Annotated in this window: 52 protein-coding genes (1 of these 52 running past the window's edge); 22 read left to right on the forward strand and 30 right to left on the reverse strand. The window is 48.4% G+C overall.

What is annotated here, in order from left to right; genetic code table 11:
* Positions 1–5 precede the first annotated feature (5 nt).
* The gene (locus tag BMW71_RS24160; protein ID WP_394333707.1) at positions 6–122 is read left to right on the forward strand and encodes an integrase core domain-containing protein; all 117 of its coding nucleotides are present in this window, start codon (positions 6–8) and stop codon (positions 120–122) included.
* A 441-nt stretch (positions 123–563) separates the two neighbouring features.
* On the opposite strand, the gene BMW71_RS22110 is transcribed toward BMW71_RS24160, so the two are convergent.
* On the reverse strand, positions 564–1,211 hold the full coding sequence (locus tag BMW71_RS22110) for a peroxiredoxin (RefSeq protein WP_177179738.1): 648 nt from the start codon (positions 1,209–1,211) through the stop codon (positions 564–566).
* Positions 1,212–1,475: 264 nt separating this feature from the next.
* Between BMW71_RS22110 and BMW71_RS22115 the strand changes: the two genes are divergently transcribed.
* Together BMW71_RS22115 and BMW71_RS22120 are read left to right on the forward strand one after the other, a co-directional pair.
* Entirely contained in the window at positions 1,476–2,228 is a 753-nt protein-coding gene (locus tag BMW71_RS22115; protein ID WP_092178720.1) for an LOG family protein, read from the forward strand.
* A 116-nt stretch (positions 2,229–2,344) separates the two neighbouring features.
* Complete coding sequence (locus BMW71_RS22120) at positions 2,345–3,673, forward strand: NAD(P)/FAD-dependent oxidoreductase (protein WP_092178721.1); 1,329 nt, start codon at positions 2,345–2,347, stop codon at positions 3,671–3,673.
* Positions 3,674–3,684: 11 nt separating this feature from the next.
* Here BMW71_RS22120 and BMW71_RS22125 read toward each other — a convergent pair whose 3' ends face one another.
* On the reverse strand, positions 3,685–4,035 hold the full coding sequence (locus BMW71_RS22125) for a hypothetical protein (protein WP_092178722.1): 351 nt from the start codon (positions 4,033–4,035) through the stop codon (positions 3,685–3,687).
* A 299-nt stretch (positions 4,036–4,334) separates the two neighbouring features.
* Between BMW71_RS22125 and BMW71_RS22130 the strand changes: the two genes are divergently transcribed.
* Positions 4,335–4,754, forward strand: a complete 420-nt coding sequence (locus BMW71_RS22130) for a LytR/AlgR family response regulator transcription factor (protein WP_317041171.1) — start codon at positions 4,335–4,337, stop codon at positions 4,752–4,754.
* A 3-nt stretch (positions 4,755–4,757) separates the two neighbouring features.
* On the opposite strand, the gene BMW71_RS22135 is transcribed toward BMW71_RS22130, so the two are convergent.
* Positions 4,758–5,978 carry an S-adenosylmethionine:tRNA ribosyltransferase-isomerase gene (locus BMW71_RS22135; protein ID WP_092178773.1) on the reverse strand — a complete coding sequence of 407 codons (1,221 nt, stop codon included), beginning with the start codon at positions 5,976–5,978 and terminating at the stop codon, positions 4,758–4,760.
* A gap of 186 nt (positions 5,979–6,164) precedes the next feature.
* Between BMW71_RS22135 and BMW71_RS22140 the strand changes: the two genes are divergently transcribed.
* The 4 genes from BMW71_RS22140 to BMW71_RS22155 all read left to right on the forward strand — a co-directional run bounded on the left by BMW71_RS22140 (position 6,165) and on the right by BMW71_RS22155 (position 11,968).
* Positions 6,165–7,271: an o-succinylbenzoate synthase gene (locus tag BMW71_RS22140; protein ID WP_092178723.1), complete on the forward strand. Its 1,107-nt coding sequence runs from the start codon at positions 6,165–6,167 to the stop codon at positions 7,269–7,271.
* Positions 7,272–7,374: 103 nt separating this feature from the next.
* Positions 7,375–8,799 (forward strand): sugar porter family MFS transporter, encoded by a 1,425-nt coding sequence (locus tag BMW71_RS22145; RefSeq protein ID WP_092178724.1) that lies wholly within the window; start codon positions 7,375–7,377, stop codon positions 8,797–8,799.
* 254 nt (positions 8,800–9,053) lie between these two features.
* Positions 9,054–10,211, forward strand: coding sequence for a n-acyl-d-glucosamine 2-epimerase (locus BMW71_RS22150; RefSeq protein WP_092178725.1), 1,158 nt, complete (start codon positions 9,054–9,056; stop codon positions 10,209–10,211).
* Positions 10,212–10,246: 35 nt separating this feature from the next.
* The gene (locus BMW71_RS22155; RefSeq protein ID WP_092178726.1) at positions 10,247–11,968 is read left to right on the forward strand and encodes an FAD-dependent oxidoreductase; all 1,722 of its coding nucleotides are present in this window, start codon (positions 10,247–10,249) and stop codon (positions 11,966–11,968) included.
* 16 nt (positions 11,969–11,984) lie between these two features.
* On the opposite strand, the gene BMW71_RS22160 is transcribed toward BMW71_RS22155, so the two are convergent.
* Positions 11,985–13,268 (reverse strand): acetylxylan esterase, encoded by a 1,284-nt coding sequence (locus BMW71_RS22160; protein ID WP_092178727.1) that lies wholly within the window; start codon positions 13,266–13,268, stop codon positions 11,985–11,987.
* A gap of 377 nt (positions 13,269–13,645) precedes the next feature.
* Between BMW71_RS22160 and BMW71_RS22165 the strand changes: the two genes are divergently transcribed.
* Positions 13,646–14,104 carry a cold-shock protein gene (locus BMW71_RS22165; RefSeq protein WP_092178728.1) on the forward strand — a complete coding sequence of 153 codons (459 nt, stop codon included), beginning with the start codon at positions 13,646–13,648 and terminating at the stop codon, positions 14,102–14,104.
* A 113-nt stretch (positions 14,105–14,217) separates the two neighbouring features.
* On the opposite strand, the gene BMW71_RS22170 is transcribed toward BMW71_RS22165, so the two are convergent.
* The 5 genes from BMW71_RS22170 to BMW71_RS22190 all read right to left on the reverse strand — a co-directional run bounded on the left by BMW71_RS22170 (position 14,218) and on the right by BMW71_RS22190 (position 18,329).
* Positions 14,218–15,297, reverse strand: coding sequence for an MBL fold metallo-hydrolase (locus BMW71_RS22170; RefSeq protein ID WP_244891280.1), 1,080 nt, complete (start codon positions 15,295–15,297; stop codon positions 14,218–14,220).
* 148 nt (positions 15,298–15,445) lie between these two features.
* The gene (locus tag BMW71_RS22175; protein ID WP_092178730.1) at positions 15,446–15,988 is read right to left on the reverse strand and encodes a 5' nucleotidase, NT5C type; all 543 of its coding nucleotides are present in this window, start codon (positions 15,986–15,988) and stop codon (positions 15,446–15,448) included.
* Complete coding sequence (locus BMW71_RS22180) at positions 15,985–16,578, reverse strand: CCDC158 family protein (protein ID WP_092178731.1); 594 nt, start codon at positions 16,576–16,578, stop codon at positions 15,985–15,987. The genes BMW71_RS22175 and BMW71_RS22180 overlap by 4 nt, the downstream gene beginning before the upstream one ends.
* Before the next feature lie 110 nt (positions 16,579–16,688).
* A complete protein-coding gene (gene msrB / locus BMW71_RS22185) occupies positions 16,689–17,096 on the reverse strand; it encodes a peptide-methionine (R)-S-oxide reductase MsrB (protein ID WP_092178732.1) in 408 nt (135 codons plus the stop codon).
* 54 nt (positions 17,097–17,150) lie between these two features.
* Positions 17,151–18,329, reverse strand: a complete 1,179-nt coding sequence (locus tag BMW71_RS22190) for an aspartate aminotransferase family protein (RefSeq protein ID WP_092178774.1) — start codon at positions 18,327–18,329, stop codon at positions 17,151–17,153.
* 265 nt (positions 18,330–18,594) lie between these two features.
* On the opposite strand from BMW71_RS22190, the gene BMW71_RS22195 reads away from it, so the two are divergent.
* Positions 18,595–19,356, forward strand: coding sequence for a 3-keto-disaccharide hydrolase (locus tag BMW71_RS22195; RefSeq protein ID WP_092178733.1), 762 nt, complete (start codon positions 18,595–18,597; stop codon positions 19,354–19,356).
* A gap of 152 nt (positions 19,357–19,508) precedes the next feature.
* On the forward strand, positions 19,509–20,852 hold the full coding sequence (locus tag BMW71_RS22200; protein WP_092178734.1) for a Gfo/Idh/MocA family protein: 1,344 nt from the start codon (positions 19,509–19,511) through the stop codon (positions 20,850–20,852).
* A gap of 41 nt (positions 20,853–20,893) precedes the next feature.
* Here the strand turns inward: BMW71_RS22200 and BMW71_RS22205 are convergent, their stop codons facing one another.
* Positions 20,894–21,337, reverse strand: coding sequence for a peroxiredoxin (locus BMW71_RS22205; protein ID WP_092178735.1), 444 nt, complete (start codon positions 21,335–21,337; stop codon positions 20,894–20,896).
* A gap of 150 nt (positions 21,338–21,487) precedes the next feature.
* On the opposite strand from BMW71_RS22205, the gene BMW71_RS22210 reads away from it, so the two are divergent.
* From BMW71_RS22210 to pncA, 3 genes are read left to right on the forward strand one after another with little or no spacing between them, the layout of a single operon-like run.
* A complete protein-coding gene (locus BMW71_RS22210) occupies positions 21,488–22,312 on the forward strand; it encodes a DMT family transporter (RefSeq protein WP_092178736.1) in 825 nt (274 codons plus the stop codon).
* 58 nt (positions 22,313–22,370) lie between these two features.
* Positions 22,371–23,852 (forward strand): nicotinate phosphoribosyltransferase, encoded by a 1,482-nt coding sequence (locus BMW71_RS22215; RefSeq protein WP_092178737.1) that lies wholly within the window; start codon positions 22,371–22,373, stop codon positions 23,850–23,852.
* Entirely contained in the window at positions 23,842–24,474 is a 633-nt protein-coding gene (gene pncA / locus BMW71_RS22220) for a bifunctional nicotinamidase/pyrazinamidase (protein ID WP_092178738.1), read from the forward strand. Before BMW71_RS22215 ends, pncA begins: the two co-directional genes overlap by 11 nt.
* A 119-nt stretch (positions 24,475–24,593) precedes the next feature.
* On the opposite strand, the gene BMW71_RS22225 is transcribed toward pncA, so the two are convergent.
* The 3 genes from BMW71_RS22225 to BMW71_RS22235 form a co-directional block, all read right to left on the reverse strand.
* On the reverse strand, positions 24,594–25,127 hold the full coding sequence (locus tag BMW71_RS22225; protein WP_092178739.1) for an META domain-containing protein: 534 nt from the start codon (positions 25,125–25,127) through the stop codon (positions 24,594–24,596).
* A 163-nt stretch (positions 25,128–25,290) separates the two neighbouring features.
* The gene (locus BMW71_RS22230) at positions 25,291–25,839 is read right to left on the reverse strand and encodes a ferritin (protein WP_092178740.1); all 549 of its coding nucleotides are present in this window, start codon (positions 25,837–25,839) and stop codon (positions 25,291–25,293) included.
* Between the two features lie 91 nt (positions 25,840–25,930).
* Positions 25,931–27,817, reverse strand: a complete 1,887-nt coding sequence (locus tag BMW71_RS22235; RefSeq protein ID WP_092178741.1) for a CocE/NonD family hydrolase — start codon at positions 27,815–27,817, stop codon at positions 25,931–25,933.
* Positions 27,818–28,004: 187 nt separating this feature from the next.
* On the opposite strand from BMW71_RS22235, the gene kdsB reads away from it, so the two are divergent.
* On the forward strand, positions 28,005–28,739 hold the full coding sequence (kdsB, locus tag BMW71_RS22240) for a 3-deoxy-manno-octulosonate cytidylyltransferase (RefSeq protein WP_092178742.1): 735 nt from the start codon (positions 28,005–28,007) through the stop codon (positions 28,737–28,739).
* A gap of 150 nt (positions 28,740–28,889) precedes the next feature.
* Here kdsB and BMW71_RS22245 read toward each other — a convergent pair whose 3' ends face one another.
* On the reverse strand, positions 28,890–29,603 hold the full coding sequence (locus BMW71_RS22245; protein WP_092178775.1) for a 16S rRNA (uracil(1498)-N(3))-methyltransferase: 714 nt from the start codon (positions 29,601–29,603) through the stop codon (positions 28,890–28,892).
* 109 nt (positions 29,604–29,712) lie between these two features.
* Between BMW71_RS22245 and BMW71_RS22250 the strand changes: the two genes are divergently transcribed.
* Positions 29,713–30,186, forward strand: coding sequence for a GAF domain-containing protein (locus BMW71_RS22250; protein ID WP_092178743.1), 474 nt, complete (start codon positions 29,713–29,715; stop codon positions 30,184–30,186).
* Here the strand turns inward: BMW71_RS22250 and BMW71_RS22255 are convergent.
* Positions 30,183–31,349: an acyltransferase family protein gene (locus BMW71_RS22255; RefSeq protein WP_177179739.1), complete on the reverse strand. Its 1,167-nt coding sequence runs from the start codon at positions 31,347–31,349 to the stop codon at positions 30,183–30,185. The genes BMW71_RS22250 and BMW71_RS22255 overlap by 4 nt on opposite strands.
* A gap of 171 nt (positions 31,350–31,520) precedes the next feature.
* Here BMW71_RS22255 and BMW71_RS22260 point away from each other — a divergent pair, with 171 nt between their 5' ends.
* The 3 genes from BMW71_RS22260 (at position 31,521) to BMW71_RS22270 (ending at position 35,120) form a co-directional block, all read left to right on the forward strand.
* On the forward strand, positions 31,521–32,924 hold the full coding sequence (locus tag BMW71_RS22260; protein ID WP_092178777.1) for a Gfo/Idh/MocA family protein: 1,404 nt from the start codon (positions 31,521–31,523) through the stop codon (positions 32,922–32,924).
* Positions 32,925–33,026: 102 nt separating this feature from the next.
* Entirely contained in the window at positions 33,027–33,785 is a 759-nt protein-coding gene (locus BMW71_RS22265; RefSeq protein WP_092178744.1) for a glucosamine-6-phosphate deaminase, read from the forward strand.
* Positions 33,786–33,797: 12 nt separating this feature from the next.
* Positions 33,798–35,120 carry a sugar MFS transporter gene (locus BMW71_RS22270; RefSeq protein WP_092178745.1) on the forward strand — a complete coding sequence of 441 codons (1,323 nt, stop codon included), beginning with the start codon at positions 33,798–33,800 and terminating at the stop codon, positions 35,118–35,120.
* On the opposite strand, the gene BMW71_RS22275 is transcribed toward BMW71_RS22270, so the two are convergent.
* The 12 genes from BMW71_RS22275 to pdeM form a co-directional block, all read right to left on the reverse strand.
* Positions 35,117–35,710, reverse strand: coding sequence for a nucleotidyltransferase family protein (locus BMW71_RS22275; RefSeq protein ID WP_092178746.1), 594 nt, complete (start codon positions 35,708–35,710; stop codon positions 35,117–35,119). The genes BMW71_RS22270 and BMW71_RS22275 overlap by 4 nt on opposite strands.
* Before the next feature lie 3 nt (positions 35,711–35,713).
* On the reverse strand, positions 35,714–37,174 hold the full coding sequence (locus BMW71_RS22280) for a hypothetical protein (protein WP_092178747.1): 1,461 nt from the start codon (positions 37,172–37,174) through the stop codon (positions 35,714–35,716).
* A gap of 11 nt (positions 37,175–37,185) precedes the next feature.
* Positions 37,186–40,074: a TonB-dependent receptor gene (locus tag BMW71_RS22285; RefSeq protein ID WP_092178778.1), complete on the reverse strand. Its 2,889-nt coding sequence runs from the start codon at positions 40,072–40,074 to the stop codon at positions 37,186–37,188.
* Positions 40,075–40,302: 228 nt separating this feature from the next.
* On the reverse strand, positions 40,303–40,647 hold the full coding sequence (gene gldC, locus BMW71_RS22290; protein WP_092178748.1) for a gliding motility protein GldC: 345 nt from the start codon (positions 40,645–40,647) through the stop codon (positions 40,303–40,305).
* 60 nt (positions 40,648–40,707) lie between these two features.
* A complete protein-coding gene (locus BMW71_RS22295; RefSeq protein ID WP_092178749.1) occupies positions 40,708–41,373 on the reverse strand; it encodes a 3-oxoacid CoA-transferase subunit B in 666 nt (221 codons plus the stop codon).
* Positions 41,374–41,379: 6 nt separating this feature from the next.
* Positions 41,380–42,078 carry a CoA transferase subunit A gene (locus BMW71_RS22300; protein WP_092178750.1) on the reverse strand — a complete coding sequence of 233 codons (699 nt, stop codon included), beginning with the start codon at positions 42,076–42,078 and terminating at the stop codon, positions 41,380–41,382.
* Complete coding sequence (locus tag BMW71_RS22305; protein ID WP_092178751.1) at positions 42,068–43,021, reverse strand: bifunctional riboflavin kinase/FAD synthetase; 954 nt, start codon at positions 43,019–43,021, stop codon at positions 42,068–42,070. Before BMW71_RS22305 ends, BMW71_RS22300 begins: the two co-directional genes overlap by 11 nt.
* The gene (gene truB / locus BMW71_RS22310) at positions 43,008–43,697 is read right to left on the reverse strand and encodes a tRNA pseudouridine(55) synthase TruB (RefSeq protein WP_092178752.1); all 690 of its coding nucleotides are present in this window, start codon (positions 43,695–43,697) and stop codon (positions 43,008–43,010) included. The genes BMW71_RS22305 and truB overlap by 14 nt, the downstream gene beginning before the upstream one ends.
* Positions 43,697–44,491 carry an undecaprenyl-diphosphate phosphatase gene (locus BMW71_RS22315; protein WP_092178753.1) on the reverse strand — a complete coding sequence of 265 codons (795 nt, stop codon included), beginning with the start codon at positions 44,489–44,491 and terminating at the stop codon, positions 43,697–43,699. The genes truB and BMW71_RS22315 overlap by 1 nt, the downstream gene beginning before the upstream one ends.
* On the reverse strand, positions 44,491–44,697 hold the full coding sequence (locus tag BMW71_RS22320; RefSeq protein ID WP_092178754.1) for a DUF3098 domain-containing protein: 207 nt from the start codon (positions 44,695–44,697) through the stop codon (positions 44,491–44,493). Before BMW71_RS22320 ends, BMW71_RS22315 begins: the two co-directional genes overlap by 1 nt.
* Before the next feature lie 4 nt (positions 44,698–44,701).
* Positions 44,702–45,592, reverse strand: a complete 891-nt coding sequence (locus tag BMW71_RS22325; RefSeq protein WP_092178755.1) for a cell division protein FtsX — start codon at positions 45,590–45,592, stop codon at positions 44,702–44,704.
* A gap of 42 nt (positions 45,593–45,634) precedes the next feature.
* Complete coding sequence (gene pdeM, locus BMW71_RS22330; protein WP_244891281.1) at positions 45,635–46,318, reverse strand: ligase-associated DNA damage response endonuclease PdeM; 684 nt, start codon at positions 46,316–46,318, stop codon at positions 45,635–45,637.
* 223 nt (positions 46,319–46,541) lie between these two features.
* On the opposite strand from pdeM, the gene BMW71_RS22335 reads away from it, so the two are divergent.
* A complete protein-coding gene (locus BMW71_RS22335) occupies positions 46,542–47,147 on the forward strand; it encodes a hypothetical protein (protein ID WP_092178757.1) in 606 nt (201 codons plus the stop codon).
* A gap of 8 nt (positions 47,148–47,155) precedes the next feature.
* On the opposite strand, the gene BMW71_RS22340 is transcribed toward BMW71_RS22335, so the two are convergent.
* Both BMW71_RS22340 and BMW71_RS22345 read right to left on the reverse strand, forming a co-directional pair.
* The gene (locus tag BMW71_RS22340; RefSeq protein WP_092178758.1) at positions 47,156–50,980 is read right to left on the reverse strand and encodes a PVC-type heme-binding CxxCH protein; all 3,825 of its coding nucleotides are present in this window, start codon (positions 50,978–50,980) and stop codon (positions 47,156–47,158) included.
* Between the two features lie 20 nt (positions 50,981–51,000).
* Complete coding sequence (locus BMW71_RS22345) at positions 51,001–52,581, reverse strand: sulfatase family protein (RefSeq protein WP_218145622.1); 1,581 nt, start codon at positions 52,579–52,581, stop codon at positions 51,001–51,003.
* 285 nt (positions 52,582–52,866) lie between these two features.
* On the opposite strand from BMW71_RS22345, the gene BMW71_RS22350 reads away from it, so the two are divergent.
* Positions 52,867–53,742 (forward strand): LamG-like jellyroll fold domain-containing protein, encoded by an 876-nt coding sequence (locus BMW71_RS22350; protein WP_092178760.1) that lies wholly within the window; start codon positions 52,867–52,869, stop codon positions 53,740–53,742.
* A 44-nt stretch (positions 53,743–53,786) separates the two neighbouring features.
* On the opposite strand, the gene BMW71_RS22355 is transcribed toward BMW71_RS22350, so the two are convergent.
* Positions 53,787–54,989 carry a DUF6807 domain-containing protein gene (locus BMW71_RS22355; RefSeq protein ID WP_092178761.1) on the reverse strand — a complete coding sequence of 401 codons (1,203 nt, stop codon included), beginning with the start codon at positions 54,987–54,989 and terminating at the stop codon, positions 53,787–53,789.
* A gap of 189 nt (positions 54,990–55,178) precedes the next feature.
* Between BMW71_RS22355 and BMW71_RS22360 the strand changes: the two genes are divergently transcribed.
* Positions 55,179–57,671, forward strand: the 5' portion of a protein-coding gene (locus BMW71_RS22360) for a M16 family metallopeptidase (RefSeq protein ID WP_092178779.1). It continues 324 nt past the right edge of the window; 2,493 of the gene's 2,817 nt are visible here — the first part of the coding sequence; its start codon is at positions 55,179–55,181; its stop codon lies off the right edge, out of view.

Below are 57,671 nucleotides of genomic sequence, written 5' to 3' on the forward strand. Positions count from 1 at the left end.
CCTGCTTGTTTACATCCCTTGAACAGGCGCAGCAAATGACAGACGAATGGGTAGCAGAATACAATGGGCACAGACCACATCAGGCACTGGGATACCAAACGCCAACCGACTATGCCGCATAGGGTTTTCTACAGGGATCAAGCTCCCAAAATGGTTACAAAAAAAGGCTGCCAACCAGGCAGCCTAAGAAACCATTTCGGTCGGCCGATCTTATCCCTGGTAGGTTGCTCCCCAGCAGAGCCTACGTCCGTTTCAGACCGACATGGTAAAATTCAAAACAAAAAACTACATTTACAACCTGTCAAAATTCCCAGCCATTTACCTCAAGAGAATCGATAAAGCCAAGTGCTTCTTCCAGAAGTATGACTTCAAATTTTTTATTCATTCAGTCATTTTCTTAGTTTAACAAACAAATATAGCAAAAAGTAGCATTATATGGAAACTAATTTGAATAACGTATAGTGGACTATTGGGACGAAAGTATGGTTCTAGTTAGAAGATGCCAATATTTAGAAAGGCAGACCCTTTTCAGGCCTGCCTGTTCATTAATTGATTGTTCGAATTCAAATGCTTTTTTTGGCCAAATAGAAATCTACCATTTCCAAATCACTGCTTTCACGTTCCTGCATTTCTGCTACGGTTTTTGGCGGCGGAACAATGACTTTATCTCCTTCCCGCCAATCCAGAGGCATGGCTACTTTGTATTTGTCAGCCGTTTGTAAAGCCACAAGCGACCTTTTTATTTCATCCATATTCCTTCCTACATTCAAAGGGTAGTACATGATTAATCTTATTTTCCCTTTAGGGTCGATGAAAAACACAGCCCGAACAGCAGCGGTCTCACTTTCGCCCGGCTGTAGCATGCCGTATTTTTTGGATACTTTCATGTCAATGTCTGCGATGATGGGAAACTCAAACAAGACACCTGTGTTCTTTTTGACATTATTGACCCAGGCGATGTGGGAGTGGATAGAATCGATACTCAATCCCACCAACTTGGTTTTCTTCTCATCAAAGAAACGTTGCTCCAGAGCAAATCCACTCATTTCTGTGGTGCAAACGGGCGTGAAATCAGCCGGGTGGGAGAACAGTATGGTCCAGCTGTCTTTGATGTATTCTGAAAATTTTATCGGTCCCGTAGTTGTCATGGCTTCGAAATCCGGCGCGATATCACCGATTCGAGGCATGGTTGTCATCATTTCTTCGTTCATGATTGTATTTATTTTTGTTGTTTTCGTTATGATTCAAAGGTCACCAAAATATTCCTTTCCCTGGGTGACACTTATCACTTCAGAGGTACTTTCCAGAAGCAGCCACGATCAGCCTGCCACCAAAATCCGGCTTGGTAATGATGTAAGATAGGAGAGAAAACTTTTCTTATATTTCGTAGGTCAAATGCTTTTCGTTGAAGTAACTTTTCGCGGTATTCTGGCGTTGGTACTATACCGAAAGCTGAAAAAAACTTTTAGAGAACCATGATTAAAGAAGAGAAGAAAAAAATCAATCCTTTGGTTAATCCGGAGGAGGAGGCGTTTTTTGCTGGACCACAGACCCGGTTTAAGGATTTTCGATTTGGATTCAAGGTGCTGCTTGAATTTATTCGGGGCTTTCGGATGTTGCATTTCGTTGGTCCCTGTGTGACCGTATTTGGTTCCGCACGTTTCGAGCCCGACGATTATTTTTACAAAGTGGGCGAGAAGGTAGGGGAGGCTATCAGTCACCTTGGGTTCACGGTGATGACCGGAGGCGGCCCTGGTATCATGGAGGCGGCTAATAAAGGGGCCAAATTGGCGGGTGGAAAATCCGTGGGCTGCAACATCATCCTACCTTTCGAACAATTTCCCAACACCTACCTGGATAAGTACATGAATTTCAAGTATTTTTTTGTAAGAAAGGTACTTCTGTCCAAGTATAGCTACGCGTTTGTGGTACTCCCGGGTGGTTTCGGTACGCTGGATGAGTTTTTTGAAGCATTGACGCTCATTCAGACACGGGTGATGAAGCGGTTTCCGGTCGTTTTGGTGGGTACGGCATTTCATCAGCATCTTTTCGAACACATTCAGTACATGGCAAAAGAGGGCACGATTAGCGAATCCGATCTGGATTTATTTCTCTTGACGGATAGTGTGGAGGAAATGGAAATGCACCTTAAAAAATACGCCATAGAAGAATTTGGTTTACGGAGAAAAGATCCGGTCACTCCATCCAAATTGCTCGGCGAGGGCTGATGTTGGATCGTTTCCAGAGTTTTAGTTTTCCTTGCCTAAAATTGGCCTGATTGTTGAAAACCGAGTATCCCTACGGGTGGACCCTTTGCAAAAGCGTCCACACAAAGGAGTAAACAATGGTCAATAGCTCGGAAAAGAAAGGAAAGAAGAATCTGGTTTTGATCGGTGTGGGGTTTTCCGGCCTGGAATTGATCCGCAACTGGCTATCAAAGCCCGGCATGGGATCGGTTACCATTATCGCCGAATGCGCGGCTGATTTTTTCTATTTTGACGCCTTGTGTTCCTTAAAAAATGTCAGGAACAGCTTTGATGGCGAACGTATACCCGATACGGGTAGGTGCCGATTGCTGGTGGCCGGGGTGCAGCGAATAGACGTGTCCCGAAAACGGATTTTTCTACCGGACGAAAAGCTGAATTATGATTTTCTGGTGCTGGTAAACGAGTGCCGGCCGAAAATATTAGCACATAAGAAAGGTAGGGGTCTACCTTGCCTGGCCGGTAGGAATTCGTTCGAAAGCCTGATTCGGAAACAATTCAAGCAGGTTGTTGTTCGTGGGAATGGATTCGTTGCCCTCGCACTGGCTGAACACCTGATTGAAAAAGGGATGGAGCTTACACTGGTGTGTGGCGAAAACTCTCTGGTAAATCCAGGTTTTCCGATGGAGGAAGCATGTTTGGTAGCAAAAAAACTACGGACGAAAGGGATACGGCTTTTCTTTTCGCGGGAGATAGAAATGTTTCGAATGGGGCCGGACGGAGAAATTACCGGTGTTGAGCTCAATGATGGTGTTCAATTACCCTGTCAGTTGGTGATACATGAGAACGGTAGTTTTGGAGCGTTTTCTCACCTCGCTAATCCGCCACTTCACTCCCTAAAACCGATGTTGGCGGGAGTAAGCGAATCGGAATCAGACGATCAGGTGTATACACTGGGTGTAAATTTGTATTCGGGGGAGGCAGTTTTTGGGGATTTTTCGTATCCGTCGCTCAGCGATCAGGGCCTGCAATTGGCCCGGAAAATTATCGGCCCGGATGTCGTATCCGGACCTTCATCTGAATTCGGTGCCTACCATCGCCTGGCGGGTCTTGATTGGTTTACGTATGGTGACCTTTCCACTTTTTGTGGAAATAATTCCCATAATTTTTACTGGGAGCATCCCAACGGCTCGATTTCATTTCGGTTGGTATTTGATAAACATCATTTTTTTGTGCAAGCGTTGGGTATGCTTGGAATTTCATTTGACCCCCAATTTGTCGCACATGCTTTTCGACAAAAACAGCACGCATCGGACTTCATAAACGGGCTGGTTGCAGGGATGCCCGCCGGTGAAAAGAACCGGGAACTGATACCGTTAATTGGCCGCGCATTTTCTGTGGAATTTGAAGGTCTGAAAAACGCAAACAGGCCTTCCTTGTTGAGCAGAATTCTTGAAAAATTCCGTTAAAATAGTTGCGGTCAGGTATCCTGACTACAGTCGATTTCTTGAATCTGTATCTCTGCATCTTCGACCGCGTTTTGCCATTCCAGCCTGTTTTGGCCAGTAAGGGCTAAGCAGTTTCCATAGGGACGCAACGCTTCCAAATAGTCTTCTGCGGCAGATCGGAAGTTTTCACAGGTAGTTGGACCTGGGTTTTGCGCCTGAGCAGTGGCCGCCTGAGACAGTGCATTTAGTTCATCCTGTAATTCTATCGACCATTGTGCGGAGCAGGCTGCCACATCGCCATCCTCTCCGGATGAACAACCAACGTTTAGAAATAAAAAAAGCATTAGTGAACTTGTAGTAAGATGTTTTTTTACTACTAGCATACTATTTTCTTTTACTAATTTGGTTTGTCAAATTTCAAGGTAAAGATTAGTTTTTGGAAATAAAAATAAACAGCCAAATAAAGGTAATGATAGGCTATATTTCATACGTGAAAATAATATATCATACGTAAAGGCTATAGTAGATGGGAAACTTTACCTTGGAGCAAAGAGGAAATAAATTTGGGGCGACATTACTCCCGACTCACGATACTTGGTCCTCCAAGAATATTTTGGGCAGATACAAACATTTATTTGGTTACCGTGTTACCTAATTGACAAATCTAAGCTTATTATTCAAGATGGGACTCAAAGAAAATGTACAAGAAATGATGGAAGACGTGGCCGGCGATGCGGTCGACATTTCATTTGACACGAAAGAAATTTTGATAAAAGATGCCATATTTATTCGTGATAAAGGCTGTCTCACGAAAGTCGCCTACACGGATATTGTCTACCTTAAAGGAGATGGGAATTATACGACTTTAATCACTCGAGAGAAAAGTTATTCCCTGCGAAATATCTTAAAAGAGTTTGAAGAGATGTTGCCTACCCGCCAGTTTCTGAGAATTCACAAATCTTACATTGTAAACCTGAACGATATCAAGACGATTTCTCCGAAAGAAGTCACGGTTTTGAGCGAGAAGGTCCCTGTAGGAAGAACCTATTACCAAACCCTTATCAACGGGATACAGAAGTTGGGTAGTAATGGTTTTGATTGAAATTCAACCGATAATTTTTTGATTCCAGAGAAGACTGCTATCACCGTAGCTGAGAAATCGGTACCGTTTAGCCAAAGCCTCCTCGTAGATTTTTCGCCATTGTTGATTGGTAAATGCGGCAATCAGTAAAATAAGGGTAGAGGCGGGTTGGTGAAAGTTGGTGATTAGCCCATTGCATACGCGAAAACGGTAGCCCGGAAAAATAAAGATTTCCGTTGCACCTACCAGGTATTGCGTGTTGGTACGTTCCATCAGGTTTTTAACAGCTTCAAAGCTTTGTTCCCACGTGAATGTGGTTTTGGAGGCTGCATAGGGCTCCAATTTTTCGACGAAGAATTCGGCATTGGGATTTGAAAGCAGCTTAACACCGTACCAATACAAACTTTCCAGTGATCGCATGGAGGTCGTTCCAACAGCGACGATATTGCCGGTTGCCTGGCACAATTTGGATACAGCCTCTTTTGAAAAAACCATCTGTTCCCGGTGCATGGGGTGTTCGGTAATGGTGTCGTGTTTGATGGGGAGAAAGGTGCCTGCGCCAACGTGCAAAGTCAGGTAGTGCAGGGGGATGCCTTTTTCACGGATTTCCTCCAACGTCTGCTCTGTGAAGTGCAATCCTGCTGTAGGAGCTGCTACTGCTCCATTTATTTTTGAATACACGGTTTGGTAGCGCAACTTATCGGCTTCTTCCGCTTTTCGGTTTAGATATGGCGGTAGAGGGACTTCGCCTGCCGCCTCGACCAGCGCTGCAAACGACACCTCTGCTGGATCCCAGCTAAACGCCACTTCTTTCGTCTCTCTGGAAAGCAAACGGGCACGCAATCGGTAGTGTACGCCCTCTAGGTGAATTTCGTTTTCTAGTTCTTCCCCGGCCTTCCATCGCTTCAGGTTGCCTATCATGCATTTCCAGGTGACGGGTCCCTGACTTTGCATGCTTTGCTGGATAAGGGTAGAAGGAGCGACCGGGTTCAATAAAAATAGTTCGATTGCCGCACCGGTAGCTTTTCGGAAGTGCATTCTGGCTGGAATAACCCGTGTATCGTTAAACACCAAATGACTGTTTTGCGGCAGTAGCTTCGGGAGATCCGAAAACTTGAAATGCTCAACAGCACCGTTTTCGAAATGGAGTAGTTTGGAAGCGTCTCGTTTTTCCAAAGGAAATTTGGCAATAGAATCTTCAGGTAACTCGTAATGGTACTCGTTCAGTTGAGGCGTGTTTTCCATGCGTTTTTTCAGGCAATTCAGGTCATGCAAAGTTGCAGCAAATATACTATTTTTTGGTTCAAAATGATTTGGCTCGGAGTTCTTCCCAAGCCTGCGGTCACTCCTTCCGGTGGATGTTTTTATAGGCAAAAGCGTGTTCGGATATAAAAGAAAATACGCATATTTGACGGGAACAAAAACGAGCGAATGGTAGAAGGTTTTAAAATACACGTGACAATTCAGCCGTACACCCTGGTTTTTACCTTTGATGCGGGAACCAGCAGGGGGGTATTGCGCCAAAAGCAAACCTTTATCCTTCGGGCGGAGTCTTCGGCTTTTCCAGGCCTTACAGGATTGGGAGAGGCGGGACCGTTGAAAGGCCTGAGTCCGGATGACCGCCCCGATTTTCTGCAAAAAGCCAGGGAAATTTTGGAGGGAATAAGTAATGTATCGTTCCCGTTTGACCCCGAAAAAATCCTTCAAAACCTATGCCTAATGCCCCTTGAGGAATTTCCAAGTTTGCGGTTTGGTCTTGAAACGGCCATACTGGACCTGTTTTACGGAGGCAAACGAAAACTGCTTTTCAATCCTTTTTATGACCGGGGTGCGCCCATTCCCATCAATGGGTTGATCTGGATGGGGGATCGGGCGTTTATGAAAAACCAAATCGAACAAAAGCTCCATGAGGGATACAATTGTATCAAGATGAAAATCGGAGCCATTGATTTTGAACTGGAATTGGCCTTGTTGGAGGAAATTCGAACAAAGTATTCCGAAGAAGAAATTTCCTTGCGAGTCGATGCAAACGGTGCTTTTGGTAAGGAGGAAGCCATGCATAAGCTGGAACGGCTTGGGAAATTAGGCATTCACAGCATCGAACAACCCATTGCGCCCGGCAATCCGGAAGCGATGGAGAAAATCTGCAGCGAATCTCCGGTACCCGTTGCGTTGGATGAGGAGTTGATTGGCATAGTTGAACCGAATCGGAGGAAAGCGTTGTTGGACCGGATAAGACCAGCCTACCTGATACTGAAGCCCACACTACTGGGTGGCATGCTGGCTACAAAGGAGTGGATTCAACTAGCCGAACAGGCCGGCATCGGATGGTGGATGACTTCTGCGTTGGAAAGTAATATTGGCCTCAATGCCGTTGCTCAGTTTACGTCTTCGTTGCAGCCAAAACTTCCGCAGGGACTGGGAACCGGCACCTTGTACCGAAACAATTTCCCCTCGCCGCTGCGCATCGCGTCTGGCAAGCTGCATTACGAGTCCCGACAGGCCTGGGAGTTGCCCGAATGGCTGGGAGCGGATTAAGTTGCGTTGAGTACCGGGCTTTTTACCTGATAGCTGGACATAAGAAAACGATGAAACCCATGCCAAATAACAACCGATTTCAGAACCCTTTATTGACTACTGCATGAAAGTGGATGCATCTTTACCCTACATTGTATCCCTGTCGCTAATCGCTGCAGTCGGCGGGTTTTTATTTGGGTACGACACGGCGGTAATTTCCGGGACCATCGGGCAGGTTAGCGCTAAGTTTGACTTGGATGCCCTGGCCCAGGGCTGGTACGTGGGATGCGCCCTGCTTGGATCCATTTTGGGAGTGTCCGTAGCGGGCCGTTTGGCCGATCTAGTGGGTAGAAAAAATGTAATGGTTCTTTCGGCCCTGCTCTTTGCGGTATCGGCATTGGGATGTGCGGTGACGGAAAGCTTTTTTTCCCTGGTGAATTACCGGATTATTGGTGGGGCAGGCATCGGCATGGTGTCGATTGTTTCACCCATGTACATCTCTGAGGTAGCGCCTGCTGGCATACGCGGGAGTCTGGTTTCCCTGTATCAGCTGGCAATCACCGTCGGTTTTCTGGCTGCTTATTTGGTAAATTATCAGCTCTTAGACTGGGCTGCGTCGGGCGTCTTTCGAGCGTCGGAGTCCTGGCATTTGTATTTTCACTCAGAAGTGTGGCGAGGCATGCTGGGAATGGAGTTGGTTCCTTCCTTGTTTTTTTTAGCGGTCTTGTTTTTGATTCCGGAAAGTCCCAGGTGGTTGGTAATACGGGACCGCTTGTCTCAGGCGGAACGCGTTTTTGGCAACTTGTATCCGGAGGATCGGATCGCAAAACAGAAAATTTCAGAAGTTCAGCAACAAGCGGCCAAAACCACTGAAACCAACCTTGGCTTACTAAAAAATCCGAAGATCCTTCGACCGGTCCTGTATGGAATGGGCATTGCTGTTTTGGGCCAGTTTATGGGGGTAAACGCGGTGTTGTATTACGGCCCCGGGATTTTCGAACAAGCTGGTCTATCGGATGGGGATGCGTTGTTTTACCAGGTGATGGTTGGATTGGTGAATGTTTTGACCACGATTTTGGCCCTGGTAATTATCGATCGCGTCGGAAGAAAGAAACTAGTCTATTTTGGCGTTAGTGGCATGATTATCAGCCTTTTTTTAATCAGTTTTTACTTTCAGTTTGGCGCCTCATGGGGTTGGTCCTCCATGTTCTTGTTGGTGCTGTTTCTGGTCTATATTTTCAGCACGGCGATCAGTATTTCCGCCGTAATATTTGTCTTGCTCTCCGAGATGTACCCCAACAAAATTCGCGGGTTGGCCATGTCGATGGCCGGTTTTTCCCTTTGGGTGGGGACTTACCTGGTAGGGCAACTTACGCCTTGGTTTTTGGAAAACCTGGGGCCTTCCGGAACCTTTCTCTTCTTTGCCCTCATGTGTTTTCCGTACCTTTACATCATTTGGCGAAAGATTCCCGAAACTGCAGGCATGAGTTTGGAGGACATCGAATCGTATTGGCTGGGTGAGAAAAACGAAAAAACAAATGCTTCATGAAATCGAGCCGGACGACAACGTCACACACCGGAATGATTATAAATCATGCGAGATCCTCCCGATGTGATCGGGACAGGCGATCCCGACCTGCGGTGCGGGACAAGTTAGGACCGCTAAGAGAAAATTATAAACAGATGAAATCGAGCATGACGTACCCGTCACACATTGGGATTGATTATAAGCCATGCGGGATTCCCCGTCCGACTGGCGTCATCCGGGCGGGCATGTGGCCTTAGAGAACAAATTACAAACACATGAAACACTATTTGCAAGCGTACAGGAATGAATTACTTGGCAGCGTGATTCCATTTTGGATGGAACGCAGTCCGGATTCCGTCCACGGTGGGTATTTTACTTGTTTGGATCAAAAGGGACAGGTATACGATACCGATAAGTTTGTGTGGCTACAAGCACGGCAGGTCTGGATGTTTTCCATGCTTTACGCCAACGTAGAACCCAATCCTGCATGGTTGCGCATGGCCAAAGACGGGGCAGCCTTTCTTGAGAAACATGGAAGGGATGCCAGCGGCGATTTTTATTTTTCATTGACCCAGACAGGCGCACCGTTGGTCCAACCTTACAATATTTTTTCGGACTGTTTTGCTGCAATGGCCTTTTCGGCACTTTACAAAGTGGATCCGCAATTAGCCTATAGGCAACTGTCCACCGATACGTTTCACCGGATTCTCAGCCGAAGGAACAATCCAAAGGGAACCTATTCCAAGACCGTGCCTGGTACCCGAAACTTGAAGAGTTTTGCCCTACCCATGATTCTAAGCAACCTGACGCTCGAAATGGAGCACCTGCTGGACCCGGGATTGGTAAAGGACCTGGTGCCAGGAGTGATTCACGAGGTCATGGAGGTTTTTCTCGATGCCGAATCGGGTCTGGTTTTGGAAAATGTTCTGGAAGACGGAAGTTTTTCGGATTGCTTTGAGGGACGTTTGACCAGCCCCGGGCATGCGATCGAAGCCATGTGGTTTATGTTGGATCTATCCTGTCGTTTCGATGACGAGGCCCTACGGGATCGAGCCATCGCGACCGGATTGAAAACCCTGGAATATGGCTGGGATACCACCTACGGCGGGATTTATTATTTTCTGGACTGCAAAGGCCATCCTCCGGAAAAATTGGAGTGGAACCAGAAATTGTGGTGGGTGCATTTGGAAACACTGGTGTTTTTAGCCAAAGCGTACCAATTATCCGGAGATAAGGCCTGTTTGCACTGGTTTGAAAAAGTGCACGAGTACACCTGGACGCATTTTCGTGATCCGGACTATCCGGAGTGGTTTGGCTATCTTGACAGGTACGGGCGAGTCCAATTGTCCCTCAAGGGAGGGAAATGGAAAGGCTGTTTTCATGTACCCCGCGGCTTGTATCAGGTTTGGCAAACCCTGGAGCAACTAACCTGACATTTAATTTATCCTTGAACATACACAGACATCCCATGAAGAGAAGAGATTTTATCGGCAAAGTAGCCCTGGGTACCGGTTCAGTTGCATCGGTACTTGCGCTACCTGTTTCTGCAGCAAGCAGAACCAGGGAAGTAACGATACAGGAAAATGGATCCACCTACGAAGCAGACTTGGTAATCGCCGGTGCAGGGCTAGGGGGTTGTGCGGCAGCGCTTGCCGCTTTACGAAACGGACTATCGGTAGTGATGACAGAAGAAACCGATTGGTTGGGAGGGCAGCTTTCCCAGCAGGGGGTGCCTCCGGACGAACACCAATGGATCGAAACCCATGGAGCCCCCGAGCTATACCGGCTTTTTCGGGACAATATCCGCGCCTATTACAAACGACATTATCCGCTGACTGCAGAAGCAGCTGCCAACGAACGGCTTAATCCGGGGAACGGATCCGTGTCCCGGCTATGTCACGAGCCCAAAGTCGCCCATCGGGTGTTGGAAGAAATGTTTGCTCCCTACGAAAGTGCCCGAAAGATCCTCATTTTAAAAGAAACAAAGGTTGCATCGGCTACTGTTAGGGAGAATCGCGTGCAGGACTTGGTGTTGGAAGACACTCGAACTGGAAATCGAGCGCTGGCCAAAGGGAGCTATTTTGTAGACGCTACCGAACTTGGCGAGCTACTGCCGTTGACGGGTACAGAATACATCACGGGTAGCGAATCCAAATCGGATACCGGGGAATTGCATGCCGGGGACAGGCACCGGCCAGACAACAACCAGGCCTTTACCGTATGCTTTGCCATGGACTACGTAAAAGGCGAAGACTGGACCATTTCCAAGCCCGAGGATTATACCTTTTGGCGGGATTTCACCCCGGAGATGCGTCCTCCCTGGGCAGGAAAAATGTTGGAACTGAACTACAGCAATCCACGCAACCTGCAGCCCAAGGAATTGGGATTTCACCCGGAAGGACATCCAACCGGAGATAGCCTGAATCTGATGCTCTACCGAAGGATCTTACACAAGGCAAATTTTAAACCCGGCTTTTACCAGGGAGACGCCACAATTGTCAATTGGCCGCAGAACGATTACGTTTCCGGAAACATTGTGGATGTAAGCGAAGCCGATTTTCACCGGCATGTCAACGCGGGAAAGCAACAAAGCCTCTCCTTGCTTTATTGGCTGCAAACCGAGGCACCCCGGCCAGATGGGGGTAAAGGCTGGCCAGGATTGCGTCTGCGAAACGACCTGATGGGCACTACCGATGGATTGGCAAAATATCCGTACGTCAGAGAATCCAGGCGGATCAAGGCATTATTTACGGTTTTGGAAGAGCATGTAGGTGCAGAACAGCGCGCTCAGGTTTCGGGACTGAAAGGAGAGGAGCTTGCCGCTGCGGAATTTTACGATAGTGTGGGTATTGGGTATTACCATATTGATTTGCATCCGAGCTCAGGTGGGGATAATTACATTGATTTCGGGTCCCTGCCCTTCCAAATTCCACTCGGATCCTTACTGCCCCGAAAAATGGAAAACCTGATTCCCGCAAATAAGAATATTGGCACCACGCATATCACCAATGGTTGCTTCCGTTTGCATCCGGTAGAATGGAGTATTGGCGAAGCAGTGGGTATGTTGGTCCCCTTCGCGCTGGAAAAAGGGGTAGCCCCACGTACGGTACGCGAAGACCGCTTGCTGTTACACGCATTTCAAGACTTTATCCGGTCTCAAGGAATCGAGACACGTTGGCCAGCAAAGTGATGGTCAGGAGGTTTCTTTATTCTACTTTCAGTTTCTCCATAAGCCAGCGCTGTCCTTCCTCGCTTTGCTCCGCGTACCGCCAATGCGCTGCATCCAAGTACCCCGAAAATTGTTTTTCGCCGGGGATTACATTGTAAGCGGCAAACATGGAGGTGGGAGGGCAGACATTGTCATTGAATCCCCAGGAATAAAATCCGGGCACGTTGACAAATCGGGCAAAGTTGGCCACATCGTAATACCGGGATGTTTCCACTTTTTCGGGCTGGTTGGTCCATTCATCTTTAAATAGATGGGGCCAACCGCCTGCCCGGCCATGCAGGTAACCGGTCAGATCAGAGAGAGCTGGGTAGTAACTAACAAGGTAATCGACCCGATTGTCAAGTCCGGCGGTTACGATGGCCAGGGCACCTCCCTGGCTTCCGCCGATCACACCTATGGAATCTCCGTCAAACGCCTCTAATGAGAACAGAAAGTCTACTGCCCGGACACAGCCCAGGTATACCCTTTTGTAATAATAGCGATCTTTGTCCTCCAGAAAAATTCGGTTGTAGTCCCTCAGGGCACCGGCGGCAAGATTTTGGTAGATGGGCGAATCGTACAGGTTTACCGGAATCCCATGAATCCCAATTTGCAGGGAAATTACATTTTCGTCGATCATGGCCCCATAATACGGGCGGATGCCTGCACCCGGGACATGTAGCACGGCGGGAAATTTTCCGGGTTTTTTTGGTTTGCTTAAAATGCCGTAGATACGACCGCTGATGTTTCGAAAGTGAACATGGTAGACATCGGTCAGGTGTGTGGATCGTTCAGGTAGGTGGGTTAGCACTGGTTCGAGTGGTACCTGGTCCAGCGCCGCTTTGTTTTTTTTCCAAAACTCCGAAAAATCGTCCGGCAACTGAGTGGTTGGTACAATCGACTCCGGATCGATCCCCGCTGTGCCGGTATTTTCATAGGTCTTGCCATTTTCCGTATAGCGAATTCGGCAGCGGACAAAGCCGGGTTCCGAAAGCGTTCCTCCGTTGATTTTCCCACTTCCGTTTTTGAGTACCAACTGGCCTTTGATTTCAGAAGGCATCAGTTCGGGTCCTATTTCGTAGTGTATTTCGGCGTCTCGAACCAGCTGGCCAAATTTGTAGACCGCCACATCAAAATCAATTCGTTCCCCGGTACGATACGTCATGTCGGGGGCGGAAGGACTTACCATGATGCGGATGAATTGACCCTGTTGGGATTGCGCCAAGGCTTCGAAGCCAGGCATGGTGAGAATGAGGATAAAAAAAAGAATGTTTTTCTTCATTGGGATGCGTGTTTTTGACAGAAGTAGGTTGCGGTACTCAACGTTGTAAGTCCCGAATGTACAATCCCTGAAAGTACGCCAATTGAGGGAGAAAACATCCAAAAACTTATTGAAAGATACGGTAAAATTGAATTAGTGGCACAATGAAAAATATAATACGGAAAGGAAATAGGAATAATCCATTATTTTGGCCAAATTTGTAGTCACCTAACAGGCTACGGCATACTATCCCAGGATTAGGTTTCGGATCGCAATTGATTTTTTTATCTCAGTTCCTGTTCCCTTTCGATTGGTGAAACTTCCTGCCTTCGGGCAACATTCTTCGGATAGTATTTGTTGTAATTTAGGTGCACGTAACGTTCAACAAAAAGTAATTTATGGCAAAATCGAAAGAAACTTTTAACAAAAAAGAAAAAGAGAAAAAAAGATTAAGGAAGAAGAAAGAGAAAGAAGAAAAAAAGGAGGCCAGAAAATCCAATTCCAATAAAGGAGGCGATCTGGACGACATGATTGCCTATGTAGATGAAGACGGCAACATCACTTCTACCCCTCCGGACCCTACCGTAAAGAAGAAAAAAATTGAATTGGAGGACATTGAAGTAAGTGTGTCAAAACAAGCCCCTGTGGATCCGGAAGATCTTCGGAGGAAGGGAAAGGTCACATTTTTCAATGAATCCAAAGGATACGGATTTATAAAAGACCTGGAATCTCAAGATAGCGTGTTTGTCCATGTCAAAGGCCTGGTAGACGATGTGCGCGAAAACGATCAGGTTACCTTTGAAACGGAACGAACGCCCAAAGGGCTGAGTGCCATCGACGTGAAGCTGGCCAAATAAAGGACCGTTCTTTACGTAAATTATTTTGTGATTCGCTTAGTGGTGGAGTACTACTCCGCTTCTTTGCGCACAAACGTTAGCCGTTCATAAGGAGAGCGCTTTTTCGTTATTTTTTATCGTTGAAACAGGTTCGCACCTACTACTGGAGCGATGAGTGTACCAGCCAATTGCCCCTCATTGGCTTTCAAAACGTCCCATGGCTCCATCTTGGGCTCGTCCGATAGGTCGAAAGTCCCGAAATGCATGGGGATAAAATACGTGCCCCCGAGGATATTAAAGGCGGTGATCGCATCGGTAGGACTGATGTGGGCCTGTGCCATGAACCATTCCGGCTTGTACGCGCCCACGCCCATTAGGCAGTAATCTGGTTTTCCCATAATCGTAGAAATATCCTTAAAATGCGGTCCAAATCCGCTATCCCCCATAAAATACACCGTTTGTTCAGAAGTCGACAAGTAAAAGCCACCCCATAGATTTTCATTCAAGTCCCAAAGCCACCGTCGAGACCAATGCCGGGCAGGAACGTATGTAATCGTTATACCTTCCGTTTGAAATTCCTGGTACCAGCCGGCTTCCTGTATCTCCTGGCCCCGGGTCCAGTCGTCAATCACTTCCCCGACCTTCAATCCGGTAAGGATTTTCATGTCCGGGTTTTTGTCGGATAGAAACTGAATGGTCTTTTTATCGCAATGGTCCCGGTGATTGTGCGATAGGAGGAGGTAATCTATGGAAGGAAGGGATTCCACCGGAAAGGGTAAATCGCTCTGCCTTTTTAGAAAAAAGTTATCGAATAAAACCGGGTCGGTGAGTAGGACTTTTCCATTCAATTGGATCAGATAACTCGCGTGCCCTAGCCATATCAGAAAATCGTCTCCATTTTTCGGAATTTCTGCGCCTGGTTTTACAGCAAGCGTTCTGGTATCTGCTTTTTTTTCCTCCCGCTGCGGGTTTTTGGAGGTTTGCCATTTCCACAGGTCGGCAAAACTCGATTCAAATTCCAGGTACAAATTAGCAAACTGCCCTTTTTCGTTGACTGGTGTACCTTTCCATTCCACATCGGGGTGAATGGTTTTCAACCTTGGATTTTGCATATAGGTGGTTTTTTTGGAATTCTCAGAAACGGAGCAGCTACCAAAAAGAACGAGTAACAAGCTCATCAAAAGGGTAAATGATACGACGACTTGTTTACTCATTGGTGTTGCTTGTTTTAAGGTTTTTTTGCGGAGATACGCTTTCTTGTAGGACATATCAAGTCGACTTCCCTCAGAAACCGTTGCTATAACTTTCCCCGGGTCGGAAAGTTTGTGCCGTTTAGGTTTAGCAACGCTTTTTGATTGAAAACTACAAAAAGGGTTTCTTTTGTTTGTTGGTTGCCAATAGACCGACCAATTCCTCCCAGGAGTTGACCCGCAGGTGTCTGCCGGAAGAAGCGTTTTCGTTGTGAGGTTGGGTGAATAAGTACGTTTTTCCCTGGAATGCATCGAGATTTTTGAAATGATCATCGATCATGATATCCGTACGGATGATCTCTTTGGACCCACAAAACACCATTTGCTGCCAGGGGATAAAGGGAAAGTGTCGGTTGAGCCAGGATTGTTTTTCCTGCAAACTACGTGGAAACTCGGTTGCAGCAGAGACGATAAACACCTTGTATTGCTCATGAATTTGTTTGAGTGCTTCTTTTGCTCCCGGAATTAGCGGAGCATTTTCAAAAAATCCGGGTGCATGCACGTGTTTTTCCAATAAAGGAAAAGCCTCCCGTTCCTTCAGTCCGCGAATCGTTTTTGTATCCAGTTGTTCTCCAGTATCCTGAAAATGCATGTCAATGAACTGCCGGTAGACATCTGCCAGCACGCCATCCATATCCACAGCGATGGTTTTCATGAATTTTTGTTGTTTAACGCATCCACCAATTGCCGGTTTAGCTTGCGCTCTCGCTCCAGCGTATTTCGCCGGTGCTGCTCAAACTCTTCCCGAAGGTCCTCCAGGCTTTGCTTTGTTTCGGCGGTGACCCGGTGGCTCCGCTTGAATCGGATAAAGGACACCAGCAGTATCAGCAATAGCAGCGCAATGATTCCCCAAACCAAATTGACATAAAACTGCTTGTGCAAAAGGAAGCCAAAAATCCTAAAGCTATCGCGTTCGGCAATCGCCTGCTCCAACTGCTCATTGGTGCGGCTCATTTCCTGATTGAGCTGATTGATCTGGTTTTTGTTTTCCTGCAGCGTGGCATTCAACTCCTGAATGACGCCCTGATAGCGGGCAATGGAATCCCGTATATTGGCTTCCAATTGATCGAGTTCCGAACGTTTGACTACCTTGTATTCCTGATAATTCGAGGAAATCTTCTTTAGGTACTCAAATTGCTCCTGTATGGTACCTTCATTTGAGGCGGTGTCCAGAGACGTGTTCTGTGCCAGTACGTCAAGCTGAAAACCCAAAAAAAAGGGAAGTAAAAAATAACTAATTCTCATGGCCGGGTTATTTCGTGTTATCTATTGATGCATAGCGCAAATCAATTACCATGCAAAACTAAAAAAATATAAAGGAAAAGGGTTTGTTTTTTGGTAAAGAAGTGCGCGTCTTAGGGGTTTTTCTTAAAATTCATGGATACGGAGTTGATGCAATACCGTATACCTCCCTTTTCCGAAGGGCCATCCGGAAAACGATGACCCAAATGCCCACCGCAGTTGGCACAGCAAATCTCCTCACGGATCATTCCGTGGGAATAGTCCATGGTGACGGTGATGGCGTCTTCGGATACGGGATGGGTAAAACTAGGCCAGCCGCATCCGCTATCGTATTTGTCGCGACTGTGAAAAATCTCGTTGCCACATCCCCGACATTCGTAAATGCCGGTAGCTTTGTTGAGGTAATACTCTCCCGTAAACGCTCGTTCTGTACCTTTCTGACGCAGAACCCGGTATGCTTCCGGATCCAATTTGTTTTTCCAGTCTGATTCGCTGAGGTGATCGAGTTCGTTTTTTTCCATGCTAACTGTAGCTTGTTTATGTTATAACAACTGCAAGAGACGGCGAATGGTTTCCTATTCCCCGATGGATTGCAGTAGTTTATCGCAGGCAAAGGCGATTTCCTCTTCACTGATGGTAAGCGGCGGGGCTATTCGCATGGCGTTGTCACAAAACAGAAACCAATCGGTGATCACACCATTGGCGATGCACCGGTCAATAATGGGTTTTAGGACCTCGAAAGACTCGAAAACCAAGGCCATCATCAATCCCTGATTGCGTATTCCCAAAATCTTCGGGTGTACCAACAGCCGTTTAAACAGGTCGGCTTTTTCGGCCACGGTGGCGGTCAACTGTTCGTCGTGAATAAGCTGAATCGTAGCAAGCGAGGCGGCTGCACTGACCGGATGTCCGCCAAAAGTGGTGATGTGTCCCAATAGGGGTTTGCTTTTCAACGCACCCATGATCTCCCGGGAGGAAATAAAGGCACCGATTGGCATGCCGCCACCCATTCCTTTGGCGCAGACAAGAATGTCCGGTTGAATCCCCATTTGTTCGAACGCCCAAAAGGTACCGGTTCGCCCAAATCCAGCCTGAATTTCATCGAGGATCAACAAAGTTCCCGTCTCGGTACATTTCGTTCGCAATTCCCGAAAGTAGTCAGGATCCGCTACGCGTACCCCAGCCTCCCCCTGTATGGTCTCGATAATGATAGCCGCCGTATCTTCAGTAATTTGATCCAGGTGTTCGGCCGCTCCATAATGGATTTGACGGATTCCGGGTACCAGCGGCCTATAGGCTCGCTTGAACTGTTCGTTTCCTCCAACAGACAGGGCCCCGTGAGAGGAACCGTGGTAAGCATTCTCACAGCAAATCACTTCCCGGCGATTGGTGTACCGTTTGGCCAGTTTCAAGGCGCCCTCTACGGCTTCACTGCCACTATTGACCAGGTATACGTTGTCTAGGGGTTCGGGTAAGGTGCCGACCAGGGCCTGGGCCAATTGTGTTTGAGGTTGCTGCACGTATTCTCCGTACACCATCAGGTGGAGGTATTTGTCCAACTGCCGTTGAATGGCTTCCAGCACTTTTGGGTGCCTGTGGCCAACATTACTTACCCCGATCCCGGAAATCAGGTCCAGGTATCTGGATCCGTCGGGGCCGTAGAGAAACACCCCCTCCGCCCGGTCTATTTCGATCATGAGCGGGAAATCGGTTGTTTGCGCCAGGTGGGAGAGAAACAGGTGTCGGTTGTTCATGAAAAGAAAATTAATGCGGGTATCGGTACCCACTGCGGGTACCCCAGACGAGTAATCGGCTGGTGCAAAAGTATGGATATCCGAGCGGATTTAAAACGCTTATCGGTGATCGGAGGGATTTGCATCAGGATTAGGTAGACGAGATACTGAATTTTGGGGGCAGGGAATTTTTTGAAAAGTCCAAAATTAATTCCTTCGGATTGGGGTTTATTTGTTTCAAATAGCTTAATTTGATCCTTTGAAAAACATAAACTTAAGAAAACCTATGAAATGTACATGCGCACCCTTGCTGTTACTTTTGGGGTCATTTGCTCCCCTCAGCCTCTTGGCTCAACAAAACGAAACCAAATTGCCACCGCAGGCAACCGAGTTTTACGAACCGCAGGTCAAGGTTGTTAGTCCCGGAAATGAAAATCACCTGCCTCCGGCAGATGCCATGGTATTATTTGGTGGCAGCGACCTCAACGCCTGGGTGAGTGAACGGGATGGAAGTTTTCCCAAGTGGACGGTAGAAGACGGTATTCTAACCGTTGCGCCGAAGACTGGCGGTATCAAGACCAAGGAGGCGTTTGGTGACGTGCAAGTCCATATTGAATGGCGTGCTCCGGAGGAAGTGGTCGGAGACGGGCAGGGAAGAGGCAACTCCGGATTTTTCTTCATGGGAAAATACGAATTGCAAATACTGGATTCCTACAACAATGAAACGTACTCGAACGGGCAGGCTGCCAGTATTTACAAGCAGCACCCCCCTCTGGTCAACGCCATGCGGGCTCCCGGCGAATGGAATACCTACGATGCAGTATTCACCGCTCCCCGGTTCAACCAGAATGGAATGCTGATCGCTCCCGCGAGAATCACCGTGTTTCACAACGGTATCCTGGTGCAGAACAATGTGGAACTCAGGGGACCTACGCAGTACATTGGCATTCCACACTATGTAGCCCACCCCGAAAAATTACCCTTTCATATTCAGGATCACAGCAATCCGGTAAGCTTTAGAAATATCTGGGTTAGAAAATTGGATTAATCGAATTCCCGACAATTACACATCACGACGGCAAATCTCAGCTTGAGGCAGGACGCTACCGATACGCGGAGCTACCCTATCGTGCATGCGAAGATTCATACGATGTCGATCGTTAGGTATGTAGCAATTCAAAAAAAAACACGTATAAACACATGAAATCACGACGAAACTTTATACAACGCTCACTTCTGGCTTCTGCCGGTATGGCTGCACTTCCCTCTGCGCTTTCCGCGATTCCCCTGGGCGAATCGAGACGTACGATCGGCGCCAATGACCAGATCAATTTTGGACTCATCGGATGCAAGGGCATGGGCTGGTCAAACATGAACAGCCACCTTTTGCTTCCAGAGGTGAATTGTATCGGACTGGCAGATGTGGATCAAAGCGTGCTGGACCAACGAACAGAGGATGTGTACAAGCTCCGGGGAAAAAGGCCCAAGCAATACAAGGACTACCGGCAGATGCTGGAGGATCCGGACATCGATGCGGTAATCATAGGCACCCCCGATCACTGGCACTGCCTGAATCTAATCGATAGCCTGTCTGCAGGAAAACACGCGTATACAGAAAAGCCACTTGCCAACAGCATCGAGGAATGTAACCTGATGGTGAAAGCCACCGATCGGTACGGTAAGTTGGTGCAGGTAGGGCAGTGGCAGCGAAGTGGGTCCCAATATGCACAGGCCATCGACATGGTAAAATCGGGGAAGCTAGGCAACATACGGCTGGTGAAAACCTGGGCCTATCAGGGTTGGATGAAGCCGGTGCCTGTCCAACCCAATGCTCAACCACCTGCTGGGGTGGATTACAAGATGTGGCTGGGGCCTGCTCCGGAAAGGCCGTTTAATCCCAATCGGTTTCATTTTAACTTCCGCTGGTTTTGGGATTATGCGGGAGGCCTCATGACGGACTGGGGCGTGCACGAAATTGACATTGCACTGTTTGCCATGGGCGTAAGCGCACCTAAATCCATCATGGCGTCCGGAGGCAAGCTGGCGTATCCCGATGACGCATCGGAGACGCCGGATACCCTGCAGACGGTGTACGAATACGATGGATTCAACATGCTTTGGGAGCACGCTACCGGAATAGATGGAGGCAATTACGGAACGACCGAAGGCATAGCCTTTATCGGTAATAACGGGACTCTGGTTGTTAATCGGGGCGGCTGGAAGGTAATTGCGGAAAAAGAAAACGTAAATGGCCAGCGAAAAGAGAAAATAGAAGCCATGCAACTGGTGAAGCCGGAAGGAAATGCGCAGCGTATCCATTGCAAGAATTTTGTAGAAGCGATCAAAGCAAACGACCCTTCCATGCTCAACTGCGGGATCAAAACAGGTTCCGTAGCGGCAATCAACGCACACATGGGAAACGTTGCCTACAAGTTGGGCGAAAAGATCTACTGGGATGCGGAAAAAGGGCAATTCACCAGTAACAAAGCTAACAAAATGATCAAAGCGAACTACAACAACGGGTGGAAGCTACCCACTGTGTGATCCTACAGGAAGAAAGGGAGAAATTTCCCTCTTTCTTCCGATTAATAGTTTTCCAGCATGCGTTTTATATGCGCTTTTGCATCCAGCATGTCTTGGAATACATCCTTTATTTGATGGTTTTGATCCAGCAGATAGGTGATTCGCTTGGGGATCCGTATCAGCGGAACAAGGGCATCGTAGGAAGCGCAAACTTTTCCCGAGCTATCGGACAATAGTTCGAAGGGCAAGTTGTGGGTTTTTTTAAACCGCTGATGTGTCGGTATATCGTCCCTGCTAATACCGATGACGGGGAGATCCAGGTCCCGGAAATCTTCGAATTGATCCCGGAATTCACAAGCCTGGGCAGTACACCCACCGGTAAAATCCTTTGGGTAAAAATAAATGACACAGGGCTTGCCAGATAGATCTTTTGATAAGGAAAACAACTTACCAGAGGTGCTTGGTAAGGTAAAGTCGGGTGCTTTTTGTCCAATCTTTAATCCCATAATTTTTCTTAGAGAACAAATTATGGGGAAATAAGTTTAAAAATGGTGGTTCGTTTTCATGTCAGGGCCAAATGCGCTAGTTTTGGCATGTAATGGAATAGTGCGCACCCATCTAAACTACTTGTTTTGAGCAATGAAAGTGCCCGGCACATGCTGCTGGCTGGATTTTTTTTCGCCTTGATGAACGTGACAGTCAAGTTCTTGCCACACATTCCTGCTATAGAAATTATCCTTTTTCGCTCAATTTTTAGTTTCGTGTTTAGTTATTTACTACTAAAAAAGCAGCAGGTGCCCGTGTTGGGGAAAAACAAAAAGCTGTTGATCCTAAGAGGTGTGGTCGGATCCATTGGCCTGATTACCTTTTTTTACACGCTGCAACACATTCCACTGGCCAGCGCGGTGACCATCCAGTATCTCGGGCCGGTTTTTACCAGTATTTTGGGAATCTTCATTGTCAGGGAGCGGGTGCGACCGATCCAGTTTTTTTACTTTGCTGTAGCGTTTTCCGGGGTACTCATGATCGAAGGGTTTGACCCCAGAATTGAGCCGCTGTTTTTAGGTATTGGGATCGTTTCCGCGCTATTTTCCGGACTTGCTTACAACGTGATTCGGAAATTGAAAAACACCGAGCATCCCCTGGTTATTGTTTTTTATTTCCCATTGGTTACCATTCCCATAGCCGGATTGGTTAGCTATTTCTTTTGGGTTGTACCGCAGGGTTGGGACTGGGTATTGCTGTTGCTGATTGGTGTTCTTACCCAGTTTGCTCAGTACTACATGACCATGGCCTACCAAAATGCAAACCTGGCAAAAGTTGCCAGCCTGAATTATGTAGGAATCATCTATGCGCTTGGTTTTGGTTTCGTATTGTTTGACGAGACCTATAACGTGTGGACGTATGGAGGGATGTTATTGGTGCTTTCCGGGGTCATTTTGAACTTTCTTCATTCCCGGGCGCCAGCCACAAATAAATAGGATAAACCATGGCATAAGCCATTGAATCCTGTAAATTTGAATTTTATTTGTGCCTTTTATGAAAATCACCAAAGATCTTTACCAAAGTTCGCTGACTTTGCTGACCGATTATTACCAATTTACAATGGCCTATGCTTACTGGAAGGCTGGCAAGGCAGAGGAGGAAGCGATCTTTAACCTGTTTTTTAGAAAAAACCCCTTTCAAAGTGGGTTTACCGTGGCAGCCGGTCTCGATTACATCATCGATTATTGCCGAAACATGACTTTTGCGGACAAAGACCTGGCGTTTTTAGCAGACATGGTCGATAGCAACGGTCGGCGGGTTTTTGAGCCTGGATTTATTGACTATTTACGGGAGATGACCTTCAGTTGCGATATCGACGCAGTGGAAGAAGGAGAGGTAGTTTTTCCAAACATGCCACTGGTTCGGGTCAGGGGGCCATTGATTCAGTGTCAGCTATTGGAGACCCCCTTATTGAACATCATTAATTTCCAAACGCTTATTGCTACGAAAGCATCGCGTATCGTACTGGCTGCAAACGGGGATCCCGTGATGGAATTTGGCTTGCGACGGGCCCAGGGAATTGACGGGGCCTTGGCTGCGAGTAGGGCCTCGTATATCGGTGGCTGTGCCTCTACGTCTAACGTGATGGCCGCCAAATTATTTGATATTCCGGTTTCGGGTACACATGCCCATAGCTGGATCATGTCTTTCGGTAGCGAAATAGCAGCTTTTGAGGCCTATGCCGAAACATTCCCGGACAATACCATTTTATTGGTCGATACCTATGATATCGTACAGGGTGTAAAAAACGCCATCACTGTTGCCCGAAAACTACGAGATAGCGGAAAGCAGCTAAAGGGAATTCGTATCGATTCAGGCGATTTGGCGTATTTTAGCAACCTGGCGCGAGAGATGTTGAATAGGGCGGGTTTTCCAGAAGTGAAAATTGTAGCCAGCAATGATTTGGATGAGCACATTATCACCTCGCTCAAGATGCAGGAGGCTTCCATTGATATATGGGGGGTTGGAACGAAATTGGTTACGGCATACGAGCAACCGGCGCTTGGAGCGGTGTACAAGCTTTCTGCATTAAAAAACCAACAGGGGGAGTGGGTACCGAAAATAAAATTGTCCCAACAATCCATAAAGATAAATATTCCCGGATACCATAACGTGATGCGCTTTATGGCAAATGGAAAGGCCATGGCGGACATGATTTACCTGGAAGGCGGCAAGCATGGCAACACGGTGACCATTATCGATCCTATTGACCCTACCCGGAGAAAAAAGATTTCGGTCGAACATGCAGAAACCGAAATCCTGCTAAAACCCATCTTTGCAAAAGGCGTAAAAGTATACCAACGGCCAAGTATTCATCAAATTCGGGAGCGTGCACAAAGGCGGCTGGCGGCCTTCGATAAAACACACAAACGACTGATCAATCCGCACATTTACCCGGTTGGCCTGGAAGCTGGTTTGTACGAATTCCGTACGTCCCTCGTGTTGAAATTAAAATCCCTGGACAATGGAGATTGATCGTAAAACCAGTGCATTGATTATCGTGGACCTGCAGTACGATTTTTTACCGGGAGGGGCCCTGGCTGTTTCCGGCGGCGATACCCTTATCCCGATTGTCAATCGTTTGCAACAAAAGTTTGATTTTGTCGTGGCCACGCAGGATTGGCATCCGGAAGATCACAGCAGTTTTGCCGCCAACCATCCCGGTAAAGCAATAGGCGAATTTATCGAATTGAATGGCGTTAGTCAGGTACTTTGGCCGGTTCATTGTGTACAGGGGTCCCACGGAGCGGCCTTTCACACAGCCTTGCATACCGATTCCTGGCGGAAGGTTTTCCAAAAAGGCACCCGTCCACAGGTAGATTCCTACAGTGGTTTTTTTGATAATAACCGTCAAGGAGATACCGGATTGGGGGCCTATTTGCGTACGCATGGGATTAAACAGGTATTCATCTCGGGACTCGCGGCGGACTATTGCGTAAAGTTCACGGTGATGGACTCCCTTACACTGGGTTTTGAGACCTATCTTGTAGCAGATGCGACCAAGGGTGTAAATCTCTCGCCCGGCGATACGGAAATTGCACTTCAGGAAATGAAAAACGAGGGAGCTATACTGGTAAAATCTACCGAGTTGGCCTGAAAACGGGCAGCTTACCGCTGGCAACTAGCTGAATTCATAGGCAAAGGTTTTTTGGCCAGTCATCGTGTACAACTGGGCAGTACAGTTCACATGTAACCTCTACCAATAGCAAACCTTGCTTAATAAAGCGAAGGACGGTTTAAGGCCAGAATTTTTGGAATAGAAAAAGGATGACTTTGGTTATCGTTCAGTTTCTTCATCTTCATGATTTCCAGATTGCCGCAGGAAAACGAAAGCGTTCCTTCATCGTCGATTTTAAAGGTGTGTGCGGACTTGAGTACGGTTAAAAAAATGTCTTCACCATCTCCCTCGCACCATTTTTCAGTCATTCCCTGAAATCCCAAAACATCAATACCGTTTCCTTCCAAATAGGTAAGGATGCTAAAGATGTTGCAGCCGGTATGGCCCACCGCTGTTTTGTTAACGGTATCAAAATAGAGCGTGGGCTTCTTGTCCGGAAATAATTCATCAAAAGGCTTGAACTTGTCGTAGATGTAACTCAACTCCCAAAGCCCTTCCAGGTCCTTTTGGGAAGTGGATTTTTGTGCGCGTTCAGGAAATGGCTCGACTTCTACGATATCCGGTATTTGGGCGAATCCCAAACCTGCCAACGTTGAAAACAATACCATCCATATAGGGAATATTTTTTTCATGGTTATTGGGTTATTGTTAAGTGAAATATACCAATTAATTAAGAAGATTAAAACGAATTGGTCAAAAATTAAGCCATTTCCCCAATGCTGTATGGGAAAAATAAAAAAAAGACCCTTTAGGACGAAATACGCTAAAGGGTCTATTACAGAAACAGCTAGTAAATCAAGGTTGGCTATCGGTAGTGGCGTGCAATTTGCCCAACTCCTGATCAATGGTCCATAGACCAATCCCTTCCTCTCCGATGATGTCAAATATCTCGAGGGCTCTTCTTGCCAACGTTTCTTCCTCACGTTGTTCGGTGACGTACCATTGCATGAAACTGAAGGTTGCAAAATCCTTCACATTGAAGCAATGGTCAACGATTGTGTTGATCGATTTGGTGACTTCGATTTCGTGTTCCAGAATCAATTCGAATACTTCCCGCAGCGAATTGAAGTGCTGGCGTATGGACGTTATCTCTGGTTGAATGGCATGTCCACCGGCTTCGTTGATGTAGCGAAACAGTTTCAGCATGTGACCCCGTTCTTCTTCTGCATGATCGTAGAGGAATCGGGCTGAATTGGTAAACCCCTGCATATCTGCCCAGGAGGCCATGGACAAGTAGTAGGCAGAGGATTTCCCTTCCATTTCCACTTGTTTATTGAGCTTATTCTCGGTGTCGATTAGTAAGGACCTTTTTAAGGTGACGATTTCTTTCTCTGTCGTTTTCATAGGTATATACGCTGTTTTTATCGGATGTAAAATAACAATTTTTCCAAGCCGAATACGTGTTTTACGCGGAAATCCGCGCGAAAGTTTCCAATTATTTACCCGAAGGCAAAACCATCAGGTTGATTTTACTGGGAAAGTCCTCCGTATGAAATACCTTGTGGAGGGCTTTGACGAAGTCACTGTCTTCGGCTTCGAATATATTGGGCACGTATTTTTGGGGATTCCGATCGATCAGTGGAAACCAGGTGCTCTGGATTTGAATTTGAAGTTTGTGGCCCTTTTTGAAGGTATGGTATATATCCTGGAGTTGAAAATCCACATCCGTAATCTGATCGGGCACAAAGGGTTTCGGATCGGAAAAACTCTCCCGGTACCTACCCCGTATCACCTCAGAACGCACCATGAGATGGTAATTTCCCATGTCAACGCCGTCTAAAACGTATTCGTGGTTGGGGTAGTCCCCTGGAAATACATCTATGACCTTGACAATCCAATCGGCATCCGTTTGAGAGGTAGCTACTTTAAGTTGAGCGAGTACCTCACCGGCTACCGTAAGGTCCTCATCTAGCACAGGTGTTTCGAATGTCAGTACATCGGGTCGCCTCGCGGCAAAGCGCTGATCGTCGGCCATGTATTTTCGCGGGGTAAAGGTTAATTTGATATCCTGTGTATAGGGAACCGGATTGGCTGGGTCGGATTCGAAGGAGGAGAAGCGGTTACCTTCGGGTAAATCGGTTGATAACCCGCCGTTTTGTTGTAGAAAAAAGCTTTCCCAGCTGCTTTCTTTTGGCGGCCAGGTATCGAATTGATCCCATTCGTTGGTGCCCGTATTGAATACATAGGCCTCAGGAAGGCGCGTATTCTTATCCCCTTCTCCTTTTAGAAAATGGGTGAAAAATGTATATTCTACCTCTTTTTGGTACCAGGTGGAAATGGAATCACCAAAATACATGTTGGAAACGGTCTGATGGCCTCGTTCCCGGGACCAATCCCCATGGGACCAAGGGCCCATAACCAGGGTATTGTAGGTGTCCGGATTGTTTTTTTCAATGGTCTTGTATATCGTAAGTGGGCCATACAGGTCTTCCGCGTCAAACCAGCCACCCACGACCATCACTGCCGGTTTTACGTCTGTCAAATGGGGGATGATGCTCCGTTTTTGCCAGAATTCATTGTAATCCGGATTCGATTTTAGTTGTTGCCAAAAGAAATTATCCGTGCCGTAGTAGTTGTCTGCGTTTTTTAGGGAACCCATGTCCATAAAAAACTGGTAACCGTCGTTGGTGCCTGGGTTGACCATTTCGTACCAGGCTTCGTCTGTTGGTCCCTCTTTTTGATACCCAAACACGGAAGTCGCCAACCAGTAACTCAGAAAATAGGCACCATTGTGGTGAAAATCATCAAAGTAAAAATCGCCGATGGGTGCCTGAGGAGAAACGGCTAGCAGGTTCGGGTGGGCGTAGGGCAGGGCCGCTGCACTGTAAAAGCCGGGATAGCTGATTCCCCACTGTCCTACTTTTCCATTATGATTGCTTACATTCTCAAGTAGCCACTCAATCGTATCGTACGTGTCCGTGCTTTCATCGATTTCGTTTGGATCGCCCGTGCGTTCGCCTACGGTTGGCCGCATGTTATCGTACCGACCTTCCGACATCCAGCGGCCGCGTACATCCTGGTAAACAAAAATATAACCGTCTTCCATAAGAAAGGGGGAAGGGCCAAGCGTGTTACGCATGTTCCCCTCTCCATAGGGGCCGGCGTTGTAGGGCGTTCGCTGCATCAGAAAGGGGTATTTCACCGAGGTGTCTTTGGGACTGTATACCACGGTGCGCAGTTTTACCCCATCCCGCATTGGGATGTCGTATTCGGCTTTCACGTAATTTTCTCTTACGTAATCATCGCTTTGTGCCTGGGAAAACGACACGGATAGTAGCATCCATGCGCCCAATAGCACCATTCTGGTAAGTGTTTGTCTCATTTTTGTTTGTTAGTTTACACGTAGTCCTTTTAGAAACGCTCCCTTTTTTAAAAGGTTAGAACTTCAATTGGATTAAAAATGATTAGTTTTGTTTAACCTTTTTTCGATGAAACGGATTTTTCCGCACGTTGGGCAAAAGGAGCACATTTCCTATTCAGGGATAAAGTTAAACCAGTAATTCAAATAAATGAAAACCGTTGCACTAATTCCTGCACGATTTGGCGCCACCCGCTTTCCAGCCAAATTGTTGGTTGATTTGAGGGGGAAGCCGTTGATCGCCCGAACATACCTGAGCACCCTGGCCACCGGTGTGTTTGATGAGGTCCGGGTGGTCACCGACCATCCGGACATCGCCACCGCAATCGAACGGGAAGGTGGGCAGGTATACCGCAGTCTCCGGGAGCACGAAAGTGGCTCCGACCGAATTGCCGAAGCTGCGGCATCCCTGGATGCTGACCTTATCGTAAACGTTCAGGGGGATGAGCCCTTTCAGGATAAAAAATCCCTCTCCGATTTGGTTGCCGCCTTTACGGACGACAGGGTATCCGTAGCCTCCCTAATGGCACGGATTTCCGACAGGGACCAGGTGCAAAACCCAAACCTTGTGAAGGTAGTCACCGATGCCCGTAACTTCGCACTCTATTTTAGCCGTTCGCCAATCCCCTACCAACGCAACGAGGAATGCAGCCCGGATTATTTCAGGCATATCGGTATCTATGCTTACAAAAAAGCGCTGTTGATGAAATTTACCTCCTGGGAAAAATCCGCGCTGGAAAAGGTGGAAATGCTGGAACAGTTGCGTTTGCTGGAAAACGGCTACGCGATAAAGATGGTAGAGACCAGTCATCAGGCCATTGCCATCGATGTGCCCGAAGATTTGGAGCGGGCTCTCCGGTATTACGATTCCCTAAACCCCTCTTAATGCAGGATTTGCCCGCTGTTTCAAGGCCGTATCCCTACCGTAATGGCCACCTGAGTCGGGAGGTGGTAATGGATGCAAATAAGGCAGAGTAGGTGTATATCGAAGCGCATTTCCAGGTAGTGAATAGGTTTATGTACCTTCCGCCTGCCATTAGCCTTTGGACACGTTGACCAAGTGCAGCGTGTGTACGGCCACCAATCCGGCAGTTTCCGTTCGCAACCGGTGTTTGCCCAGGGAGCAGGATTTGTAGCCCATGTCCAGCGCCTGCCGGATTTCTCCCGGGCTAAAATCTCCCTCAGGTCCGACCAAAACAAGATATGAGCGGCCAGGTTTTGCCAATTCCAGCAAATGGCTGGTATTGTCTGTGTCCAGATAGGCAATGTATCGTTCGTAGGTTTCAAAAGTTTTATCGGATACAAACTCCTCAAACGATCTCATTTCGTTCATCTCAGGCAGCCAGGCTTTAAAGCTTTGTTTGCAGGCCGCAACAATTTTTTTTGAAAGGCGATCCAGATTGACCTGATTTCGCTCAATATGGGTGGTTTTCAGAAAGGTAATTTCATTAAACCCCACTTCGGTAATTTTTTCCAACATCCATTCGATCCGATCTGTATTTTTTGTTGGAGCGATGGCCAGATGGATATGGAATTTTTCCGGAGGACTAAACTCCTGTTCGATGATTTTCAGGCGACATTTTTTTGGATGATTGCTTTCGATCATGCAGGTAAAAAAAGAGCCTTTCCCATTGGTGAAAAGCACGGTGTCTCCCGCATTTTTTCGCAACACCTTGACCAAGTGATGGGACTCCTTTTCCTTCAGGTCAAAGGTTTCTCCATTAATTTGTTCCTCAAAAAAAAGTTGCATTCCTTCCGTCGTTGTTTTGACGAAATTATGAAATTCCGGGCAAAAGGAAGGAAGAAAATTCCTATAATTGCAGGTATAAGCAATCGAGAACCCCAAATACACCGAATCCATGAACAAAGAAGACTTTATTGAATCCATAAAAAACGCACCACATGCGGATTGGCAAGCATGGTTGGAACAAACCCTTTCGCTGTTTGATTGCGTCACCGGGACGCTGCACACTCTGGAACCGGCTTCCGACGCGTTGGAACTGAAAGCCATGCAAGGTATTCCCGATTTTTTATTACCTAAAATGAGCCGCATCCCGGTAGGGAAGGGGATGGCCGGTATCGCTGCCGAGCGGAAAGAAGCGGTGCAGGTATGTAACCTTCAGACGGATGAATCAGGCGTGGTACGTCCAGGCGCCAAAGACACCAAAGTAGAGGGCGCCATCACCGCACCCATGCTTTGGCAAGGCAAACTTTTTGGCACCTTGGGGATTGCCAAAAAAGATCCCTACGAATTTACCACGGAGGAATCCGAAGCGCTGATGGGCATTGCAGCGGCCATGGCTTTGCACCAGCTGCGATCTGCCGCTCGCTAAACCTTCACAAATAGCTTGAGTCGGTACAGAATATATAGGAATACCCATACCAATAGGAATGCTCCGAAAGCCTGAAAAACAGCGTGCCATTCCTCCGGTAATGGGGCGTATAATCCATAAAATAGTTTCCTGCTGGTGAAGCCAAAGTCAATGAAGCTGTACGCAAAATAAATGGTTAGCGAGTTCAAGCCGATTACCTGAAAGAAAAAGGCCCACTTTCTAATCTTCCACACATCGATGACCCAGTAAAAAGCCAGCAGAAACAAGAAAGCCATTCCTGTGGTCAACAGGATAAACGAACTAGACCAAAGGTGCTTATTGATGGGGAAATGCAATCCCCAAAGTAGCCCCAGTACAATGCCGGCAATTCCACCGATGGCCAGGTAGCTTCCTTTTCGCTTGTCCAACCAGGCTTTTCCGATTACCTCCCCGGCCAGGGTTCCAAAAAGGGTCAGACAAAGTGCAGGAAATTGGGTCAAGATTCCCAATTCATCGTAGGTCACCTGATGCAATCGCCCTGGAAGAAAGGTCCGGTCAAACCATCCAACCAGATTGCCTTCAAAACTCAGGTCTCCCGCGCCGTATCCCGGCACCGGTATCAGGTACAGGGCGGCGTAATAAAGCAGCAAAATGACCATACCGGAGGCCAGCCGTTTGTAAAAACCCATGTTCAGGTAAAACCAGGTAGCCACAAAAGTAGCCAGCCCGATTCTTCCCAAAACGCTTCCCAGTCGGATTTGGGCAGGTTCAAAAAAAGGAACGGGAGCGTTTTTGTACAGCATCCCCAATAGGATCAGGACAATCATTCTGACGAAGGTTTTTCGGTACAGCGTACCATTCGACAGGCCCAGGGATTTTCCTTTGTTCAGCGAAAAGGTCAGGGATACACCAGCAATAAATAGAAACAGTGGAAAAATAAAATCATAAAACGTAAAGCCATTCCAGGCCGGGTGCGTAAGTTGATTGGCGATCCAATCGACGGCACCGATTCCTGTTTTTCCTTTGAGTAAGACAAGAAAGGTTCCTCCCCCCGCAATTAACAGCATGTCAAATCCCCTGAGGGCGTCAATTGATAGCAGACGTTTGGAAGCAGTAGGAGCAGCCGAGACAGGAGAACCCATTTCCGGATCTTTTCGGATCTCGCTGGAAGAAGAAATACTCATGATTACAATATTAGGTGAATAGTGAGTTTTTATCCGATTATCTTAAGTTTGGATGGAATCCTTCCAATTTATTTTATTTATTTGGAATTTAAAAGTATTTTTAATTTCTGCATCTCCAAAAAAAAGGGAGACAGCTGAATGCATTTTGGTAATCAACGACAAATAATGGGTATGAAAAAGAATCGGAGAACCTTTTTAAAAATAGGAAGTTTGGCAGGCCTTTCGGCGCTATCGGGTTGGTCCTCAGAATCAACCGGTGCCACACGACGAACGAATACCACGCGTAATCCGGCAAACGTCAACATGAGCGGGTACGCAGCTCCCGCATTGGATACCGTGCGCATTGGTTTTGTGGGACTCGGAAACCGGGGACCTGGAGCGGTGGTGCGCATGAGTAAAATCGAAGGAGTAGAAATCAAGGCACTGTGCGATCTACGCCCGGAACGTATCCGCCATGTGGAGCAGCTTCTTGAAAAGACCAATCACGAACCCGCCACCTATACGGGCACGGAAGATGCCTGGAAGCGAATGTGTGAGCGGGAAGATCTGGATTTAATTTACATTGCCACTCCCTGGTACCTGCACACACCCATGGCCGTTTATGCCATGGAGCAGGGCAAACATGCAGCGACCGAAGTGCCCGCAGCCATTACCCTGGAGGAATGCTGGCAATTGGTAGAGGTCTCTGAAAAAACCCGCAAACATTGCATGATGCTGGAAAACACCTGCTATGATTTTTTCGAGCTTCTTACCTTAAATCTCGCCCGGCAGGGGTATTTCGGGGAAATCATTCACGGTGAAGGGGCGTATATCCACGATATTTTGGAGGGGAATTTTTCCAAAACGAAGTACTTCGATATGTGGCGACTCAAACAGAATATGCGCAATGGCAGTCTTTATCCCACCCATGGGTTGGGCCCGGTTGCGCAGATCATGAATATCAACCGCGGTGACCGAATGGACTACCTGGTGTCGGTGTCTAGCCGGGATTTTATGATGGGAAAAATGGCCGGAGAGCTTGCCGAACGAGACGCTTTTTACAAGCAATTTGCCGGCAAAAGTTACCGGGGTAACATGAACACCACCACCATCAAAACCCAGCTTGGAAAAACCATCTTGTTGCAGCACGATGTCACCTCACCCAGGCCCTATTCTCGTTTGCATACCATTAGTGGAACCAAAGCCTATGCGCAAAAATACCCGGAGCCGGGAAAAATCTCCGAAGGGCACGAAGGCTGGCTATCAGCGGAAGCCATGCAGGCATTGGAGGAAAACTTCCAACCGCCCATCGTAAAAAAAATCGGGGAATTGGCCCGGCAAATTGGCGGTCACGGCGGGATGGATTTCCTAATGGACTGGCGAATGATTGATTGCCTGCGCAACGGTATTCCCCTGGATATGGATGTATACGATGCGGCTGCATGGAGTTCCATCGGCCCGTTAAGCGAATGGTCTGTAGCCAATAGGAGCGGGGCGATCGATGTACCGGATTTTACCCGCGGGGCCTGGAAGCAAAATACACCCGTAGACGTGGAATTGACCAAGGGTGGGACGACCAATATCCTTGCCGTCTGATACCCCGGCTGACAGGAAATAATCGCCACGAACCGAAATCCATTTGGAAATCCATGGTTTTTACCCCATTTTGAACGCTTGGTTTAATTATAATTTGTTTGAATGAAAATTTATAAACGCAAAGACCCGGTAGCCCTGGGAAATGCTGCCGGAATTCAGGCTGCAGAAGCGATTCGATCCGCCATAGAATTACACGGCAGCGCTAATATCATCCTCGCCACTGGCACCAGTCAGTTTGAAACCCTGAGGCAGCTATTGGCGCAGACAGCTATCGACTGGACAAAGGTCACAATGTTTCATCTGGACGAATACCTCGGATTGCCGATGAGTCATCCGGCCAGTTTTAGAAAATACCTCAAAGAGCGATTTCTGGACCAGGTGCCTGGCCTTAAGGCCTATTACCTGATCGATGGGGAAAAGGAGGATCCTGCGGAGGAAACAAAGCGGCTTAGCGAACTGATTCAAAAAAATCCGATTGACGTGGCGCTGGTTGGTATTGGGGAAAATGGACACTTGGCTTTTAATGATCCTCCGGCGGATTTTGAAACGGAAATGCCCTACCTGGTTGTCGACCTGGATGAAGCTTGTCGAAAACAGCAGTTTGGAGAAGGTTGGTTTCCCAATCTGGAAGCCGTACCGGCGCAAGCCATCAGCATGTCGGTTCGCCAGATAATGAAAGCAAAGAAAATCATTTGTTCCGTACCGGATTCCCGCAAGGCCGCTGCGGTAAAAGCCTGCCTGGAACATGCGCCGGATCCCAGGTTTCCAGCGAGTATTTTGCAGGAGCATCCGGATTGTTCCCTGTACCTGGACGAGGCTTCTGCTTCCCTTTTGCCTTCTTCCACAGCCCTAAGCGAGTAGCCAAGCCCCATCATGCCCAAAACCCAAACCGTAGAAGTTGGTGCGCTAAGCCAGCGGCAAACCTATCAGTCCATCGCAATCATTGGTGGCTTGTTTTTTATCTTTGGATTCGTTTCCTGGGTAAATGCTATTTTGATCCCGTATTTCAAAATTGCCTGTGAGTTGAATAACTTCCAGTCCTACCTGGTAGCCTTTGCCTTTTATATTTCCTACTTTATTTTCTCCGTTCCAGCCTCGTACTTACTAAAAGCCGTAGGCTTTAAAAAGGGAATGATGGTAGGGTTTTGGGTCATGGCGTTGGGCGCTTTTGTCTTTCTCCCGGCAGCCATGGGCAGGACCTACGAACTGTTTCTTTTGGGACTGTTTTTGATCGGAGCAGGTTTGGCGGTTTTGCAGACCGCTGCCAATCCCTACATCACCATCCTCGGTCCCCAGGAAAGTGCTGCCCAGCGAATCAGCATCATGGGTATTTTGAATAAAGGAGCTGGGATTTTAGCACCGCTGATCTTTGCGGCGGTTATCCTTCGGGTATCGGACGATCAGATTATTTCGCAACTTCCCATGATGGACGTATCGGAAAAAGATCAGTTTCTGGATGAATTGGTTCGCAGGGTGATGGTTCCCTATGCAGTTGTAGGTGCTGTTTTGGTTCTTTTGGGTATTTTGGTTCGTATTTCCCCCTTGCCTGAGATCAATACCGAAAATGAGAGCGAAGCCGTCTCTCAGGCGAATGCCAATAAATCCTACATCCTTCAATTTCCCCATTTGATCCTCGGGGCATTGGCAATTTTTCTGCACGTGGGGACACAGGTGATCGCCATCGATACCATCATGAGTTACGCCATTTCCATGGATATATCCCTGCTCGATGCAAAAGTGTTTCCTTCCTACACCTTGGCGGCCATGATCGCCGGTTATATTTTTGGAATCATCGTGATTCCACGTTACCTGTCCCAGGTGACGGTCCTTAAATCGTTTACGACCATGGGGCTGTTGTTTACGGCATGCATCCTTGGACTGGGAGGAGAGGTGTCGTTTCTGGGCATGCAGGTGGATATTTCTATTTGGTTCGTCGTATTGCTCGGCCTGGCCAACTCACTTGTATGGGCAGGGATATGGCCCCTTGCCCTGGATGGGCTGGGAAAATTCACGAAGTTGGGGGCGTCCATTTTGATCATGGGCCTTTGCGGCAATGCCATCTTGCCCATGGTGTACGGCTACCTCGCAGACACCATCGGATTGCGGGAGGCGTACGGAGTGCTGATTCCCTGCTATCTGTACCTGATGTTTTACGCGTTCAGAGGCTATCGCATCCGGAAATGGAGCAAAGCTTAGTCAAAATGTTTCCAGTTCGATTCGTTTAGCGCCTGTACATCTTCGGGCGTGTCAATGTCTATCCTGGCTGCTTCCAGGGGTACCCAGTCAATCGCATTAGGTTTGGCTTGAAATAGCTTTTTTGCACCCTGCCCGTCCTCCAGACAATGCAAATCCGGAAAACAAGCCCGATCGAAAAGGGCTGGAACCCCGTAGGAATTCTTGTAAAAGGTAGCGATCATAGGATACGCTGTATGCGCTTTTTTCGCTAAAAGGGCTTTTAAATGGGCTATTGGCACTAGCGGTTGATCGGAAAGTAGAATCAGCAGCTGATCAATAAATGGGTCGACTTCCAGCGCAGACAAACCGGTTTTTATCGAGCTTCCCATCCCTTTTTTCCAGGCCATGTTGCGTACAGTAATGAGCCCAGGCTGAGCAGGTAGATCAAAACAGTAGGCACCTTCAACCACAATTACTGGTCCACAATTCAATTTTAGAGCCATCGTTACTGTTTGCTGAAGCAAGGAAGTACCGCGGTAGGCTACCAATTGTTTTGGTTTCCCAAGTCTGCTGGAGTTGCCCGCGGCCAATATGAGGACACCCGTACGCACGGATTACCGGGGAAGATCGTTTCCCATGTAAGCATTGGGATTTGCTAACGGAATGGTGCTTCCCCATTTTTGATTGATGGCTTCGATAAAGTGATTGGCCAGAAAAGCGTTAGCTCGGGCGTTTGGGTGAATGCCATCGGTGGAGAAGCCTCCGTTTGGAGGAATGATGGAATTGGAAAGTGGGACAGTACCTGCGTTGACAGTACCCTCTGCAACCCGATTCATCAGATCCCGTACATCTACCAGCACCAACCGATCCGGTTCCAAAGCGACCGCAGATTGGATGATCTGGTTAAAAGTATCTATCTTCTCGGCAAGCAGGGCTTGTTCGGAAGGCAACAAGACAAACTGATCGCCTAATGGAATGGTAACGCCTTGTATGGCGGAAGCGTTGCCGCCCACTACCTGCCCCAGCACCTGCGCAGCAGTCAGGCTTACTTTATCCTGGGCGTTGGTCAGTCGTATGGAGGGAATTCCGAGCTCCCGAAGATCGGTGAGCGTTTTATCTTCGATGACGAAACCATTTTGGCCGGCGGTAAACGTAATTTGCCGGAGGTCTTTTTCCGATTCGCTGAGAAGGCCGGATTGCTGAACCCCATCCAACACCTGATTGTATTGGGTATAGGCGCCATTAGCCAGGGAGGCAAGTGCAGAAGAGAGGGGCAGCGCGTTCCAGGGGACGGTACTAAAGAAGGGCAGGGAATTGAGGTCGGGAATGTTGCCAACGGCCCCATTTGCCTCGGGATTTGCCCGGAGCATGGCGCCCAAAGCGGTTTGGTAGGCTTGTAAAAAATCCTGATCATCGGTCAATAATTCGGGTACTGCCCCTCCCGCAATAGCAAATGGGAGCACGTCATTTTTACCTAACCAGAACACGAAAAAGGTGCCCCCATCTGCGAGGGCAGCTGCCGCATCTCCGACCAGCGTAGAGGTGCCGGGATTGCTGGCAAATCGAGCATAATGGGGATTGAACAGCGGGTGGTTGGGATTGCCGCTGTCGCCGGCTTCTGGAAACAAGGCACCTGCCAGGGAAATCCCGTTGACACCAAAATTATTGATACTGGATTTGTCTCCGGTGAAGGGCCCAATTGGATTACCCGGTACAATGGGTTCGGGGGTAATCGACCCTCCGTTTACGCGCAATATGAGTCTTCCCAAGAGTTGGCCAGGCGGACTTAAAATAAAGGAACCTACTTCGGCATCTATGTCAGGTACATTGAACGCTCCTCCTCCGGCAGCCTTCATTTGCTCTGCCAGGATGACGGCAAAAGAGTTTTGCTGGGAGCGGTTGTAAAGCGCTCCGTCCATTACGCCCGCGGTTATTGAACTACCGATGGTGATCATTTTACTAAAATCAGCCTCTCCTGAATCGGGGGCTAAAACGGGCGCCTCCGGGAAGGTGTATTGGCAGGATACCAGCCAGCCAAACGAAAGCAAAAAGAGTATTGAAGGGATCCGTTTCATGCGATACTGGTTTAATTGAGCAATTCATCAAAGGTAAGCGAGACATAGTAAATGGCTCCCAGATTGGGTCCGCCGAAATTGAGGAAATAGCGGTTATTCAACACGTTGGAGCCTCCCAATTTGACGATGGTTTGCAAGGGCTTTAACCGATAGGAAACCTGTGCATCGAGGTTGTGCACGGCTGGCACATTCCCCTGAGCAAAGGAGGACTCCCAGCGAAAGGCCGTCTGGTAGCGGTAGGCCAGGTTAAATCCGATTTTTTCCGTCACTTTCCGGTTACCAAAAACCACATTGGCCTTGTGTTCGGGTGTATTGAATTCAGCAAGGAAACCTTCTTCGAAATCAGTCAGTAATTTATTGAAATTGTAATTTCCCCCTATGGTAAAATTACTCGGCAGGGAATACGTCAATCCGAGCGCCAGCCCATGAGCCCGAACGACCCTGTCCACGATATTTGTATAGGTTTGAAAGGTGTTTTCTTGTCCGGGTGTGGTTATGGGGGTTAGTAGGGAAGGAGCATTAACGGCGTTGATTGCCCCCTGATCAGAAGTCGGTGCCGCACCCGGGAATACCGGTCCGGGAGCCTTCCGAACGGCTGTTTGGGAAATAAAGTCGTTGTAAATGTTGTAATAATACGCCATATCGACGAGCAGGCGGCTGTTTAGCAAGAGCCCTTTGTATCCACCTTCAATAGAATTTACCTTTTCCGGCCTCAACGCAGGTAGATCAGTGACCTGCTCTAACAAATTCGTGGCCGATGCGGCTACCGGACTCGCTCCCCCTGCCACGGCTTCGGTGTACCGCTGCACAGAAGTTAGGGAATAGGCATTTTCAAAAACGGCATATTTTTCCCGGTAATAGGGCAAACCGGCAATCAACCGAGCCGACACGACGTTCAAATCAATGTGTTGGGCCTGGGTGGTAGGCATCCTGAATCCCGTTTGGTAAGAAATTCGAAAATTGTTGTTTCCCTCGGTGTAGACCCCCGAAATTCGGGGGCTGAACTGCCCGTCAAAGTTTTCGTTCTTGTCGTACCTGACAGAACCGGTGACTTTGAGTTTGTCATCGACGAAGCGCTTGGACGCCTGGGCAAAGGCTCCAATTTCGGAAACCGAAATATTGTTGCCCGCTACATCAGCAAAAATGGTCCCGTTTGAACGGAGGTCATAGACCCGGTAGGAGGCACCTGCCTGGAGGTCCATAAAATCAATTTCGTTTTTAAAGTCGTATTGCCCCTCTGCCATGTACATGCGGGATCGGTCGTTAAACAACGAACCCTGCGGAATGAAATCCGCTCGAATAGTGGTCTCGGCCTGATTAAACTCAGCACTACCGGGCAGCAAACGTCCCTGGTCAGCCTGGGTACGTGCAAATTGATGCGCTTCTCCCTGTTGGGCGATGGTTCCCAGAGAACCGGGGGCTACCTGTTGGAGCGCGAGCGCACCCATGTAATTCAGCGCGTATTCTCCAAACCATTGTGCATTGCCTTTCCACTGATCATTTATATTTACCCCGGTAAGATCGGCAATGTAGGAATCACCCGAATTTCCCCGGGTGGTATAACCTCTAACGAAATAATTGTCTGCTTTCAGCTCCAATTTATGTTGCGTGATGGAAAAATTATTCAAAGAGTACCGCTGCGCACCGGTATAGACCGAAGTGCCTGCACCGTAATTCAAGGTGTAAGACAGCTCTGACTGATCATTTACCCGGTAATGCAGGGCACCACTTACTTTGTAATTTTTAGCTCCGTAATCCACGAGTTCGCGTTCGTCGTAGCCCGTCCGCGAAACCACCTGATCCGGGATACTCCCAATGTAGCCGCCCAACCCCAGTAGGCCTGCCTGCTGTTGTATGGCATCCACGTTTCGCAACAAACCGATATTATTGGACACCTCGTCTCCGAATACATGGACGCGGTTCTCGCCCGGATTAAAGGGTAATTCCCCCTGGGCCGACTGGTTGAGATCTGTCTGGTCGGTTCCGTACCAGTCTTCCGCCTCCATGAAGGAAGCACTGACCTTGAAGGCCAATTTATTGGAGAAAGCCTGCGCATACCGAATGGCTCCTTCAAACATCGGACGTGGAGAACTTGGTTCGCCGGGCAAGCCATTGATGTGATTAAGCCCTTGCTTGTAAGAGGCGCTTAATCCCTGGTATTCAAAAGGGCTTTTGCTATTGATCAGCAACATACCATTAAAGGCATTGGGGCCATAAAGTGCCGAAGAGGCTCCGGGGATAAATTCCACACTTTCAACATCCAATTCAGAAGGGCCATTTAAGTTGCCAATTGGGAAGTTAAGCGAGGGGGCCTGGGTGTCCATTCCGTCTATCAATTGGACAAACCGGGTATTTCCAGTGGAGTTAAAACCCCGGGCATTTACTATTTGAAAATTAATGGAGGTACTGGTAACATCTACGCCTTTCAGGTTAGCGATGGACTTGTAATAGGAGTCGCTTGCGGCCTCTCGAATAGCCAAAATATCCATTTTTTCTATAGAAACGGGCGATTGCAGGATGCTTTCTTCAACCCGGGATGCGGAGACTACGACTTCCTGTCCCAAAAGACTTTGTTCTTCCAGGCGTATTTGCAGGTTATTTGTGTTGGCTTCCGTGATCGCTAACTCCTGGCTTGCGAACCCAATCATGGAAAAAATAAGCGTAAGCGGAGGGGCTTGGTTTACCTTTAGGGTAAAATTCCCATCGTTATCCGTGATGGTACCGATCACTTTACCTTTAACAAGGATGTTTACACCGATTAGCGGCATGCCGGACCCGGACTCTGTAACGGTACCGGAAATTTCGGTGCTTTGTTGGGCCATTGCTGACAACTGTACTCCAGCTGCCAGATAGATCCATACCAAAAGCACGGTATAGAACGATTTTAGGGGTTTTACCATTTTTTTACAGCTAAAGGTCATACATATTACAAGCAACGTACACCTCCGAGTGGGATTTTGCGGCAGTTTTAGTTTCGTTACCCCAATCTCCCTGGCAGATTCCTAAAAAAGAATTGTGTTCATCGACCACGCTTTCCCGAAAAGAGGTTGCTTTTCGACTGCACTACAGAATCAAAGCCCATCCACTCCAATCTCAAAACGAAAGTAAAGGTATTTTTGTTGCGGCTATTATTTTTTTTGGTTTTTGTTTTCTTCGTTGACGTGTGTAACAAGTCGGTCACAGAGCGATTTTATTTCTTCGGAGAAATACTCGTCTCCAGTACTGTTCAGAATGGTCTGCCCCATTCCTCCTAAAATATCGATGTAAAAGCGTTTCATTTCTGCAACCGACATGTCGTTGGTCCACAAGTCAATGCGCAAGGTGCTTTGGTTTAAGTTGTCCCACACGTTTAGGCTGATACTACGGGTAGATTCCAGCCCCTCCGCTTCTTTGTCCGAAGCGTCCCATTCAATGCTTTTGGGCAGGTTTTGATCGTCCAGTTCAACGGAGAATTTTATTTCTGACTTTTTCATTTTTTGGTATCTGGTTTTGAGGTTGCAAAACTAACAAAGAATACCGAAAGTTGACTATTCCTATTTGGCAAAGCCGGTCATTTCGGGAATTTCTCCTTTGATCACCAAGCGACCCTCTGTTTTTTGCCGAATCTCGTCCAGGTCAACGCCGGGAGCTTTTTCCACTAATTTGAAACCGCCCTCCGGGAGAATGGAAAAAACCCCCAAGTCAGTAAAAATCTTGTGTACACAGCGAAGGCCCGTCACGGGGAATTTGCATTGTTTTTTTAATTTCGAACTACCGTCTTTGTGGCAATGGCGCATGGCCACAAAGAGTTTTGCATTCGACGCCACCAAATCCAGCGCTCCGCCTACTCCCTTTATCAGGCCGGAAGAAATTTTCCAGTTGCTGATATCGCCATTTTCTGAAAGTTCCAGTGCTCCCAAAATGGCTACGTCTATGTGGCCGCCACGGATCATGGCGAAGGCTTCTGCGGAATCAAAAAGCGAAGACCCCCGGACCATGGATATGGTTTCCTTCCCCGCATTGACCAGATCCGGATCCATTTCAGCTTGTTTTGGATAGGGCCCGATACCCAACAGACCATTTTCCGACTGCAGGACCACCTGCAGGTGGCTTGGAATGTAATTGGCTACCAGGGTGGGGATGCCGATGCCCAAATTGATGTATTGACCATCTTTTATCTCTCTGGCTATTCGCTGGGCGATTTGTTCTTTGGTTAGCATGGGCTGTTATTCGGGGGAAATGGTCGTTTTTTCGATTCGCTTTTCGTAGTGATCTCCCTGAAAGATCCGCTGTACATAGATACCAGGGGTGTGCACCTGATTGGGGTCCAATTCTCCTGCAGGGACTAACTCTTCGACTTCCGCGATGGTAATTTTACCTGCCGCCGCCATTAGCGGATTAAAGTTTCTGGCGGTACCCCGGTAGATCAAATTACCGGCAGTGTCTCCCTTCCAGGCCTTGATAAGGGCAAAATCCGCTTTTATCCAGCGCTCCAGCAAATACAGCCTGCCATCAAATTCGCGAATCTCTTTTCCCTCCGCCAGTTGTGAGCCGATTCCCGCGGGCGTGAAAAATGCCGGGATACCCGCTCCACCGGCCCGAATTCGTTCTGCCAACGTGCCTTGTGGGATGAGTTCCAATTCCAGTTCTCCCGCTTTGTATTGCTTTTCAAACTCTTCGTTTTCACCTACGTAACTGGCGATCAATTTTTTCACCATTCGTTTCTTGAGCAAGAGGCCCACACCAAAGTCGTCCACGCCGGCGTTATTGGATATGCAGGTTAATCCTTTTGGGTTTCGTTCTAGCAATGCCTGTATCGCTGCTTCCGGAATGCCACATAAGCCAAATCCTCCAAGTAAGAGTACGGACTCGTCAGCGATGTCCTGGATTGCTTCCGCCGCATTTGCTACTTTTTTATTTATCATTCGGTTTGAGTTTATCCATTCCAAAAAAAGCACGCGCCCGTTCCCGGTCTTTTTCTAATTGCTCCTTTAATCCCTCTAAATTTCCGAATTTTTTTTCCGGTCTCAAAAATTCCAAAAAAGCTACTTCTAGATTTTCTCCATAAATCGTGCCCTCAAACCCCAGAATGTTTACCTCAATATTTTTCATCAGTCCCGAAACAGTAGGTCTTTTTCCGATATTGAGTATCCCACCGAGCTGTTTGGTTCCCAACCGGACCTGGACGATGTATGCACCATCCATGGGAATGAGCTTATCTGGCTCTGTCACACCAATGTTAGCAGTCGGAAATCCGATGGTCCGGCCGATTTTGTCTCCCTCCACGACCGTTCCCTCCAGGGTATAGGCTCTGCCTAAAAACTCGTTTGCAGTGGCGATATCTCCGGCTTCCAGGGCCTTACGGATCTTCGTACTGCTGATGCCCACGTTGTCAATGTCCTCCCGCGGGATCTCTTCCAGTTCAAACTGGTACTGTTGTTGCCTTGCTTTCAAATGTGCAAAGCTGCCTTTTCGGTCTTTTCCGAATCGATGGTCGTACCCGATAACCAGTATGCGGGTTTGGATTTTCTCGACGAGTATAGAATGAATGAAGTCTTCCGAGGGCATTTCGGAAAATGCCCGGGTAAACGGGATACTTAACAGATGATCTATGCCAAACGAAGCAAGCAACCTGGCTTTCTCTTCAAATGTATTCAATAAGCGTACACCGTGCTCTTCCGGAAACAAAATCATTCGGGGATGCGGCCAGAAGGTGATCAAGACCGTTTCCCCCCCGGTATTCCGGGCAATTCGGCTAATCCGTTTGAGGATTTTTTGATGACCAAGGTGAACGCCGTCAAATGTACCGATAGTGACTACCGGTCGGTTTATTGGTGGGAAATCATCAAGAGATCTATAAATTTTCATTTCGCTCTTTGTAGATTTTGTCGATCAAATCGCCCAATTCCCAGGCTTTTTCCAGCCGAAAATCGCCGATTGCCGTTCGCTTTAATGCAGATAGATAGGCACCTACTTCCAACTTTTCGCCCATATCTCGGGCCAGACTTCGGATGTAGGTACCCTTGGAGCAGCGAATACGAAAATGAATTTCCGGCAGGCTAATCTGTGTGATTTCGAAACTCTTTACGGTAACCGGTCTGGCATCCAGGTGAACCGCGATCCCTTTTCTTGCCGATTCGTATACCCGCTTTCCGTCTTTTTTTATCGCCGAATGCGCGGGAGGAACCTGCAGGATATCTCCTGTCAGCGATTGAGCGGCCGCTAAAATGGCAGAATCGTCGAGGTACGACGGATCCGCGATATCGCGTACTTCCTGCTCCAAATCATAGGAATCCGTGGTCTTCCCCAGGACCAGACTGCCTTCGTATTCTTTTTCCTGTGCCTGGTAGCGATCGATATTTTTTGTTTCCCTGCCTGCACAGATAATCAGTAGTCCGGTAGCCAGCGGATCAAGGGTACCTGCATGTCCTACTTTCTTGACCCTGAGTGCATTTCGAAGTTTTTTTACGACGTCAAAAGACGTCCATCGGTACGGCTTATTGACCAGAAATACCTCCCCATATGCCTTTTCCTGAAGCCCCATCAAAATACCCACCCGGAAAGAATGGCCAATAGGCCAACTATTGTGCAGTAAACAGAAAAGTACCGCAACTTACTCCTTCTGACCAATTGAATCATCCAGGTACAGGCAACCAGTCCGGCAAAGAATGCAGCCAAAAAGGCAACTGCCATGGTACCAAATTGCTCGTTTTCATAGCTCAGGGCGCCATCCAGAATATCCTTACCAATTTTCCCCAAAATCAACGGGACCACCATCAAAAAAGAAAACCGGGCAGCCCTGTTTTTGTCGATGCCCAGCAAAACAGAGGTGGAAATGGTCGCTCCGGATCGGGAGATTCCCGGCAACATGGCAAAGGCTTGGGCCAGGCCAATAACGAAGGCATTCCCGTAGGAAACCGGTTTTCCGGTGTTGGTCGCCCGGTCGGCCAGAAAGAGAAGCAGTGCCGTAATCAGCAGCATAAAGCCCACAAAAACCACTTTTCCCCCAAAAAGCTGCTCTAATTCTTCCTCAAAAAACAACCCGATAATGACTGCCGGAATCATGGACAGAATTATTTTCAATGAAAATTGACTTTCTTTGTTGTTTTTAAACTGAAAAAGTCCCTTGACGATGTCGTATACATCCTTTCGAAAGACTACGATTGTGCTCAAGGCCGTTGCAAAGTGAACCACTACCGTAAATAGTAAACTTTCCTCAGGTACGGAATTTCCGCCAAGAAGTGCCGAGGCGATCTCCAAGTGGCCACTGGAGGAAACGGGTAAAAATTCGGTCAGCCCCTGAACGATACCCAGTATCACTGCTTCTAAGAATGTCATTAACTCGTTTTTTTATAAAATATGGCATAAAATTGAAAAAGAAACCCCAACAGTACCACGATCGGGCCGATTGTTAGTCCCATGATACCGAAACCATGCGGCTGTTGATCCAGCCCTATGATCACAAAGCCAATAACAATGACGGCAATGCCTGCCAACATCAACTGGTAATTTTTTTTAGTAAAGGGTAGTTTGCTATCTTTCATAACGTCAGTATAATTCGTCCAGGGACATGTTCAGGTACTTATTGATGGATCGGAAGGTACTCAACCAGGACATGCATGCACCCAGGAGGATCAAACTTCCGAATAAAAGGGCCAGCAATTCGATGTTGTACAATAATTGAAAGCCCTCAATGAAATTTTTTCCGTATTCCAGCAGTGAGAAAATGATCCCGGAGGCAATCAGCCCCGCCAGGGCGCCGTACAAAAAAGAGCGCCAGAGAAACGGACGCCGGATAAATCCTTTGGTAGCACCCACTAATTGCATGCTTCGGATAAGGAACCGTTGAGAAAACAACGCCAGTTTGATCGTATTGCTAATTAATATCACCACCGTAACCAACAGTATCAAAATCAACGTACCCAAAACCAAGCTCACTTTTACCAGGTTTTCGTTTATTGCCGCTACCATATCTTGCATGTAGGTCACTTCAAATACGCCGGGCAATTGCTCTAATTCCTCCACGATGGAAGCGATCCCTTCTGAGGTCTGAAATTCTTCGTTAACGGAAAAAGTGAAGGAATCCCTCAGTGGGTTTTCGTCCAGAAATTGCGTGAAATCTTCGCCTACTTCCTCGATAAAAAGGCTGGCGGCTTCTTCTTTCGAGGTAAAATGCAAGACAGTCTCTGATTCTTTTTTTAGTACATAGGGTTTATCTTCCATTTGCCGGAGCAGTTGGTCTACATCCGATTTCTTTAGGTTTTTTGAAAGAAACACCTGTACCTCGATGTTTTCTCGGATCAGGCTCGTCAGCATTTTGGCCTGAATCAACACGACGCCAAAGATCCCGATCATTAACAAGGAGAGGGTAATGCTAAAAAGCACACTTACAAATTTATAGCTCCCCAGTCGGGTCTTTTTCCGTTGTTTTCTGCTCATTGGAGGTACGTATTCGAATCAAAATTAATCAGGGATATTAACTTAACCAACCTTATTATTTAATTTGATTGGAATCACAGCATCTGAAGTAGTTACCAGGATACAAGAAGCTGTCTCCCGGGAAATTTTCATCAGGCCGGTAAATCGTCCAAAAGCTGGCAAGACCAGGCAATTATTCCGGTAAAAAAAGCAGGGCAAGGTGATGCGCTGTCGACTTTTTCCCTGAATGACCACGCCGGGATGCAGGTGGCCGCATACATTGAGGAAGCCTTTCGGAACTCCCGCTAACGGCTCATGAGTCAGGAGCAATTTTCCCAGTGTCAACGTATCTTCGTGGATCCGAAAGTAGCTGTTTTCGTACATCCGTCTTGGCAAGATATCGTGGTTCCCTTTGACCAGGTGAAAAGAAACGGTATCGTTAAACTCAACAAACTGTAACAATTGCTCCCAGGACAGATTGTGTTCGCTATGAAACAAATCACCTAAAAATAGAAACCGAAGCGGCTTGTAGGTATCGATCAATTGCTGCAATTGCCTAAAGTCTTGGTCATGTACGGTTTCCGGAATCGGAATTCCGGATTTTCGGAAATGCCCTGCTTTTCCAAAATGGGTATCCGCTACCAGCAGACTCTTTTCTTCTTCCAGCCAAAGGGCTTTCTCCTTGAGAAAAACCAGGTGCGTCTGCTGCCACTGCCAAACAAATTTTTCTTTTGTATCGCTTGTCAAGAGAATGTTGAATTCAGACCCAAAGGTACGGGGAATACGAATGAAAGAAAACAGTACTGGCCAAACTTCCCCCCGTTTTATTCTCTTTGATTCACGTCGGGTAGGGGCGGAGTCGGGAGATAGATGCCGATTTTGGAATAAAAATTGCCTGCTTTACCCAAACCGGACGGGGAAGCGGATCGGTTTTGGCTGCTTCATTTGTAACAAGTAATCCTCACAGCGCATGAAACTCTTTGCTATTTCCTTCTTTTTTACGGTGCTAGGGTGCATTCCACAGGCAATCTCCCAGGAACTTGAGCTTAGTGCAGGGCTCACGTACAAACACCTCCTGAGCGCGCAGCGTCAGGTATTCGAGCCCCTTATGGGTATTGAATTGGCCGCAGCAAGGCAGGAGCAGTCCCCGTTTTCCGCCGATATGGTTGCCTGGGGAGCTACTGTAGGGGTCTTTCGTATGAATACGACAGGCGAAGGAACCGCCGGGCAATTTCAACAAATTGTGGAGACAACCGCCACATTCCGGTACGACCTGTACCACAGCGATGCACTTTCGTTTTTCTACGGGGCCGCCGCTGGTTTCGCGTTTACAACCCTTCATGCGGATCAGCCAGTTTCTTCTTCGGAAAACACAAGCACCCAAATCTATACCCGTGGCCTGCTCTCTCCCAATGCAGGAGTGAACATTGAATTTAGCCGTTCCCTGGCACTTTACTACAAGCTGCAATACGACCTGGGCAAGTACTTCGGGTCTCAGCCGAATTGGGGAGACCCATCGTCCAAATGGAACCACCGTCTGGTTCAGTCCGCTGGCGTTCGGCTTCGGTTTTGGTAGCCCTACTCTCAGTCGATTTGTTTTTGGGTTTGCAGGTAGGCCATCAGATTGATCACCTCTTCGTTAGAAAGCGGTTCAAACAAGCCCGGAGGCATCAGGGATACGTCGGTGATTTCCTTGTTCTGAATCGCCGATTTATTGATCAGGACCGGGTTCTGCCCAGCCACCTTTAGCGTAAGCTGTCGGGCGGTTTCCCCTACCACATTTCCGGTGTAGGTACGGCCGTCAACGGTGGTAATGACCACCAGGCGGTAGGCGTCCTGAATTTCCGCGCTGGGTTCCAGTACATTCAGAAGAATGTAATCCGGGTCCTGCCGATTGGAACCGGTAAGATCAGGTCCGATATCCGCTCCTTCCCCAAATAGCTTGTGGCAACTACCACATGACTGCGTAAACAGCCGTTTGCCTTCCCGTAGATTTGCGGTTGCCAGGGCTTCTTTCGTAAAAAGGTCTTTGTAGCGTTGGTAGGCGGCTTCGTCGCTGGGAACATGTTCTATCGGCCCCCATACTTCGACAAAGCCGCTGCCGATTACCCGGTGCAATTGCCGGGCCAGCGTAACCGGGATTTCCTTCCTGGCGATGTTTCCCGCTTTAATTTCGTCCAACAGTTGGTTTCCATATAAAGAACGAGCGGACATGGTTTGCAGGATGGCTACCTTTTCTTCTGCCGAAGCTGTCGGATAGGCTTTTATAAGCGCAGATCCGAGGTCCGCTTTGGAAAAAGCAGCTACGGCCCGTATGGCCTCCAATCGAAGTGTCTTCTCCTTCAGCAGCGCAGGCAGGAGTGGGGTTAACTCCGTTTTTTGCTGCGCGGCAAGCATTTGGAGGGCGGTAATTTTCTCTTGCTCTGAGGCAGAAGGGTTTTGCAGCATAGCCAATGCTTCCTGCGTAGCTGCCGCATCCCCAAATCGAGCGCTGACTTCCGCTACAAGAGCGCCGAGTTCTTCCGTCCCCTTCAGTTTTTCGGCAATTTCCTGCCAGCGCTGCGGAGGGGAAAGATCGGTTCTTCCCTCCATTCCCTCCACCATGCCGGACAGAAGATCGGTCCGGTTTTGTTTCGCCAACGCAATGCGCGCTACCAACGCATTGAGGTGATCGCCATCTACGGCCCTTCGCGCCATGAATCGCGTCAGCAAGGGTGATGCCGATTCCTCGGCCATGGCCAAAAACCGGTTGGGGTTTTTATCGATCAGGTATTCCGTTCCAAACCAGATCATTTTGGGGATGTTGTGATCCTCTCGGTCTTCTGCTCTGCGCATCAGTGCGGCTGACAGGTCCCATTTCCAGTCTTCCGGAATGCGTTGCAGGGCTGCAGCCAGGTACAGGCGTACGGTCGCAGAAGGGTCCTCGTTGGCCAGTTGGGTAAAGCGATCCCTGGCGGCTTGGGGCGGATTACGGTCCTCGCAAAGCAATTGGATGCCCCAGGCCCGTACGTAGGGATCCGGATCATCCAATAACGCCAGGCGTTCCTGCTTTCGCCATCCATCAACCTGATGCAAGGCCCAAAGCGCCCTGAGTCTGTAATTGCCATTTTCGTGTTGGTTAAAAATCGCCTTCAGCCGGGAAATGGTGGTTTCCTCCAGTTTTTGCTGTACCGCGCGTTTGTGAAGGATTCCCCGTGCCCGTCTGGAATGCCAGTCACTTTTACTGGTTTGCAGGTGTACCAATGCGGAATCTGGCAGGCCATTGAGATCGCCGTACCGCCCTTCCCAGTCTTCTGCCCTTGACTGGTCGGGCATTATTCGGAAAATGCGACCGGTTTCACTGTTCAGCACTTCCTGTCCGCAGATATCGGCATCGTGCCAATCCAATACGTATACCCCACCTTCGGGACCGGTTTCCATGCTAAAACCCACCCATTGGGCATTGTTTGCCAGTAAAAAATCGTCCACATGCCTACCGGTAAACCCGGATCCATTCGGGACGAGTTCGTCTGTGAGTACGGCATGTTCGTGGATATTGGCCATAAATACCCTGCCCCATTCTTCTTCGGGGAAGGCATCGGACTGGTAGATTCGCGCGCCCCCATGTGCCGAACGATGGCTGTGATCGGTAATGGTTTTGATGTCTTCGTATACGTAAGGATTGAAGTGCTGCCCCCCTTGCCGGTGGTATATCCCTCCCGGCACCACGTGCCAGAGGTGGGGAATTACACAGGCGGTCATGATCCATTGTCCCTTTGGATCGTAATCAATCCCCCAGGGATTGCTGAATCCATGGGCCACCACTTCAAAGTTCTGCTTGACCGGATGATAGCGCCAGACACCGCCATTGATGTCCACACCCTCGGCGTCCAGCAAATCCTCCGGAAATGGGTCCTTGTGGTAATACAGTTTCTTTTTTTCTTCTTCGGTTGGCTTCCGGATTTTAGAGGGAGTGGCGAAGCCCTGTAACCCATATAACCAGCCGTCGGGGCCCCAATGCAGGCTGTTTAAGGTTTCGTGCCGGTCGCGAATGCCCCAGCCGGTCAGCAAAACTTCGATGGCATCCGTATCCGCCCGGTCGTCCTGATCCCGGTCCGGGATAAATAACAAATTAGGTGGTGCGCCTACATAGACACCGTCAAAACCGACCGCCAGTGCGGCAGGAAAAGCCAGTCCCTCCATGAATACTTTTTTCAAGTCTGCCTTTCCATCTCCATCTGTATCTTCCAAAATCAATATCCGGCTGTCACCGGCGTCTGAGAAACCATGCCCCCGGGATTCGTAGTCCCGGTTTTCTGCCACCCATAGCCGGCCTTTGTCGTCCCAACAGAAAGCCATGGGTTGGGTAATCATTGGCTCGGAAGCGAATACATTGACGCGATAGCCCTCTTTTACGCTCATCTCTTCTACGGCTTCCTCGGGTGAAAGAAACCGGGCGTTTCTGCCCTCTTCCTGCGCAATGCGCCAAAGGGCCGTGGTATTGTACATGCCGGTATTTCCCACGTATTCTCCCCAGGCTTCTGTCAATGCCAGGTCCTCAAATTTGTCGGTATAAAACAGCAGCCGGTGCTTTAGGACCAGCGTCTCCCCGGCCGGAAGGCTCCAGTCTGCATCCCGGGTGTAAGCAGGACCTACGCCAAATTGTCCATCTACGCGCCATTTTTGAGGGTATCCCTTGTTGTCCGGGTGATCAAATAGCGCCACGTTTGCCCGGTCGTCACGTCCTTTCACCTGCATGCCAATATTCAGCCACATGGAAGGTTGCCCCTCAGCCAGCTCGTTTTTTTGCCGGGCGGTGTTGACAACCTCGGCATCCATCCCTTCCTGCCAGGGCATTCGAAGAAACAGGCCTCCGTAGTCGTATTTCCCAATCGTGAGCGATTCCTCCGCGTGTCCCTGCCATTCCAAGTCCAAAAAATACCGCTCGTTTTCCACCTGAAAGGACCAGGTTTGCGTTTCCGTTAGGACCACGTTTCCCAGGCTGTCGAGCATCTCGTACACCGTCTGCCATTTCACCTGTTCTCCTTCTTCCTGGAGTACATTTGCTGCGACTTTTCGCCAGTGGCTGGCTTCCGGGTGGTGAAAGAAATCCCGCTCGTTTACCCGCGTAAATCCCCAATACAGCCCCGTTTGGTGCTTGTGGTGTCCGGGGCTGTATTCGGTTACTATCCCGTTGCCATCCGGAGAAAGGATTGGATGGATGTAGGGTCGAAACCCCTCCTGCGCTTCCTGTACCAGCAATGGGGTATCCGGCAGGTTTTTTCGCACTACCCGGAGCTGCCCGTTAGCGTCATCCCGAATGATGGTGAGTATCACAGGGCCTTCCGAAAGGCGTTGGTTTTCAACACCCTGCCCTCCTCCGCAGCCGTACAAGGCCAGCAGGAAACTAAGGATCAGCAGCTTTTGCATGGGAAAATAATTGGGAAAGGTTAGGGGGTATTTCTAGGGTGAATCACCCCGTATTGCCTTTTTATTCGCTTAAACCGATCAACGAGCGAATGTTGAATGGAATCGTATTCGGGATGGTTGTAGATATTGTTCATCTCCATCGGATCTTTTTCCAGATCGTACATTTCCCATTCGCCCAGTTCGTAAAAATGCATGAGTTTGTAACGCTCCCCGGTTATCCCCTCGTGTTTGTTTACGCTGTGCACTGCTGGAAACTCGTAATAGTGGTAATAGAGATAATCCCGCCAGTTTTCGGGCGTTTCGCCGCGCATTAAAGGAAGCAGGCTCCTGCCTTGCATGCGATCGGGAGCTTCTACCCCTGCTACATCCAAAAAGGTCTGGGCAAAATCCAGATTGGAAACCAGATCGCTGTTAACCGTTCCTTCCGGGATTTTTCCCTGCCATTGCATGAGTAGAGGGGTACGGAAGGATTCTTCGTACATGAACCGCTTGTCGAACCAGCCGTGCTCGCCCAGGTAAAACCCCTGGTCAGAAGTGTATACGATCAGGGTGTTTTCATCCAGGCCATTCTCCTCCAGGTAATCCAGTACCCTTCCCACATTGTCATCGACGGAACGGATGGTGGCCAGGTAATCGCGCATGTACCGCTGGTATTTCCATCGGACCAGGTCGTTGCCTTGAAGGTTCTGTTCCTGGAATTCCTGGATAATGGGATTGTAAACGGCATCCCAGGCTGCCCGCTGTGTGTCATTCATGCGGCCATACGTACGGTTATAACTGCCTTTATTCTTGTTTTCTTCGGTCCAAAGCTTCAAATCGGAGTCCAGTTGCATGGTCTCCCGAATGGTCATGTCTTGTTCTTTGGCTGCCGTCCCGCGGTTGCTGTAATCGTCAAACAGGTTGGCTGGCTCGGGGAATTCCACGTCTTCATACAAGGTCAGGTGATCCGGTCCTTTTTCCCATTCCCGATGCGGTGCTTTGTGCTGCAACATCAGCATAAAGGGCTTTCCACTTCCTTTATTGGCGTCCAGCCAAGCAAGGGATTTATCGGTGATCAGGTCGGAAACGTAGCCTTCGACGGCACCCGTATCGGTATCGGAGATAAAATCAGGATTGTAATAATGGCCTTGCCCAGGCAAAACTTCCCAATGATCAAATCCGGTTGGCTTGGACCGAAGGTGCCATTTCCCAATGAGCGCGGTGGTGTATCCATTTTCCCGAAGGAGTTTGGGGAACGTGATTTGTTCGCCATCGAAAATATCACCATTGGTACGGTGACCGTTTACATGGCTGTGCGCCCCAGTCAGAACGGTTGCCCGCGAGGGAGCACAAATGGAATTTGTAACATAAGCACGGTCGAACCGCATGCCATTTTCTGCAATCCGGTCGATGTTAGGCGTAGGGGCATAGTCGGCGAGCTGGTGCTCGTAAGCACTGATGGCTTGAAATGCATGGTCATCGGAGAATATAAATAAAATATTGGGCCGCTGAGGTTCGGAGATCGTTTCGGTGCTTTTTTCGGCGCAGGAAAGGGTAGCTGCAGAAAGGACAAGCAGGAGCATCAGGTTACTGAAGGAGTGTACGTGGACTTGTTTCATCATTCGTTTCAATCAATTGCTATGGGTTTTATTTGTTTGGACCGCCGATAATCGGCCGGCAAACAATATAGAGATATTTCTTTTGCCAAAGAAATTTGATCGCAGCAAAACGGGCAGGTATTAGGTGAAGCGGGTTGCCGGCTTGAAAATCACGTTCGGTTTTTCCGAATGGGGATAGCGGGTAGGAGGCATTGATTTTCTGGGGATTTCAAATCGGATACCTCGTGTTTTTCTTAAAAAATTACCCTAATTTACCGTCCGGGTATCTCTCATTAAACTCCTTGATACATGGCTGGTAAAAATAGTCGATGCGCCCTGATTTTGTTTGTTTTCATCTGGGTAACTGAGGCCACCGGCAGGCAGGATCCGGTCGCGTTTCTGAGCGCAAAAGAAGGATTGGTAGCGCTTTGGGATTTTCGCGAGCCTTCAGGGATGCCGCGAAAAGCCGTCGGAAAAGGAGATTTCCCCTTGGAGGAACGAAATGGACGGATTCCGCGGGTTGAGGAAGGTCCCCTTTCCGGATATGCGGCGCATTTGGACAACCAATCTTTTTTTAGCCTTCCACACGATCGTACCGGTGCGCTGAATGTTCATGGAAAGATGCAGGGGATCACGGTGATGGCCTGGGTCAAGTGGTACGGTATGACGGGGTTTGTGGGAGGTATGTGGAACGAATACACAGATGGTGGGAAACGGCAGTATGGCTTATTTGTCGATCTACCGCACTACAACGGCGCCAATCAAGTCTGTGGTCATGTGTCTGCCACAGGTGGTCCCACGCCTCCCTTTCCCTACAGTTGCGATTATTCGGCAAGCAAGCAGCAATTAACGAAAGGTCAGTGGCACGTTATCGCGTTCACCTACGATGGTACCTACATCAAATCCTATTTGGATGGAGAATTTCAGGAAAGGCCCCCCGAGCCCATAAAGAATACGAAGGGTTTTCCTGGACTGCCGGAGGGCCTGGTTCATTCCAAAAATCCCTATTATTTCCCGGATGGAATCGGGAACAATGGCTCGGATTTCACCGTCGGAGCGGTCGTGTTGCAACGAGGAATGGGGAACTTTTTTAATGGACTTATTGGTGGCTTGGCCGTATTCGACCGGGTAGTGGAGGCGTCCGAAATGCAAGAAATCAGCCGGATGACGATGCGGCTGCACTGATTCTACGAATCGGTGCCGCTCTACCAGGTTCTCAATGGGCGCGTTTACTCCACAATACGGGCCTGTATGGGGTGCAATAAATCGTTGTTTATGCGATCGATGATGGCCTGATCGGGTTGCCCCTGATGTACGTAATACCGAAAGCGGCTGGTAAAGGTTTCCCCCGGCGCAATGGTGAATTCACCATCGACCATGGGAGCATATACCCAGTATGGCATGGTAGGATGCACCCGAATCGCTTGGGGATACCGGAAATTCGATGGAAATCCGAAGACTGTGGCTCCAGCCATCTTTCCGTCTACCTCGCCAAATGCCCCCACCCAGGATGCATGGGTGTGATTTGCGGTTTCGCCTGTAAAGCCTTCCGAGGTTTCTATGTTCCAGGTATTCGTGTAATGCAGCGAATCCACCGAGTTCCATTCCCGGCTACCCCGGAATCCCATGCCCCCGTAATGGTATTCCACGATAAACAAGGTGTCGCTACTGGTATTCGTTTGCTCGGAATACAAGTCAAATAAGAAATATTCCGAAAAGGGGTATACCTGTACTTTCCAGGTTTCTTCGAGCACTTCTCCGTGTTTTAGGCTTACGTGCCGCAGCAAGCTTTCGAATATTGCGGCATTGACGCCCTCTTCCAGGTGCAGCAGATCCACGTGTTCCACCGTTCCGGTTTCCTGATGTTGGTTCCAGAAATCCACCTTTTCCCCCCTGAACTGGGTATTTACCCAGGCATTGAAAATGGCATGTTGGTGTGTGTGGCCTACAGGAAATGCATCGGTCAACACCTGGCCCTCCGGGCTATAAAGTGGGTGTATCATGCCGCTTCGTTTGTAGTAATCCGGCAATCCTTCCCCGGGTAAGGTAGTGGCAGTCTGGTAAAAAAGGACGGGCTTGCCTGCCACAGAGAGTTCGATGCCTTCCTCCGTTTGGGAAATGGTGACCCGGCTTTCCACGTTTCCGGCTGCTTGACGCAATCCGAAGTCACCTTCTGTGCCTGCGGACATTTCGTCTACTACCACCAATAGGTGTCCGGAGGACAAAACCTGAGCAGGATAGGCTTTTCCTGTTTGCTCATTAATCAATTCGTAGTCGCTACCGGCCGGTAAATCCCGATCCAGGGGAATTAGCAGGGGACTATTTTTCCGATCCAGGTCTCCGGCATCCAGGGAAATGCTCATAATTGGCGAAGACGAGCAGGCCATTTGTGCGAGCAATAAAAGAACAAGGTAGAGGTGATTGGTTGACATATGTTTGGAGGTTGATGGAAAATGGGAGATGAAATATCGGAAGGGCCTTGTAAAAATCCAATTTACAGCCGGGATATTTTGAAGCACAGGGGAGACAGTGCCCTTTTTACAGGCAATATTTTTCAAATTGCTTATTTATTCGCAATATTGAACTCGCTTTATTTAGTTGATCCCCCTCTTTACCGTCTTATGAAGGAAAAAATCAAGCTGCTCGTCTTTAGTTTTTGTCTGCTTGCCAATAGTACGCGTGGCCAGTTCGCCCCAACGGATTCCGTTCCCCTCGACGAGCGGGTACATGTTGGGCAATTGGATAATGGCCTTCAGTACTACATCCAATCCAACCCAAAACCAGAAAATAAACTGGAACTGCGCCTGGCTATCAAAGCGGGTTCCATGCAGGAGCGGGAGGATCAACTTGGCCTGGCCCACTTCGTGGAGCACATGGCATTTAACGGATCGGAAAATTTTGAAAAAAATGAGCTCATTAGTTACCTGCAATCGATAGGCGTTGCTTTTGGCAGTGACCTGAATGCCTATACCAGTTTTGATGAAACGGTATATATCTTGCCCATTCCCACCGATGAGGAAGAAAAAATCCGGAACGGTTTTCGGGTACTGCGAGACTGGGCGGGAGGCCTGCTGCTGGAATCCGAGGACATTGATGCCGAACGGGGTATCGTGGTGGAGGAATGGCGAACCGGGCAAGGTGTGGATCAGCGCTTGAGAGATGCGTATTTGCCTGTTTTGCTCCACGATAGCCGCTATGCCAACCGATTGCCGATCGGGGATATGGATATCATCCGCGGAGCCAGTGAAGAAGTGATTCGGGATTTTTACCGGGATTGGTACCGACCGGATTTAATGGGAATAGTCGCCGTGGGCGACCTGGATCCGGATAGAATCGAAGCATTGATCCGGGAGTATTTTTCCGATCTCAGCAACCCAGCCGATGCCCCCGAACGAGAGTATTACGAGGTACCCGAACACGAAGCGAATTTTGTAAAAATTGTCACAGACGAAGAAGCGCCTGGAATTCAGGTGCAGTTGTATTACAAACACCCGCCGGCTTCTTCCGGTACCTACGCGGCTTACAAAGAACGTGTTTTGCGTACCATGATTGGTGGTATGCTGACCCAGCGGCTGGATGAAATCAGGCAAACCCCCGATGCACCCTTTATCTTTGCAGGTGCCCGGTACGGCAAGCTGGTGAAGAGCCTGGAATTTTTCACTACTTCGGGAGTGGTGGGGCCAGGAAAAGCAAGCGAGGGGCTGCGTTCCTTTTTGGAAGAAAATCGGCGGGCCATGCAGCACGGATTTACCGAAAGCGAATTGGAGCGGGTAAAGCGCTCCCTACTGAACAGTGCAGAGAGGTCATTCAAAGAAAGGGACAAGGCGGAATCCCGCTCACTGGTAGGAAAGTACGTTTCCCATTTTCTTAACGAAACCTTTGCCGATGATCCGGCCCACCGCTATCGGCTGTATAGCCAGATGATTCCCGCCATTACACTGGATGAGGTCAATGCGCTGATCGGGGACTTGATTCGTGAGACCAATACTGTCGTAATCGTAACGGCCCCGGAAAAAGACAAGGAATCCCTGCCGACGGAAGCGGAATTACTGCAAGTCTTGAACGAATCAACGAACTGGGAAACCAGTCCCTATGAGGAAAAGGAATTGCGCGAAAACCTACTGCTTAGTCTTCCGGAGCCGGGAAAGGTAGTTGATGTATCCGTTGTAGAGGGGGTAGACATCACGAGCCTATTGCTTGACAATGGGCTCAAAGTCCATTTCAAACCCACCGATTTTAAAAATGACGAGATCTTGTTTACCGGTTCCAGCGAGGGCGGTACTTCCCTGTATCCCGATCGGGACCACTACCACGCCAGCTATGCCGGTACGGCAGTAAATGTCATGGGGGTAGGGGATTTCAGCCCCTCGGACCTTAGAAAAGTACTGGCCGGAAAAAACGTACAGGTCACGCCCAATATTGGTACCTATTCGGAAACCCTTTCCGGAAGCACCTCTCCCCGGGATATTGAGCTCGCGTTACAGCTAATTCACCTGTACTTTTCATCGCCACGGATGGATCGGGAGTTATGGGATGTATTCCTCCAGAATCAAAAAAACCAACTGGAAAGTGCGCAAGTCAATCCGGATTTTCAGTTCAACAAGCGTGTAAACGAGATAATCAGTAACGGAAATCCACGGGCGATGGGTGTTTTCGATCCGGAACAATTGGATAGCATCCGCGTGGAACGTAGTTTGGAGATATTCGAGGAGCGGTTTTCCAATGCCGCCGATTTTGAGTTTTTATTTACCGGCAATGTAGACCTGAAGGAGGTAATCCCCCTGATCGAACGCTATCTTGGCAGCATCCCCGGCGAACCCGCAACCGAAAAGGAGGATTTTCGGGACCTGGGGATAACCGCCCCACAGGACCAAACAGAATTGATCAAAGTTGGTATGGATGAAAAAAGCCAGGTAATCCTGTATTTCAATGGAGAAATGGACTACGATCTGGAGAAATCCCAGCAGCTTTCCTACCTGGGTGAGATCTTAACGATTAAATTGATAGAGACGTTGCGCGAAGAAATCGGCGGCGTGTATGGCGTAAGCGCCAGAGGGAGTTTGGGCAAGGTACCGCGGGAGCGCTTCAGCTTTGTGGTCAATTTTCCGTGCGGG

The sequence above is a fragment of the Cyclobacterium xiamenense genome (assembly GCF_900109255.1).
GTDB classification, from domain to species: Bacteria; Bacteroidota; Bacteroidia; order Cytophagales; family Cyclobacteriaceae; genus Cyclobacterium; species Cyclobacterium xiamenense.

Excerpts from the sequence above, each read along its gene's own strand:
- BMW71_RS22140 (WP_092178723.1), top strand. The coding sequence starts at position 6,165 with ATGGTAGAAGGTTTTAAAATACACGTGACAATTCAGCCGTACACCCTG.
- BMW71_RS22265 (WP_092178744.1), top strand. The coding sequence starts at position 33,027 with ATGAAAATTTATAAACGCAAAGACCCGGTAGCCCTGGGAAATGCTGCC.
- BMW71_RS22160 (WP_092178727.1), bottom strand. The coding sequence starts at position 13,268 with ATGAAGAAAAACATTCTTTTTTTTATCCTCATTCTCACCATGCCTGGC.
- BMW71_RS22355 (WP_092178761.1), bottom strand. The coding sequence starts at position 54,989 with ATGTCAACCAATCACCTCTACCTTGTTCTTTTATTGCTCGCACAAATG.
- BMW71_RS22280 (WP_092178747.1), bottom strand. The coding sequence starts at position 37,174 with ATGAAACGGATCCCTTCAATACTCTTTTTGCTTTCGTTTGGCTGGCTG.
- BMW71_RS22125 (WP_092178722.1), bottom strand. The coding sequence starts at position 4,035 with ATGCTAGTAGTAAAAAAACATCTTACTACAAGTTCACTAATGCTTTTT.
- BMW71_RS22210 (WP_092178736.1), top strand. The coding sequence starts at position 21,488 with ATGCTGCTGGCTGGATTTTTTTTCGCCTTGATGAACGTGACAGTCAAG.
- BMW71_RS22250 (WP_092178743.1), top strand. The coding sequence starts at position 29,713 with ATGAACAAAGAAGACTTTATTGAATCCATAAAAAACGCACCACATGCG.
- kdsB (WP_092178742.1), top strand. The coding sequence starts at position 28,005 with ATGAAAACCGTTGCACTAATTCCTGCACGATTTGGCGCCACCCGCTTT.
- BMW71_RS22145 (WP_092178724.1), top strand. The coding sequence starts at position 7,375 with ATGAAAGTGGATGCATCTTTACCCTACATTGTATCCCTGTCGCTAATC.
- BMW71_RS22245 (WP_092178775.1), bottom strand. The coding sequence starts at position 29,603 with ATGCAACTTTTTTTTGAGGAACAAATTAATGGAGAAACCTTTGACCTG.
- BMW71_RS22165 (WP_092178728.1), top strand. The coding sequence starts at position 13,646 with ATGGCAAAATCGAAAGAAACTTTTAACAAAAAAGAAAAAGAGAAAAAA.
- BMW71_RS22350 (WP_092178760.1), top strand. The coding sequence starts at position 52,867 with ATGGCTGGTAAAAATAGTCGATGCGCCCTGATTTTGTTTGTTTTCATC.
- BMW71_RS22325 (WP_092178755.1), bottom strand. The coding sequence starts at position 45,592 with ATGAGCAGAAAACAACGGAAAAAGACCCGACTGGGGAGCTATAAATTT.
- BMW71_RS22300 (WP_092178750.1), bottom strand. The coding sequence starts at position 42,078 with ATGATAAATAAAAAAGTAGCAAATGCGGCGGAAGCAATCCAGGACATC.
- BMW71_RS22255 (WP_177179739.1), bottom strand. The coding sequence starts at position 31,349 with ATGAGTATTTCTTCTTCCAGCGAGATCCGAAAAGATCCGGAAATGGGT.
- BMW71_RS22345 (WP_218145622.1), bottom strand. The coding sequence starts at position 52,581 with ATGATGAAACAAGTCCACGTACACTCCTTCAGTAACCTGATGCTCCTG.
- BMW71_RS22115 (WP_092178720.1), top strand. The coding sequence starts at position 1,476 with ATGATTAAAGAAGAGAAGAAAAAAATCAATCCTTTGGTTAATCCGGAG.
- BMW71_RS22270 (WP_092178745.1), top strand. The coding sequence starts at position 33,798 with ATGCCCAAAACCCAAACCGTAGAAGTTGGTGCGCTAAGCCAGCGGCAA.
- BMW71_RS22295 (WP_092178749.1), bottom strand. The coding sequence starts at position 41,373 with ATGCTAACCAAAGAACAAATCGCCCAGCGAATAGCCAGAGAGATAAAA.
- BMW71_RS22285 (WP_092178778.1), bottom strand. The coding sequence starts at position 40,074 with ATGGTAAAACCCCTAAAATCGTTCTATACCGTGCTTTTGGTATGGATC.
- BMW71_RS22215 (WP_092178737.1), top strand. The coding sequence starts at position 22,371 with ATGAAAATCACCAAAGATCTTTACCAAAGTTCGCTGACTTTGCTGACC.
- BMW71_RS22175 (WP_092178730.1), bottom strand. The coding sequence starts at position 15,988 with ATGAAAACCATCGCTGTGGATATGGATGGCGTGCTGGCAGATGTCTAC.
- BMW71_RS22135 (WP_092178773.1), bottom strand. The coding sequence starts at position 5,978 with ATGGAAAACACGCCTCAACTGAACGAGTACCATTACGAGTTACCTGAA.
- BMW71_RS22340 (WP_092178758.1), bottom strand. The coding sequence starts at position 50,980 with ATGCAAAAGCTGCTGATCCTTAGTTTCCTGCTGGCCTTGTACGGCTGC.
- BMW71_RS22235 (WP_092178741.1), bottom strand. The coding sequence starts at position 27,817 with ATGAGACAAACACTTACCAGAATGGTGCTATTGGGCGCATGGATGCTA.
- BMW71_RS22315 (WP_092178753.1), bottom strand. The coding sequence starts at position 44,491 with ATGACATTCTTAGAAGCAGTGATACTGGGTATCGTTCAGGGGCTGACC.
- pncA (WP_092178738.1), top strand. The coding sequence starts at position 23,842 with ATGGAGATTGATCGTAAAACCAGTGCATTGATTATCGTGGACCTGCAG.
- BMW71_RS22230 (WP_092178740.1), bottom strand. The coding sequence starts at position 25,839 with ATGAAAACGACAGAGAAAGAAATCGTCACCTTAAAAAGGTCCTTACTA.
- BMW71_RS22150 (WP_092178725.1), top strand. The coding sequence starts at position 9,054 with ATGAAACACTATTTGCAAGCGTACAGGAATGAATTACTTGGCAGCGTG.
- BMW71_RS22320 (WP_092178754.1), bottom strand. The coding sequence starts at position 44,697 with ATGAAAGATAGCAAACTACCCTTTACTAAAAAAAATTACCAGTTGATG.
- BMW71_RS22205 (WP_092178735.1), bottom strand. The coding sequence starts at position 21,337 with ATGGGATTAAAGATTGGACAAAAAGCACCCGACTTTACCTTACCAAGC.
- BMW71_RS22130 (WP_317041171.1), top strand. The coding sequence starts at position 4,335 with ATGGGACTCAAAGAAAATGTACAAGAAATGATGGAAGACGTGGCCGGC.
- BMW71_RS22200 (WP_092178734.1), top strand. The coding sequence starts at position 19,509 with ATGAAATCACGACGAAACTTTATACAACGCTCACTTCTGGCTTCTGCC.
- BMW71_RS22195 (WP_092178733.1), top strand. The coding sequence starts at position 18,595 with ATGAAATGTACATGCGCACCCTTGCTGTTACTTTTGGGGTCATTTGCT.
- gldC (WP_092178748.1), bottom strand. The coding sequence starts at position 40,647 with ATGAAAAAGTCAGAAATAAAATTCTCCGTTGAACTGGACGATCAAAAC.
- BMW71_RS22110 (WP_177179738.1), bottom strand. The coding sequence starts at position 1,211 with ATGAACGAAGAAATGATGACAACCATGCCTCGAATCGGTGATATCGCG.
- BMW71_RS22335 (WP_092178757.1), top strand. The coding sequence starts at position 46,542 with ATGAAACTCTTTGCTATTTCCTTCTTTTTTACGGTGCTAGGGTGCATT.
- BMW71_RS22225 (WP_092178739.1), bottom strand. The coding sequence starts at position 25,127 with ATGAAAAAAATATTCCCTATATGGATGGTATTGTTTTCAACGTTGGCA.
- BMW71_RS22190 (WP_092178774.1), bottom strand. The coding sequence starts at position 18,329 with ATGAACAACCGACACCTGTTTCTCTCCCACCTGGCGCAAACAACCGAT.
- BMW71_RS22260 (WP_092178777.1), top strand. The coding sequence starts at position 31,521 with ATGAAAAAGAATCGGAGAACCTTTTTAAAAATAGGAAGTTTGGCAGGC.
- BMW71_RS22180 (WP_092178731.1), bottom strand. The coding sequence starts at position 16,578 with ATGAGAATTAGTTATTTTTTACTTCCCTTTTTTTTGGGTTTTCAGCTT.
- BMW71_RS22170 (WP_244891280.1), bottom strand. The coding sequence starts at position 15,297 with ATGAGTAAACAAGTCGTCGTATCATTTACCCTTTTGATGAGCTTGTTA.
- BMW71_RS22155 (WP_092178726.1), top strand. The coding sequence starts at position 10,247 with ATGAAGAGAAGAGATTTTATCGGCAAAGTAGCCCTGGGTACCGGTTCA.
- BMW71_RS22305 (WP_092178751.1), bottom strand. The coding sequence starts at position 43,021 with ATGAAAATTTATAGATCTCTTGATGATTTCCCACCAATAAACCGACCG.
- BMW71_RS22120 (WP_092178721.1), top strand. The coding sequence starts at position 2,345 with ATGGTCAATAGCTCGGAAAAGAAAGGAAAGAAGAATCTGGTTTTGATC.
- truB (WP_092178752.1), bottom strand. The coding sequence starts at position 43,697 with ATGGGGCTTCAGGAAAAGGCATATGGGGAGGTATTTCTGGTCAATAAG.
- msrB (WP_092178732.1), bottom strand. The coding sequence starts at position 17,096 with ATGGAAAAAAACGAACTCGATCACCTCAGCGAATCAGACTGGAAAAAC.